The organism is Oculatella sp. LEGE 06141, assembly GCF_015207605.1.
Lineage (GTDB): Bacteria > Cyanobacteriota > Cyanobacteriia > Elainellales > Elainellaceae > Oculatella.
In genome coordinates this window covers 1-57,671 of sequence record NZ_JADEWO010000025.1, presented here as the reverse complement: position 1 = coordinate 57,671, position 57,671 = coordinate 1, and the positions used below count along the sequence as shown (strand labels likewise).

50 protein-coding genes and 1 riboswitch (1 of these 51 running past the window's edge) are annotated in these 57,671 nt (G+C 51.3%); of the genes, 23 read left to right on the top strand and 27 right to left on the bottom strand.

The window, feature by feature from the left end:
- Together IQ268_RS17295 and IQ268_RS17290 are read left to right on the top strand one after the other, a co-directional pair.
- Positions 1 to 37, top strand: the 3' end of a protein-coding gene (locus IQ268_RS17295; RefSeq protein WP_193881605.1) for a YdcF family protein. It extends 794 nt beyond the left edge of the window; the window shows 37 of its 831 coding nt (coding positions 795-831); its start codon lies off the left edge, out of view; the stop codon is at positions 35 to 37.
- 531 nt (positions 38 to 568) lie between these two features.
- Complete coding sequence (locus IQ268_RS17290) at positions 569 to 3,691, top strand: GAF domain-containing protein (protein WP_228035463.1); 3,123 nt, start codon at positions 569 to 571, stop codon at positions 3,689 to 3,691.
- Here IQ268_RS17290 and IQ268_RS17285 read toward each other — a convergent pair.
- Positions 3,668 to 4,729 carry an aspartate carbamoyltransferase catalytic subunit gene (locus IQ268_RS17285; RefSeq protein WP_193881603.1) on the bottom strand — a complete coding sequence of 354 codons (1,062 nt, stop codon included), beginning with the start codon at positions 4,727 to 4,729 and terminating at the stop codon, positions 3,668 to 3,670. The genes IQ268_RS17290 and IQ268_RS17285 overlap by 24 nt on opposite strands.
- Before the next feature lie 53 nt (positions 4,730 to 4,782).
- Between IQ268_RS17285 and IQ268_RS17280 the strand changes: the two genes are divergently transcribed.
- The 4 genes from IQ268_RS17280 to IQ268_RS17265 all read left to right on the top strand — a co-directional run bounded on the left by IQ268_RS17280 (position 4,783) and on the right by IQ268_RS17265 (position 11,583).
- Entirely contained in the window at positions 4,783 to 8,130 is a 3,348-nt protein-coding gene (locus tag IQ268_RS17280) for a PAS domain S-box protein (RefSeq protein WP_193881601.1), read from the top strand.
- Positions 8,127 to 8,573 carry a response regulator gene (locus IQ268_RS17275; protein ID WP_193881599.1) on the top strand — a complete coding sequence of 149 codons (447 nt, stop codon included), beginning with the start codon at positions 8,127 to 8,129 and terminating at the stop codon, positions 8,571 to 8,573. Before IQ268_RS17280 ends, IQ268_RS17275 begins: the two co-directional genes overlap by 4 nt.
- Positions 8,574 to 8,577: 4 nt before the next feature.
- On the top strand, positions 8,578 to 10,875 hold the full coding sequence (locus IQ268_RS17270; RefSeq protein ID WP_193881595.1) for a response regulator: 2,298 nt from the start codon (positions 8,578 to 8,580) through the stop codon (positions 10,873 to 10,875).
- 75 nt (positions 10,876 to 10,950) lie between these two features.
- On the top strand, positions 10,951 to 11,583 hold the full coding sequence (locus tag IQ268_RS17265; RefSeq protein WP_193881592.1) for a sporulation/spore germination protein: 633 nt from the start codon (positions 10,951 to 10,953) through the stop codon (positions 11,581 to 11,583).
- Between the two features lie 140 nt (positions 11,584 to 11,723).
- Here IQ268_RS17265 and IQ268_RS17260 read toward each other — a convergent pair whose 3' ends face one another.
- The 5 genes from IQ268_RS17260 to IQ268_RS17240 all read right to left on the bottom strand — a co-directional run bounded on the left by IQ268_RS17260 (position 11,724) and on the right by IQ268_RS17240 (position 15,334).
- Complete coding sequence (locus IQ268_RS17260; RefSeq protein WP_193881589.1) at positions 11,724 to 12,263, bottom strand: NUDIX hydrolase; 540 nt, start codon at positions 12,261 to 12,263, stop codon at positions 11,724 to 11,726.
- Between the two features lie 47 nt (positions 12,264 to 12,310).
- Complete coding sequence (folK, locus tag IQ268_RS17255; protein WP_193881586.1) at positions 12,311 to 12,808, bottom strand: 2-amino-4-hydroxy-6-hydroxymethyldihydropteridine diphosphokinase; 498 nt, start codon at positions 12,806 to 12,808, stop codon at positions 12,311 to 12,313.
- Between the two features lie 6 nt (positions 12,809 to 12,814).
- The gene (locus IQ268_RS17250; RefSeq protein ID WP_193881583.1) at positions 12,815 to 13,054 is read right to left on the bottom strand and encodes a 2Fe-2S iron-sulfur cluster binding domain-containing protein; all 240 of its coding nucleotides are present in this window, start codon (positions 13,052 to 13,054) and stop codon (positions 12,815 to 12,817) included.
- Between the two features lie 105 nt (positions 13,055 to 13,159).
- Complete coding sequence (gene cobQ / locus IQ268_RS17245; protein WP_193881580.1) at positions 13,160 to 14,656, bottom strand: cobyric acid synthase CobQ; 1,497 nt, start codon at positions 14,654 to 14,656, stop codon at positions 13,160 to 13,162.
- A 258-nt stretch (positions 14,657 to 14,914) separates the two neighbouring features.
- Positions 14,915 to 15,334 carry an Npun_F0494 family protein gene (locus IQ268_RS17240; RefSeq protein WP_193881578.1) on the bottom strand — a complete coding sequence of 140 codons (420 nt, stop codon included), beginning with the start codon at positions 15,332 to 15,334 and terminating at the stop codon, positions 14,915 to 14,917.
- Positions 15,335 to 15,854: 520 nt separating this feature from the next.
- A riboswitch (guanidine-I (ykkC/yxkD leader) is annotated at positions 15,855 to 15,994 on the top strand.
- Between the two features lie 193 nt (positions 15,995 to 16,187).
- Here IQ268_RS17240 and IQ268_RS17235 point away from each other — a divergent pair.
- The 7 genes from IQ268_RS17235 to IQ268_RS17205 all read left to right on the top strand — a co-directional run bounded on the left by IQ268_RS17235 (position 16,188) and on the right by IQ268_RS17205 (position 22,374).
- A complete protein-coding gene (locus tag IQ268_RS17235; protein WP_193881575.1) occupies positions 16,188 to 17,375 on the top strand; it encodes an agmatinase family protein in 1,188 nt (395 codons plus the stop codon).
- A gap of 12 nt (positions 17,376 to 17,387) precedes the next feature.
- Positions 17,388 to 17,777, top strand: coding sequence for a hydrogenase maturation nickel metallochaperone HypA (gene hypA, locus IQ268_RS17230; RefSeq protein ID WP_193881572.1), 390 nt, complete (start codon positions 17,388 to 17,390; stop codon positions 17,775 to 17,777).
- Between the two features lie 5 nt (positions 17,778 to 17,782).
- The gene (gene hypB, locus IQ268_RS17225; protein ID WP_193881569.1) at positions 17,783 to 18,502 is read left to right on the top strand and encodes a hydrogenase nickel incorporation protein HypB; all 720 of its coding nucleotides are present in this window, start codon (positions 17,783 to 17,785) and stop codon (positions 18,500 to 18,502) included.
- Between the two features lie 51 nt (positions 18,503 to 18,553).
- Complete coding sequence (locus IQ268_RS17220; RefSeq protein ID WP_193881566.1) at positions 18,554 to 19,600, top strand: ABC transporter substrate-binding protein; 1,047 nt, start codon at positions 18,554 to 18,556, stop codon at positions 19,598 to 19,600.
- A gap of 6 nt (positions 19,601 to 19,606) precedes the next feature.
- Positions 19,607 to 20,464 (top strand): ABC transporter permease, encoded by an 858-nt coding sequence (locus tag IQ268_RS17215; protein WP_193881564.1) that lies wholly within the window; start codon positions 19,607 to 19,609, stop codon positions 20,462 to 20,464.
- 71 nt (positions 20,465 to 20,535) lie between these two features.
- A complete protein-coding gene (locus IQ268_RS17210; protein ID WP_193881561.1) occupies positions 20,536 to 21,312 on the top strand; it encodes an ABC transporter ATP-binding protein in 777 nt (258 codons plus the stop codon).
- Positions 21,313 to 21,990: 678 nt separating this feature from the next.
- Complete coding sequence (locus IQ268_RS17205; protein ID WP_193881557.1) at positions 21,991 to 22,374, top strand: response regulator; 384 nt, start codon at positions 21,991 to 21,993, stop codon at positions 22,372 to 22,374.
- A 31-nt stretch (positions 22,375 to 22,405) separates the two neighbouring features.
- Here IQ268_RS17205 and IQ268_RS17200 read toward each other — a convergent pair whose 3' ends face one another.
- Genes IQ268_RS17200 through IQ268_RS17180 form a run of 5 tightly spaced genes read right to left on the bottom strand, consistent with a single transcriptional unit; the run spans position 22,406 to position 29,162 of the window.
- Complete coding sequence (locus IQ268_RS17200; RefSeq protein WP_339383366.1) at positions 22,406 to 23,425, bottom strand: phosphotransferase; 1,020 nt, start codon at positions 23,423 to 23,425, stop codon at positions 22,406 to 22,408.
- Positions 23,426 to 23,481: 56 nt separating this feature from the next.
- Positions 23,482 to 25,332 carry an ABC transporter ATP-binding protein gene (locus IQ268_RS17195; RefSeq protein ID WP_193881551.1) on the bottom strand — a complete coding sequence of 617 codons (1,851 nt, stop codon included), beginning with the start codon at positions 25,330 to 25,332 and terminating at the stop codon, positions 23,482 to 23,484.
- Entirely contained in the window at positions 25,329 to 26,507 is a 1,179-nt protein-coding gene (locus tag IQ268_RS17190; protein WP_193881548.1) for a glycosyltransferase family 4 protein, read from the bottom strand. Before IQ268_RS17190 ends, IQ268_RS17195 begins: the two co-directional genes overlap by 4 nt.
- A complete protein-coding gene (locus tag IQ268_RS17185) occupies positions 26,507 to 27,766 on the bottom strand; it encodes a glycosyltransferase family 4 protein (RefSeq protein WP_193881696.1) in 1,260 nt (419 codons plus the stop codon). The genes IQ268_RS17190 and IQ268_RS17185 overlap by 1 nt, the downstream gene beginning before the upstream one ends.
- A gap of 37 nt (positions 27,767 to 27,803) precedes the next feature.
- The gene (locus IQ268_RS17180) at positions 27,804 to 29,162 is read right to left on the bottom strand and encodes a glycosyltransferase family protein (protein WP_228035460.1); all 1,359 of its coding nucleotides are present in this window, start codon (positions 29,160 to 29,162) and stop codon (positions 27,804 to 27,806) included.
- 919 nt (positions 29,163 to 30,081) lie between these two features.
- On the opposite strand from IQ268_RS17180, the gene IQ268_RS17175 reads away from it, so the two are divergent.
- Both IQ268_RS17175 and rarD read left to right on the top strand, forming a co-directional pair.
- Positions 30,082 to 30,966: a sulfotransferase family 2 domain-containing protein gene (locus IQ268_RS17175; protein ID WP_193881545.1), complete on the top strand. Its 885-nt coding sequence runs from the start codon at positions 30,082 to 30,084 to the stop codon at positions 30,964 to 30,966.
- A 79-nt stretch (positions 30,967 to 31,045) separates the two neighbouring features.
- On the top strand, positions 31,046 to 31,945 hold the full coding sequence (rarD, locus tag IQ268_RS17170) for an EamA family transporter RarD (protein WP_193881542.1): 900 nt from the start codon (positions 31,046 to 31,048) through the stop codon (positions 31,943 to 31,945).
- A 156-nt stretch (positions 31,946 to 32,101) separates the two neighbouring features.
- On the opposite strand, the gene IQ268_RS17165 is transcribed toward rarD, so the two are convergent.
- A complete protein-coding gene (locus tag IQ268_RS17165) occupies positions 32,102 to 33,340 on the bottom strand; it encodes an AGE family epimerase/isomerase (protein WP_193881540.1) in 1,239 nt (412 codons plus the stop codon).
- Positions 33,341 to 33,619: 279 nt separating this feature from the next.
- On the opposite strand from IQ268_RS17165, the gene IQ268_RS17160 reads away from it, so the two are divergent.
- Positions 33,620 to 34,096, top strand: coding sequence for a YidH family protein (locus tag IQ268_RS17160; RefSeq protein ID WP_193881538.1), 477 nt, complete (start codon positions 33,620 to 33,622; stop codon positions 34,094 to 34,096).
- 82 nt (positions 34,097 to 34,178) lie between these two features.
- On the opposite strand, the gene IQ268_RS17155 is transcribed toward IQ268_RS17160, so the two are convergent.
- The gene (locus IQ268_RS17155) at positions 34,179 to 35,063 is read right to left on the bottom strand and encodes a macrolide 2'-phosphotransferase (RefSeq protein ID WP_193881536.1); all 885 of its coding nucleotides are present in this window, start codon (positions 35,061 to 35,063) and stop codon (positions 34,179 to 34,181) included.
- 263 nt (positions 35,064 to 35,326) lie between these two features.
- On the opposite strand from IQ268_RS17155, the gene IQ268_RS17150 reads away from it, so the two are divergent.
- The 3 genes from IQ268_RS17150 to IQ268_RS17145 all read left to right on the top strand — a co-directional run bounded on the left by IQ268_RS17150 (position 35,327) and on the right by IQ268_RS17145 (position 37,326).
- Entirely contained in the window at positions 35,327 to 35,593 is a 267-nt protein-coding gene (locus IQ268_RS17150) for a hypothetical protein (RefSeq protein WP_193881534.1), read from the top strand.
- A 427-nt stretch (positions 35,594 to 36,020) separates the two neighbouring features.
- Positions 36,021 to 36,146: a hypothetical protein gene (locus IQ268_RS32965; RefSeq protein WP_255527215.1), complete on the top strand. Its 126-nt coding sequence runs from the start codon at positions 36,021 to 36,023 to the stop codon at positions 36,144 to 36,146.
- Between the two features lie 628 nt (positions 36,147 to 36,774).
- Complete coding sequence (locus IQ268_RS17145; protein WP_193881532.1) at positions 36,775 to 37,326, top strand: hypothetical protein; 552 nt, start codon at positions 36,775 to 36,777, stop codon at positions 37,324 to 37,326.
- Between the two features lie 40 nt (positions 37,327 to 37,366).
- On the opposite strand, the gene IQ268_RS17140 is transcribed toward IQ268_RS17145, so the two are convergent.
- From IQ268_RS17140 to IQ268_RS17130, 3 genes are all read right to left on the bottom strand, one after another.
- Positions 37,367 to 38,323, bottom strand: a complete 957-nt coding sequence (locus IQ268_RS17140; RefSeq protein ID WP_193881530.1) for a magnesium transporter — start codon at positions 38,321 to 38,323, stop codon at positions 37,367 to 37,369.
- Between the two features lie 138 nt (positions 38,324 to 38,461).
- A complete protein-coding gene (locus tag IQ268_RS17135; protein WP_339383364.1) occupies positions 38,462 to 39,214 on the bottom strand; it encodes a SprT family zinc-dependent metalloprotease in 753 nt (250 codons plus the stop codon).
- 160 nt (positions 39,215 to 39,374) lie between these two features.
- Positions 39,375 to 40,367 carry an EI24 domain-containing protein gene (locus tag IQ268_RS17130; RefSeq protein ID WP_193881528.1) on the bottom strand — a complete coding sequence of 331 codons (993 nt, stop codon included), beginning with the start codon at positions 40,365 to 40,367 and terminating at the stop codon, positions 39,375 to 39,377.
- A 617-nt stretch (positions 40,368 to 40,984) separates the two neighbouring features.
- On the opposite strand from IQ268_RS17130, the gene IQ268_RS17125 reads away from it, so the two are divergent.
- Positions 40,985 to 41,194 (top strand): hypothetical protein, encoded by a 210-nt coding sequence (locus tag IQ268_RS17125; RefSeq protein ID WP_193881526.1) that lies wholly within the window; start codon positions 40,985 to 40,987, stop codon positions 41,192 to 41,194.
- Between the two features lie 944 nt (positions 41,195 to 42,138).
- Here IQ268_RS17125 and trmFO read toward each other — a convergent pair.
- The 3 genes from trmFO to IQ268_RS17110 form a co-directional block, all read right to left on the bottom strand.
- A complete protein-coding gene (gene trmFO, locus IQ268_RS17120; protein ID WP_193881689.1) occupies positions 42,139 to 43,491 on the bottom strand; it encodes an FADH(2)-oxidizing methylenetetrahydrofolate--tRNA-(uracil(54)-C(5))-methyltransferase TrmFO in 1,353 nt (450 codons plus the stop codon).
- Between the two features lie 382 nt (positions 43,492 to 43,873).
- Positions 43,874 to 44,194, bottom strand: coding sequence for a hypothetical protein (locus IQ268_RS17115; RefSeq protein ID WP_193881523.1), 321 nt, complete (start codon positions 44,192 to 44,194; stop codon positions 43,874 to 43,876).
- Between the two features lie 97 nt (positions 44,195 to 44,291).
- Positions 44,292 to 45,599 (bottom strand): NAD(P)/FAD-dependent oxidoreductase, encoded by a 1,308-nt coding sequence (locus IQ268_RS17110; RefSeq protein WP_193881520.1) that lies wholly within the window; start codon positions 45,597 to 45,599, stop codon positions 44,292 to 44,294.
- Positions 45,600 to 46,177: 578 nt separating this feature from the next.
- Here IQ268_RS17110 and IQ268_RS17105 point away from each other — a divergent pair.
- On the top strand, positions 46,178 to 46,321 hold the full coding sequence (locus IQ268_RS17105; RefSeq protein ID WP_193881517.1) for a hypothetical protein: 144 nt from the start codon (positions 46,178 to 46,180) through the stop codon (positions 46,319 to 46,321).
- A gap of 20 nt (positions 46,322 to 46,341) precedes the next feature.
- Positions 46,342 to 46,827, top strand: a complete 486-nt coding sequence (locus IQ268_RS17100) for an SRPBCC family protein (protein ID WP_193881513.1) — start codon at positions 46,342 to 46,344, stop codon at positions 46,825 to 46,827.
- 89 nt (positions 46,828 to 46,916) lie between these two features.
- Here the strand turns inward: IQ268_RS17100 and rbsK are convergent, their stop codons facing one another.
- The 8 genes from rbsK to IQ268_RS17060 all read right to left on the bottom strand — a co-directional run bounded on the left by rbsK (position 46,917) and on the right by IQ268_RS17060 (position 57,196).
- Positions 46,917 to 47,849 (bottom strand): ribokinase, encoded by a 933-nt coding sequence (gene rbsK, locus IQ268_RS17095; RefSeq protein WP_193881509.1) that lies wholly within the window; start codon positions 47,847 to 47,849, stop codon positions 46,917 to 46,919.
- Positions 47,850 to 47,858: 9 nt separating this feature from the next.
- Positions 47,859 to 48,926 (bottom strand): class I mannose-6-phosphate isomerase, encoded by a 1,068-nt coding sequence (locus IQ268_RS17090; RefSeq protein WP_193881506.1) that lies wholly within the window; start codon positions 48,924 to 48,926, stop codon positions 47,859 to 47,861.
- Positions 48,927 to 49,011: 85 nt separating this feature from the next.
- Positions 49,012 to 50,475, bottom strand: coding sequence for a xylulokinase (gene xylB, locus IQ268_RS17085; RefSeq protein ID WP_193881503.1), 1,464 nt, complete (start codon positions 50,473 to 50,475; stop codon positions 49,012 to 49,014).
- Between the two features lie 72 nt (positions 50,476 to 50,547).
- The gene (locus tag IQ268_RS17080; protein ID WP_193881500.1) at positions 50,548 to 51,555 is read right to left on the bottom strand and encodes a ribose ABC transporter permease; all 1,008 of its coding nucleotides are present in this window, start codon (positions 51,553 to 51,555) and stop codon (positions 50,548 to 50,550) included.
- A complete protein-coding gene (locus tag IQ268_RS17075) occupies positions 51,552 to 53,102 on the bottom strand; it encodes a sugar ABC transporter ATP-binding protein (RefSeq protein ID WP_193881498.1) in 1,551 nt (516 codons plus the stop codon). Before IQ268_RS17075 ends, IQ268_RS17080 begins: the two co-directional genes overlap by 4 nt.
- A gap of 27 nt (positions 53,103 to 53,129) precedes the next feature.
- Entirely contained in the window at positions 53,130 to 54,119 is a 990-nt protein-coding gene (locus IQ268_RS17070) for an ABC transporter substrate-binding protein (RefSeq protein ID WP_193881496.1), read from the bottom strand.
- 601 nt (positions 54,120 to 54,720) lie between these two features.
- Positions 54,721 to 56,187, bottom strand: a complete 1,467-nt coding sequence (gene xylB, locus IQ268_RS17065; protein ID WP_193881494.1) for a xylulokinase — start codon at positions 56,185 to 56,187, stop codon at positions 54,721 to 54,723.
- 187 nt (positions 56,188 to 56,374) lie between these two features.
- Positions 56,375 to 57,196: a hypothetical protein gene (locus IQ268_RS17060; protein ID WP_193881492.1), complete on the bottom strand. Its 822-nt coding sequence runs from the start codon at positions 57,194 to 57,196 to the stop codon at positions 56,375 to 56,377.
- Between the two features lie 271 nt (positions 57,197 to 57,467).
- Between IQ268_RS17060 and IQ268_RS17055 the strand changes: the two genes are divergently transcribed.
- A partial coding sequence (locus IQ268_RS17055) for a hypothetical protein (protein WP_193881490.1) occupies positions 57,468 to 57,671 on the top strand: 204 nt, incomplete at its 3' end.

Below are 57,671 nucleotides of genomic sequence, written 5' to 3'. Positions count from 1 at the left end.
CACTCCAGTCCCTTTAGCCGAACCCATTGTCCATTAAATAGAATCATTCACCTGGGTTTAAGCCACTCCAGATTGACGTTAACGCTTGCCAATTCGACGACAGTAAGAGCGATCGCCTGTTGTTGCGAAAGCGATCGCTCTTGCTTGGGATGCGTCGGAATATTAAAACATATTTCAGTTTATGCCATAGCAAGTACATACATGAAATATTCGTAATAGATGAAATGTTAAAAAAATCTAAACCAGTCGGTTCATCAGGTTGAATCGACTAGCACTGCCGCTTGTTCTTATCGGCAATTTCGCCTGAATTGCACGCATTTTCTCAATCTGCAATGTTGCTTCCTCTCCATTGATGGATCGAAATGGCTGTTTACCGTTTATATAAGCGGTTTATTTTTTGCTCAACCGTGAGCAATGAACAATTTAGCATTGCAATCCATTCAGGGTAGGGTGAAGCGCTCCGGTATCCATTAGCGTTTCTCTGATAGCACGTGTTTACTCAACGGTGCCGCCAACCGATCTACCAAGCAGTACCCGCAGATAGCTGACTCAGCCAGAATGAAAAGCAATGATGCCATCCTTTAGCCGTAGAGCGATCGATCCCAAAGCTCTTCAGCCGCTTCTTGAGAGCAACATAGAGGAGGATTGCCGTGACATTGCCACGTTAGCGGCCTCTCTCTTCCAGGTTCCGATCGCGCTAGTAACCCTGATTGATTTCAATAAAACAGGGCAACGGTTTGGTACGGGGGCAAATAGGCTACAGGTTGAGGGGTTGAATGCGCTGGATATCCAGACCTTATCTCAACCGGAATGGCTGGTTGTGCCCGATGTTTTGCTGGATGACCGCGTCCCGGCTACCATCGGCGATATTGCCGCTCCGGCTATTCGCTTTTATGCTGGGGTGCCGCTGGTATTAGAGGCCGACCAACCTCTCGGCACCTTATGCATCATGGACGTTGTTCCCAGAGAGCTGACCCCTCAGCAACTGGCTGACCTGCAAATTCTGGGTCGTCAACTTCTGAACCAGCTAGGACTACGGCACTATTTGAGTCAACACGCGCCCGCCAAACACACCTTGCAGCAGCGCCTGGAGCAGGAGAAACTGATTGTTGAGATTACTCAACACATTCACCAATCGCTGGATCTAGACGAGATTTTGCAGACGGTTGTATCTGGGGTGCGACGGTTTCTGCAAACCGATCGCGTCTTTATCTACCGCTTTGAACCCGACTGGAGCGGAATCATTGTGGTTGAATCCGTTGCACCTGATTGGTCTTCTGTGTTGGGACGAAAAATTAAGGACTCGTTTTTTGGAGAAGCTGTGGGGCGATCGCTCTACGAGCAGGGGCGCATCCAGGAGACAGCCGATATCTACACATCGGGTTTATCGGCTTGCCATGTCGATTTGCTATCTCGGCTGCAAGTGCGCGCTAATCTTGTGGTGCCCATTGTCCAGGAAACGAAGCTGTGGGGATTGTTGGTCGCCAACCATTGCGCGGCACCGCGACAGTGGCAACCGTTTGAAATTGATTTACTCAATCAGCTAGCGGCTCAAGTGGCGATCGCCATTCAGCAAAGCCAACTTTATAAACAAACGCGCCATCAAGCCCAGCGGGAGCAAGCCCTGAACCGGGTGATTCAAACCATCCGTAACTCGCTGGATTTATCGACAATTTTTTCAACCGCCGTCTACGAAATTACTGAACTGCTCCAGGCCGATCGGGCTTCTATTTCCCAATACCTGCCAGAAGAGGGAATTTGGCGCAAGATGGCGATCTACTGCAACAAACCAGAGTCACTGGACGACCTAGGGTTAGTGATTCCAGATGCCAACAATCCGGTGGCAGAACAGCTAAAACAACTGAACGTGGTGCGAGTGGATGACGCTCAGGAGTTAAAAGACCCGGTTAACCAGAAACTAGCTGCACAGTATCCGGGTGCCTGGTTAATGCTGCCGCTGCATTCGGGTTCCAGTAGTCTAAATCCGCCTAAGGTTTGGGGGACGGTCTGCTTAATCAAGAATCAACCCTCGTTTACCTGGCAAGACTCAGATGTGGAGCTGTTACGGGCGATCGCCGATCAGTTAGCGATCGCCATCCAGCAATCTGAACTGTATCAGCAGGTGCAAACGGAACTCAACGAACGCAAACGCGCCGAGCAAACCATTCGCGAGCAGGCGGCCTTACTGGATGTGTCTACCGATGCCATCTTAGTTAGCAACCTCGATCACCGCATTCTGTTTTGGAACAAAGGAGCAGAGCGGCTATATGGCTGGACGGCAGAGGAAGCGATCGGGAAAAATGTCAACCTGTTGCTGTATCGAGAGCCGCTGAACCAACTGCCAGACATTCAAAAAGCGCTGACCCATCGGGGCGAATGGCAGGGCGAGTTAAACAAAATCACCAAATTGGGCAAGCCAGTGGTGGTTGAAAGCCGCTGGACGCTGGTACGAGACGAAACCAACCAACCTAAATCTATTCTGTCGGTTGATACGGACATTACCGAAAAAAAACAGCTAGAGTTGCAGTTTTTTCGCACTCAGCGGATTGAAAGCCTGGGAACACTGGCGGGTGGCATTGCCCACGACCTGAACAATGTTCTCACGCCCATTTTGGCGATCGCCCAATTGTTGCAGTTCAAATTTTCAGATTTAGACGAACGCAGTAAACAACTGCTGCAAACGCTAGAAACCAACGCGAAACGGGCGGCAGCACTGGTAAAGCAGGTGTTGTCGTTTGCCAGAGGCGTGGAAGGCAAACACACCGTCTTGCAAATCAAGCACCTGATTGCGGAAGTCAGGCAGATTGCTAAAGAAACCTTTCCCAAGTCTATTGATGTTCAAACCAATGCTGCCCGTAACCTGGCGACGGTTCGAGGCGATGTGACGCAGCTTCATCAGGTGTTGATGAACCTCTGCGTCAACGCCCGCGACGCTATGCCCGATGGTGGTGTGTTGGAAATTACGGCTGAAAATCTAACCGTAGATGACCATTACGCCCGGATGCATCTGGATGCTCATGTGGGGGATTACGTGGTGATTGCCGTATCCGATAGCGGCATGGGCATTGCCCCGGCGATTGTCGATCGCATCTTTGATCCGTTTTTCACCACGAAAGAAGTGGGTCAAGGTACCGGATTGGGGCTTTCGACGGTTAGCGGTATTGTCAAAAGCCACGGCGGGTTTATTGTGGTCAACAGTCAGATGGGTCAGGGAACTCAGTTTAAGGTCTACCTGCCTGCCGTACAAACTACCGAACCAGTGCTGCCTGAAGAATTGGAGCTGCCCAAAGGACGGGGAGAATGGGTGCTGGTGGTGGATGATGAAGCGTCGATTCGAGAAGTTTCCAAAGCCTCGCTTGAAGCGTTTTCGTACCAGGTATTGACCGCTAGCGATGGTATCGAGGCGATCGCCCTCTACGCGCAGTACCGAGAGAAAATCGATCTGGTGCTGGTAGATATGATGATGCCAACGATGGATGGGCCTATCACCATTCGCACCCTACAGAAAATGTGCCCCGATATTAAAATTATTGCCGTGAGTGGTTTGGTCGCATTTGAGCAAACCGCCCTCACCAACGATACGGGTGTGCAAGCATTTCTATCTAAACCCTACACCTCGCGAGATCTGCTGCGGACGGTGCATCGCGTACTCAATCCTGATGGTGTTTCACACGCGTCCACTTCCCATTAAATACAGCAACGCCATCCGCACAGCAACACCGCTGGTAACCTGTTGAGCAATCAGGCTGAAAGCCGGATCATCCATTAAATCGGAGCTGATTTCAACGCCGCGATTCACGGGGCCTGGGTGCAGCACTTTAACGTGGGGTTGGCACAGTTTGAGCCGATCGCGCGTCATCCCAAACTGTTGGTGGTACTCTCGCAGGCTGGGCAACAAATGCTGCGTCATCCGCTCTTTCTGAAGCCGTAACGTCATTACAAAGTCGGCATTTTCCAGCGCGGCAGGCAGCGACCAGTGCAAAAATAACTGACCCAACGGTGGCGATGGCTCTGACTCGGTATGGCCGGAGTGGGGAATGCGATCGCCCGTGGCCGAAGTTCTGGCTGAGTTCTGCGATACAAATTCGGCAAACCACCTGGGTAACAGCGTTGGTGGCCCCGCCAAATGCACCTCGGCTCCGCTGGCAGTGAGGCTCCAGATGTTCGATCGCGCCACTCGTGAATGCAGGATATCCCCGACGATCGCAATCTTTTTGCCGCGCAGCAGCGCCAAATGCGGTTCATTCGGGTCGAGTAGGGTGCAGATGGTAAACAGGTCGAGTAAAGCCTGGGATGGGTGTTCATGCTGTCCGTCTCCGGCGTTCAGCACGCCAACATGGGTGTTGAGCCGATCCATTTCTTGCGCGATCGCCAGCGGCACACCTGCCTCGCGGTGACGAATCACCATCATATCCGTCCCCATTGCCAAATACGTCTTTGCCGTGTCTAAAATAGTTTCGCCTTTTGTGATCGAAGACGTGCCGGGGGCAAAGTTTAAAATGTCGGCAGACAGCCGTTTGGCCGCCAGCTCGAAACTGCTGCGGGTGCGGGTGGATGACTCAAAAAATAAATTGGTTACTACCTGTCCTTGCAGGGTGGGTACTTTTTTGGTACGGCGGGACAACACTTCCCGAAAGCTAGCAGCCGTTTGCAATACTGTGTCATACTCTGCTGGCGTAAAGTCGGCGAGGGAAATAATGTGCCGACGAAACCATGTCGTATCAGCCATATTAGCCACAATTGTGATTCAAACTACAATTAAGCAGCAGCAGTTATGTCGCTATGTCTGAAGCCCCTCTTCCAACGAGTGAAGCCGATCGTCTGGCCGCTTTAGAACGGTACAACATTCTGGATACTTCACCAGAGCAAGCGTTTGATGATTTGACCCGTTTGGCCGCTTCTATTTGCGATACGCCGATCGCTCTGGTTAGCCTGATTGATTCCACCCGACAATGGTTTAAGTCTAAAGTTGGCATAGAGGCTGTGCAAACACCACGCAATCTTGCCTTTTGCGCGCATGTCATTCTACAGCCTGACCTTCTCATTATTCCAGATGCGACTCAAGATGAGCGGTTTGCCGATAATCCGTTAGTGACCTCCGATCCGGCTATTCGCTTTTATGCGGGTGCGCCGCTGGTTACCCCCGACGGCTATCCGCTGGGAACGCTCTGCGTTATTGATCGGGTGCCGCGCACCCTGAACTCCGAGCAGAAAGACGCGCTGCAAGCCCTGGCTCGACAGGTGATCGCCCAACTCGAAATGCGGCGAGCCTTGAACGATTTGACTGAATCGCTCGATCGCCAGCAGCGCACCGAAGCGGCTTTGCGCCAGAGTGAAGAACGCCTTCATCTCATTGCTCGAACCACTAACGATGTCATCTGGGATTGGAATTTGCAGACCAACCAGGTGTGGTGGAACGAAGGCATTCAAACGCTGTTGGGCTATAAAACCGATATCGTTGGGCGCAACGCATCCTGGTGGTACAGCAACATTCATCCTGAGGATCGCGATCGCGTTCTGGCTGGGATTCGGACGGCAATTCAAACTGGAACGAACTGGGAAGCAGAGTATCGCTACCGACATGCTGATGGTTCCTATCTCTACGTTTCTAACCGCAGCCAGATTGTTCATAACGAGGCTGGAACCGCCATTCGTGCCGTGGGTGGCATGGTCGATGTTACAGAGCGCCAACAGAGGGAAGCAGAGCGATCGCACCTGTTGAAACGGGAGCAAGATGCCCGGTCTGAGGCCGAAGCCGCTCGCCAGCGCACGATTAGCATTCTGGAAAGCATTACGGATGCCTTCTTTGCGGTCGATCGCGAGTGGTGTTTTACCTATCTCAACCAGCAGGCTGAGCGGTTGCTACAACGGCAACGCGCCAACCTGGTCGGCAAGTTGTTGTGGGATGAGTTTCCAGAGGCCGTTAACTCGCCCTTTCAGCAGCACTATCACCGTGCGATGTCGGAACAGGTCAGCGTTGAGTTTGAAGCGTTGTATTCGCCGCTCAACACCTGGTTTTTAGTTCATGCCTATCCGCTAGAGGGTGGTTTGTCGGTTTACTTTGAAGACATCAACGAACGCAAGCAGGCCGAAGCTAAACTGCGCCAATCAGAAGAGCGATATCGCCTGCTGTTTGAAAACAACCCGCATCCTATGTGGGCCTATGATATTGAAACGCTCGCCTTTCTCGCGGTTAACCAGGCGGCTATTCAGCACTATGGCTATTCGCGAGACGAATTTTTAGCAATGACCCTCTGCGACATTCGCCCTGCCGCCGAGATTCCGGCTTTGCTCACGAACATTGCCAACGTTTCGAGCGGGTTAGATGCGGCGGGGATCTGGCGACATTGCAAAAAGGATGGCTCGATCATTGAAGTTGAAATTATATCCCACACGCTAACGTTTGCCGGACGGCGAGCCGAAATTGTGCTGGCAAGCGATGTGACCGAGCGCAGACGGGCAGAGGCGGCGCTACTGGAAACGACGACGCTGCAACAGGCGATTTTGGACGGGGCTGACTATACCATTATTTCAACTCAGGTAGATGGCACCGTTCGCACCTTTAATGCCGCCGCAGAACGGCTGTTGGGATACAGCGCCGATGAGGTGGTTGGCAAAGTAACGCCATCTATTTTTCACGATATCAATGAAGTCGCGTATCGAGCCAAAGAATTGACCGCAGAACTGGGAATTCCGGTGGCACCAGGGTTTGAGGCATTTGTGGCTAAAGCGCGATTGGGCAAACCCGATGAGCAAGAATGGACGTACATTCGCAAGGACGGTTCCCGCTTTCCTGTGCTGCTATCAATTACGGCACTACGCGATTCGACTGGAGCTATTACCAGTTTTCTGGGGATTGGCAGTGACATTACGGAGCGCAAGCGTGCCGAAGAACAGTTACGCTTCCAAAGTCTGCGATCGCAGCTTTTTGCTGAAATCACGCTCAAAATCCGGCAATCTCTGCAACTGGACGAAATTTTGCAAACCAGCGTCACGGAAGTGCAGCGTATCTTCCAGGCAGATCGGGTGCTGGTATTCCAGGTGTATCCGGATGGATCGGGACAGGTTGTGAAAGAAGCCGTTGCCAAAGGGTGGATGTCTGTACTCGATTTAGGAGTGACAGACGATTGTTTTGGTCAAGATTACCTGCAAACCTACCAGCACGGACGAATCTACACCATTGAAGATCTCGATCGGGCGGAGGTTGCCCCCTGCCTCGTCCATTTTCTAGACACGCTTCAGGTGAAATCAAAGCTGGTGATACCGATCTTGATCAAAGAGGAGTTTTGGGGACTGTTAATTGCCCATCAGTGCAAAGTGCCGCGCCACTGGTCGGATTTTGAAGTTGATCTGATGCAGCAACTCGCAAACCAGATTGGAATTGCCCTGGCACAGGCACAGCTCCTGGAGCAGGAAACGCAGCAGCGCCAGGAATTGACCCGCTCTAATGCTGATCTGGAGCAGTTTGCCTATGTAGCGTCCCACGATTTACAGGAACCGCTGCGGATGGTTGCCAGTTATCTTCAGTTGCTCGAGCGACGTTACAAAACTCGGCTGGATGCGGATGCAGATACCTTTATTAACTATGCTGTAGACGGAGCCACCCGGATGCAGACGCTCATTAACGATTTGCTGGCGTATTCACGGGTGGGAAATCGGGGTAAGGTGTTCAACCGCACGTCGGGAACGGTGATTGTCGAACGGGCGATCGCCAATATTAGAGCCACCATTGAAAGCAGCCATGCCCTTGTTACTTACGATCCCCTGCCCGATCTGATGGTTGATGCTTCGCAATTGACGCAAGTTTTGCAAAACTTAATCAGCAATGGCATCAAGTTCTGCCAGGATACTGCTCCCCATGTTCATATCCAGGCCAGGCAGGGGGATGGGGAATGGGTTCTCTCGGTGCAAGACAATGGGATTGGGATCGACCCGGAGTATTGCGATCGCATCTTCTTGATCTTCCAGCGATTGCACCAACGTTCGGAATATCCGGGTACGGGGATTGGGTTAGCGATCTGCAAAAAAATTGTTGAACGGCATGGCGGGCGCATCTGGGTTGAGTCAACGCCTGATCAAGGTTCAACCTTCTACTTCACCATCCCCGATCGCAGAGATGTCCCCGCATGAACCAGACCCCAATTGGTAGACCGATCGAAATTTTGTTAGTAGAAGACAATCCTGGTGATGTTCGTTTAACGCAAGAGGTATTACGAGACGGACGGGTTCACAACCACCTGAGTGTGGTGTCCGATGGGGTAGAAGCCCTTGCTTTTTTGCTAAAGCAGGGTAAATATGCCAGTGTCCCCCGGCCTGACTTAATCTTGCTCGATCTCAATTTGCCCAGGCGAGACGGTCGAGAAGTGTTGCAGCAGATCAAAAACCACCATGCCTTGAAGCGAATTCCGGTGGTGGTGCTAACCACCTCCCAGGCCGAGGAGGACATTGCTAAAGCCTATGAGCTGCACGGGAATTGTTACATTAGTAAACCCGTTGACTTAAACCAGTTCATTCGAGTGATTCGCTCGATCGAAGAGTTCTGGTTGACCATTGTAAAGCTACCGTTGGAGTGAGGGAATGTCCGATTCAGTCATCAAGATTTTGCTAATTGAAGACAACCTTGGTGATGCTCGCCTGCTGCAAGAAACGCTGGCAGAAGCTGACATTGCTCACTTTAACCTGACCCATGTGGAGTGGCTGAGCCAGGGCATTAAACGGCTAGACCAGGAGGCATTTGATGTGGTCTTGCTGGATTTGTCGTTGCCCGACAGTCAAGGGTTAGAAACGTTTCGCAAGGCTCAGCATCAGGTTACGGCTCTGCCGATTATTGTTTTAACCGGGTTAAATGACGAAGAGCTGGCGGCAATGGCGCTGCAAGCCGGGGCACAGGATTATCTGGTCAAGGGGCAATTTAGCGGCGATTTGTTGGCACGATCGATTCGATATGCGATCGAGCGGAAACGAGCAGAAGAGGCACTGCGAACGGCTGCTACTGAAAATTTGCTGCTGGCTCAGGCGATTAACTCGGCTTCGGATGGCATTATCATTACCGACCCTAACCAGCCGGATAACCCCATTATTTATCTCAACTCGGCGGTTACACGCATTACGGGCTATGGTTCGGAGGAGGCGATCGGGCGTAACTGCCGTTTTCTACAGGGCAAGGGCACTGACCTGCATACGGTGGCCAGCATCAGTCAGGCGATCGCCGACCGCAGGGAACTGAAAACCACTCTGTTGAACTACCGCAAAGACGGTCAACCGTTTTGGAACGAGCTAAAAATATCGCCGGTCTTCTCGGATGACGGGGAACTGCTTTACTTTATCGGTACGCAAACCGATGTAACTGAGGTGCGACGCGCCGAGCAGAAAATTCGAGAACAGGCGGCTTTGCTGGATATCGCCACGGATGCCATTCTGGTGCAGGATCTCGACAACCGCATTCTGTATTGGAACAAGGGGGCAGAACGGCTGTATGGCTGGAAATCGGAAGAAGCGATCGATCGTCAAACCGGACGGCTGATCTACAAGCAACCTTCACCCCATGATGCCGAAATTTGGGAGGCACTGTTGGCAAAGGGCGTGTGGCAGGGCGACTTGAATCAAGTTACCCAGAGTGGGGCTGAAATCACGGTTGAAAGCCGCTGGACGCTCGTTCGAGATGAAACAGGGATTCCGCACTCGGTGCTGATTGTGAGCACTGATATTACCGAAAAGAAGCAGTTAGAAGCGCAATTTTTGCGGGCGCAACGGCTAGAAAGTTTGGGCACCCTGGCGGGTGGCATTGCCCACGACCTGAATAATATGTTGTCTCCCATTTTGATGGCTGTGCAGTTACTTGAACTAAAGACAACCGACCCCCAGAGCCAGCAATGGTTAAACACGCTAGAAACCAGTGCGAAGCGAGCGGCTGAACTGGTTAAACAAGTTCTCTCGTTTGCACGGGGGCTGGGGAGTGAACGGGTGTTGCTGCACCTTGACCGGGTCGTGCCGGAGGTAGAACAGATTGTGCGGGAAACCTTTCCAAAATCGATTGAAATCAAAACCAGTGAGATGGCGGCAGGAATATGGTCGGTGTTGGGGGATGCAACTCAACTGCATCAGGTATTGATGAATCTCTGCGTCAATGCCCGTGATGCCATGCCCAGAGGTGGGGTATTACAAATTACGACTGAAAATCTGTTGGTGGATGAAAACTACGCCCGGATGAATATCAGCGCTAATGTTGGCCCCTATGTCGTGATCACGGTTTCTGACACAGGTACAGGAATTGATCCAGAAACGCTAGATCGGGTCTTTGAACCTTTTTTTACGACAAAAGAGGTGGGAAAGGGCACTGGACTGGGGCTATCGACCGTCATTGGTATTGTGAAAGATCACGGTGGCTTTGTGACGGTGTACAGCGAGGTTGGGAAGGGGACTCAGTTCAAGGTTTGTTTACCGGCGATCGCCACAGATGAGGTTGGTCAGGAGTACGAACCAGATTTGGGCTTGCCCCAGGGGCAGGGTGAATTAATTTTGGTGGTGGATGATGAAGTGGCGATTCGCGAAATTACTAAGACTTCGCTTGAAGCTTGTAACTACAGGGTGATGACAGCCAATGATGGGATTGAGGCGATCGCGCTGTATGCCGAACACCGACAGTCGATCAACGCCACCCTGATGGATATGATGATGCCAACAATGGATGGAGCAACGGCGATTCGCACCTTGCAAAAAATCAACCCCCAGATCAAGGTGATTGCGGTCAGCGGTTTGTCATTGAATCAGCAGTCTGCGATTAGTTCTGGCAACGGCGTGAAAGCCTTTTTGCCCAAACCCTATACTGCCGAAACCCTATTACGAACGTTACGGAATGTGCTGGATGAACCCTGAGCCGTTTGCGGTTGATAGGGTGCCTGTTCTAGATGTTGATGGATTTGAGGATAAATGGATTTGAGGACAGTCAAGATGAACCGAAACGCTTCGTTGATAGCGGTTGCCTTTAGTGCGATCGTTATGGGATTAGGAGCGTGTGTTGCTCCAGAACCGTACGCCAATGATGGTCGAGTGCTGGCAGATGCCGTTCCCGAAGTGCTGCCGTCTAGCCTGGATGATAGCACGTCTGCTCCTGCCGAACCGGGGAGTCAACCGTTTGGGGCGGAACCCACAGATGATTCTGCGGCAACGGCTCCATTGCAGTCTGCTGAACCCAACGTTGATGATCTGGATGGGTTGATAGCTGATGCCCCCACCGAGATGACCTCCGTTATGGTCTACAAGGTAGACAACGAGTGTGCCGGGATGGTGCCAGAACCCGTGGAGGTGCCAATGAACCAGCCGATGGATGGCGCTGTGGGTGAGGTGATTGCAACCCAGAGTAACGGAGACTTTAAGCTCTCTGGTTATCGGGTGAATGTCTCTGGAGGCGTGGCTACTGTGGATTTGCGTTTGGCGGCAAACTCTCGCCGCAAACTTGTTTCGCTATCAAGCTGCGAACAATATGCCCTGTTTGGCAGTTTACGAGAAACGTTGACCAAAAACTCGCAGTGGGGAGTGCGCTCGGTGCGCTTTACCGAACGGGGAGAGGCGATCGCACTCTAGCACTTAGAAGATGGTTAAGGGTCATGGTTAAGGGCTATGTAGCCTTACCTGGCGGGAAGCACGCTCAAGCGACTGCAAGGGGATGATCTGCCGAATGCTATGAACCTGGCGAGGGCTGGTTAAACCGCCTTCAGGCGTGATTACAGCAGTGGACGCGCCAGCATCAGGCTGGAAATAGATTTTGAATCAACGGGTTCTCCACGGCGAATGGCGGCTTCTAGCTCGTCTAACGTCATTAGCACCGTTTCCAGGTCTTCGTCGGCATCCATTGCGGGCGGAACGTCTAGCTTTTCCAGGTCTTGTGCCAGGAAAGCGTAAATCATTTCATCTGAATAACCGGGAGCCAGGTAAAACTTACCCAGGTCAGTCCAGCGGTTAGCACGATAGCCTGTTTCTTCTTCAATTTCGCGCTGGATGGTCGTCAGGGGGCTTTCGTGCGCTTCTATGGTTCCGGCTGGAAACTCTAATAACCGTTGCTTTGCCGCAAAGCGATATTGACGAACCAGTACTAGTTTGCCGTCTGCGGTCACCGGAATAGCAAGCGCTCCGCCCGGATGACGAATACATTCCCAATCTCCCTCGGCCTGATTGGGAAGCCGCAGACGGCTCACTTCAAAGCTAAATTTACGTCCCTGGTACAGCAACTTCTGTTTGAGCAGTTGGGGAGGTTCTAAAGCCATGAACGGGGTAAGGGTGAACGGTTGAACTCAGCAGACATGCACCCTGTTTAAGGTTGAATGCCTTTGACTCCAGAACAGTCTACCGCCTTCAGTAACGCCGCGATCGCTTTTCCAGAAATTGGTTCGACCCAGTCGGGGGCAATTTCGGCCAGTGGCACCAGCACAAAGGCGCGTTCGTGCAGGTGCGGATGCGGAATTTGCAGTCCAGGTTCGGCCATGACAATGTCATCAAACAGCAGCAAATCCAGGTCGAGCGTGCGTGGCCCCCAGCGTTCTCGGCGCTCGCGGCCAAACTGAGCTTCGATCGCCAGCATGGTATTTAGTAGGGCACGCGGCTCTAGCTGGGTGAGCAGCAGGGCACAGGCGTTTAGCACATCGGGTTGAGGCGGGCCAACCGCCACGGTTCGATAGACCTGAGAACGAGTCTGCACTGAAATGCCAGGCGTTTGGTGCAGTTTAGCCAACGCCAATTCCAGGGTGGTGCGCGAGTCACCCAGATTGCTGCCCAGGGCGATCGCCACCTGATGCCCTTCATCCACCATCATTGAGCTTCACCAGGTCGGGTCGGAGTAGAGGTTGATAGTTAATTCTGTTTGCCCTGGCGGTATGGCTGAAATGCAGGCACAGATGGCATCTCCGCCATCTACTTCTACCTCACAGGCATGACAAGACCCCATCAAACACCCCGTCGGAATGCACAGTCCGGCGCGATCGGCCACCTGGAGCAGAGGTTCTCCAACTTCCGCTTCAATGGTGACGTTATTGGGAAGAAAACGGACGCTAACGCTCATAACAGCACCCTATCAACTGCGTCAAAGCTTTGCTGAGTCGCTCGTTTGAGCAATACACGAATTGCCTTCAAGCCTTTTAACCCTATTTGTCTGGCTATTTATTGGCTATTTATCCAGGTAAGACTGGAGCGGCGTTAAGTCCAGATAAGACTCAACTAAATTGGCCAGGGCATCTAGCATGGTTTCTCGCTGTTCTCGATAGTTCGAAATCCCCGTTGGCAAAGACTTCAACCCGCGCTGCTGCCGCAAACGGTTGAGCCATGCTCGTCGCCAGGGGCCGTTGTCAAAAATGCCGTGGAGATACGTGCCCCAAATTGATTGAGAGATATCCACTACACCCAGGTTGGAATCGTCAAACAGCGGTTTGAACATCGGTTTGCCGTCTTCCCCTTCCACATCAATCAAGTGGCTGCGTCCCTGGTGAATTTCGTATCCGGCTACGGGTAAGCCGGGCTGCGGATAGTTGGAGGTGACGAGCCGCTGGCGAGCCACTTTCTGCCCGGTAATCACTGTTTTGAGCGGAACCAGACCCAAGCCTTTATAGCGCCCTTCCTGTCCTTCTAGCCCTTCGGGATCTGCCAGCAGTTTACCCATCATTTGCAGCCCGCCACAAATGCCGAGGATGGTGCCACCAGCCGCCACATAGTTTTGAATCGCTTCTGCCATGCCAGTGCGCTGCATGGCAACCAGATCGGCAATGGTGGTTTTGGAACCGGGAATGATGACTGCGTCGGGGTAACCCAGGGAATCTTTGAGGCCAATGTATTTGACTGAAATAGTGGACTCTGACTCTAGCGGGTCAAAGTCGGTAAAGTTCGAGATTCTGGGAAGGCGAATCACGGCGATCGTTAATTCGCGGCTGGCCGTATTGTTGCTGCGATCGAGCAACGATAGCGAGTCTTCTGCCGGAAATGCCTGATCGAACCAGGGAATTACGCCCATCACCGGAATGCCTGTCCGTTCTTCCAGCCATTCAATGCCGGGTTGCAGGATCGATCGCTGTCCCCGAAACTTGTTGATGATGATGCCTTTGATTAAACTGCGCTCGTCTGGGTCGAGCAGTTCCAGGGTGCCAACCACCTGAGCAAATGCACCGCCGCGATCGATATCGACAATTAACAAAGTGGGTGCATTCAGGTGCTTTGCTACCCGCATATTCGTTAAATCTCGATGCTTGAGGTTGACCTCAACCGGGCTGCCAGCTCCTTCACAAATCAGTAAATCAAATTCTTCGCTCAAGCGGCTGAGGGATTCTTCAATCACCTGCCAACCGATCTCGAAATACTGTTCATAGTAATCGGCTGCGCTGACTCTGCCCGCCACTCTGCCTTTGAGGATGACTTGAGAGGTCATGTCGCCTTGTGGCTTGAGCAAAATTGGGTTCATTTCAACCCGTGGCATCACTCCAGCCGCCCATGCCTGCACTGCCTGGGCATGGCCAATTTCACCGCCCGTAGGAGCGACATAGGAGTTGAGCGCCATGTTTTGCCCCTTAAAAGGGGACACTCGCCAACCCCGCCGACTCAAAATCCGACACAGCGCCGCAGTTAAGAGCGATTTGCCAGCGTGGGACGTTGTCCCGACTACCATAATGGCCTTCATTCAAAACCTCCAAGACCCCTTAGCTGCCCAGCATCGTGCCGTGCTTCGCAAAAACTTCCTGACCCTTGACCACTTAATACGGGTTCAACTGGTTGACATCCGCTTAAGTCAATCGCTTAAAAGATGTTTTAAAAGTAGCAAATGTGCTGCCTTTGTCTCGTTTCTGGTGTGACTACCAGACGTTGAGCCTGCGGTCAGCAGGCAAAGGGAGCGGTTCGAGTGATACTCAACACTGTTCAAACAGCCTCTTAAGTTCAATCATTGTATCCAACCTGGCAGGCGCACCCATCGACTTAAACTGTTGTAGACGCGATCGAGCAACCTCGGTGCTGGAATGGTGCCACTGTGCTGCTGCCAGTGGTTGATCAGTTGATGCCCCAACGGAGTTAGCCTGAAACTGTCTGTAATGCCCTGACCATCCACTTCTCGTCGCAGAACCCCCACTTGAATCAGCCACAGCAGGCTGTTTTCTGCTGCCAACTCTGAAACGGCTCGATGGGTGTAGCCATGTTGCACACCCGCTTTGCTGGCGATCGCCTTCAAATCAACGCTGTGTTCGCGCATGGTGGCAAATAGCAACATTTTGAACGGAGCGCATCGCACAGCCCGTTCTGCTCGCTCTACTGTTTTGCGAGAGTAGTGAATCCATCGCGTCGGCTGAGGCTCAGTAAAGTTCATGAATACGTTCAATAAAATAGCGGGTTTGGGTGAAGCAACATTTAAAGCCTTAATGTACCGTCTCTATCTTATGATGATTCCCCTGATTCGAACGATGAATCTCGCGCGTCTGCTTCTACAGAAAAATACGGTTGCTGTCAAGCAAAATAAAAAATAAGGCCGTTTAGACGCTTTTGTAATCCAAAATACATTTTTAGTTCAAGTAGATTGGTAACTGTTTATCTAGGTTGAGGTGATTAAACGCGATCGCCTGACTTTAAGAGGCTGCGTTAAACGTGCTAGTGTCACTCGAATCTCCTTTTCTGGCTGTCCGCAGGCGCTAAGCCCGTTAGATATACCTGGAAAAGGAGCCAGTACAGTACATTGGCTACTTTTCAAACCTCTTAGATTTGTGCCTCTTGAATTCGTGATGATACACAGAGTTTTGATGGGGTTGCCAACGAGAAAGCGTAGGGTGTTTGACTCAGGTTCTACATTTAACTGCGGCTAGCACTAAGTTTTGCTTTAGCGGCCAGTACAATTCAATCGCTTCTAGGGTTCCGGTTCAGCGTCACTGGTTTGAATGCCTGGTCCAAGAGAAGCAGCTAGCCTCTGGGGCGATCGTTTGCTCTTTTGCAGATTGCCACGCTAGCCACACGGCGGGATAAAAGCCCGGGAGAAACAGCAGTCGGTGGACTGAGGTTACATCCTGGGCTTTTTAGGTTGAGTGCGTCATCCAGACAAGGCTTGCTCCCGCCATTGTGAATGCTCATTCCATTCACACGCTTGGGTTGGCGGTCTATTATCTGGATTTCAGCAACGTCATCAGCTCTAATAGATAGCGACTTGTGAACTCCCACCTAGGTGCTTTGAAATGACTGAACGTTCTGAAAATCCTGTTTTTCGCACTCCTGATGGTTCGGAAGCTCAATATGGGCTGGAGCGCGAGGCGCAATTGCCGATGACAGGCTGGCAGCAAGAAGTAGATCGAGGGCTGGAACTTGGCCTGGAAGCGGCGGCTAGCATTCGCGATCGCTCTATCCCTACTTTCTCACGCGGTGAGCTGCCCCATTATGCGGGGATTAATACTTTCCTCAAAGCGCCTTATCTGGAAGATGTCCGCAGGGTGGGCGAGTATGACGTGGCGATCGTGGGTATTCCGCACGACTCGGGCACTACCTATCGACCGGGAACCCGATTTGGCCCCCAGGGGATTCGCCGGATTTCTGCTCTCTACACGCCTTACAACTTTGAACTGGGAATTGACCTGCGGGAGCAGATTTCGCTGTGTGATGTGGGGGATGTGTTTACTATCCCGGCAAACAACGAAAAATCCTTTGATCAGATTTCCAAAGGCGTGGCGCATGTTTTTAGTTCGGGAGCGTTCCCTATTCTGTTGGGGGGGGATCATTCAATTGGCTTTCCTACGGTGCGAGGCATCTGTCGGCATTTGGGTGATAAAAAAGTGGGCATTATTCACTTCGATCGCCACGTTGACACCCAGGAAACCGATTTAGACGAACGGATGCACACCTGTCCCTGGTTTCATGCGACCAATATGGCAAATGCTCCTGCCAAGAACCTGGTGCAGCTAGGGATTGGCGGTTGGCAAGTGCCGCGCCAGGGGGTAAAGGTGTGCCGAGAGCGATCGACTAATATCCTTACCGTCACCGACATTGTGGAGCGGGGAATTGATGCAGCGGTTGACTTTGCCCTGGAACGGGCGCTCGACGGCACCGACTGCGTCTGGATCAGCTTTGACATTGACTGCATTGATGCCGGGTTTGTCCCCGGTACCGGATGGCCTGAGCCGGGTGGCTTACTGCCCCGTGAGGCGCTGTCGCTGCTAGGCAAAATTGTGCAAAAGGCTCCGGTTTGTGGAATTGAAGTGGTGGAGGTTTCCCCGCCTTACGATGTCAGCGATATGACGGCGTTGATGGCAACTCGCGTCATTTGCGACACGATGGCTCATCTGGTGCTTTCGGGTCAGCTTCCCCGACGAGAAAAGCCAGCCTACATTCATGCCGAAGCGAATATGCAAGTCGATCAAGCCTGGACGTAAGGCGTTACTGTCATGCATGAAACCGATATGACCAAGGCGTTAATTGTCACGGTGCAGGACTGGTGGGAAAGCCAACCCGATCGCCCCCACATTTCCCAGGTGCATCTCACGGTGGGACAGTTCACCTGTGTGGAACCGATGAGTTTGCAGTTTGCCTTTGAGGTGCAAACGCGCGGCACGTTTCTGGATGGGGCGGAACTGGTCATTCGAGAAACGCCTCTAATTGCCTTTTGCCACCGCTGCCAAAAGGAGTATCGTCCAGAGGTGGGAATTCAATATGCCTGCCCGGTGTGCCAATCGCCGATGGAAGACATTCTTTCTGGACGCGAACTGAAGATCGATCGCCTCGAATATTCAACCGATTCCCATTCATCTACTGCTCAGTCTGTCCACCCTACATAAGAGCTATGCATCAAACCTTTGACGCTGCGTTAGGTATTAACCTGCTACATGCCAACCAGGAAGGAGCCGATCACAACCGCGCCCACTTTGATCAGTGGGGCATCACCTGCTTTAACGTCATGAGCAGCCCTGGTGCTGGCAAAACAGCGCTGCTAGAGAAGACGCTCGCGGCGTTAAGCCCTGAGATTAAAATGGCGGTGATTGAAGGAGATATGACGACCGAGCTGGATGCCGATCGCCTGCGCCAGTATGGTGTGCCTGTGATTGCCATTAACACGGGGCGATCGTGCCATCTGGACGCCAAAATGGTGGCTGGCGGCATTCATCGGCTGGCGCACGACTACACGCCATCGGAATTTGACCTGGTGCTGGTCGAAAATGTCGGAAATTTGGTTTGTCCTGCGGAATTTGAAGTGGGTGAGCATGTCAAAGTGGCGCTGTTGAGCGTTACGGAAGGAGAAGATAAGCCGCTCAAGTATCCCATCATGTTCCAGGAAGCAGATTGTCTGCTGATCACTAAAACCGATCTGGCACCCTACGTGGAGGCCGATATGGAGCAGATTGCCGCCAATGTTCGCCAGATGAACCCTGATGTCACCATTATCCCAGTTTCGGCCAAAACGGGCGAGGGACTGGAACTCTGGTTTGAGTGGGTGCGATCGCACATTCGGGTACAGCTATTCACCAATTCAACTCAGCCGCGTCAACCGCAACCCGCTGCGTAATGCGGCTAACTCGTTAGCACCTGCTTTCTCAATCCTCACGAAGGAGAATCGATGAAACTTCGCAGATTACTATCATGGAGCGCAGTATTTTTAGTGAGTTTGATGGTGACGATCAGTTGTACACCATCGCAGCCGTCTTCCTCTACGTCAAACCCTTCTAGTCCGGCTCCGGCTGTAACCAGTGAACCTGTCAGGTTGGGGTTTAGCGCCTGGCCGGGCTGGTTTCCCTGGCAAGTGGCAGAAGAAGAGGGACTGTTTGAAGCCAACAATGTCAACGTTGAGTTGACCTGGTTTGATGGCTATCTTGATTCGATCAATGCCCTGGCGGCAGGTCAACTGGATGCCAATAGCCAAACGCTGAATGACACGATTAGCTCGGTATCGGGCGGAGCCGATCTGGTTATTGTTCTCACCAATGACAACTCGACGGGCAATGACAAGATCATTGCCGCAGAAGGGATTAACAGCATTGAAGATTTACGCGGCAGACGCGTTGCGGCAGAAGAAGGCACTGTGGATCATTTTTTGCTGCTGTTGGGGTTAGAACAGGCTGGCATGACCCAGGATGATATCGAGTTTCAACCGCTGGAAACGGGTGCTGCCGCTGCCGCTTTTGTTGCGGGTCAGGTGGATGCGGTGGGCGTGTTTGCCCCCTTCACCACCAGAGCGCTAGAGCGTCCTGGCAGCCAGGAGTTGTTTAGTTCTGCCGACTTTCCAGGTTCTATTTCCGACCACCTGGTAGTCAGCCGTCAAATGGTTGAGCAGCGACCAAATGATGTGCAAGCGCTGGTTAATACCTGGTTTGCGACGCTCTCGACCATTACGCAAGAAGGCGACAAAGCGCTGGATACGATGTCGAAACGGGCAGGTGTGACGCTGGACGAATACAAGGAGTATGACGCTGGCACCACTATTTTTGACATTGATGACAACTTACAGGCCATGCAACCTGGTAATGACATGACTTCTTTGCCCTATGCGGCAGAGCAGATCAGCAATTTCCTGGTGCAGAGCGGTTTGGCTCCAGAAGCGCCTGATTTAAGCAACCTGTTTGACGATCGCTTCATTCAGACGTACGCCGAGTCCACTCCTAGCTAGAGAACAATGCACCCTCCCCTTGAACCCAGCCAGAGTACTGACCTTGCTCGTGAGCCAAAGATGCTTCAGCCGACTGTGTTTTGGCGAATTGCCGATGCCATTCCCCGGCGGCTGAGCTGGCTGCTCATGAGTATTTCGATCCTGTTGCCGCTGCTTTTATGGTGGCTTGGCTCAACCTGGATTGCCAGCAGTCCGGATGCCAATTCTCTGTTTTTGCCCACGCCGATCCGGGTGTGGGAGGCATTTCTGCGGTTATGGTCAGACGGTACGCTGCAAAACGACATTGCCTACAGTTTGTTTCGTGTCCTCAGCGGCTTCTTGCTGGCTGCGATTATTGCCATTCCGCTGGGGTTGTTGATGGGGTCGTTTGCCAGTGTGCGATCGCTGCTAGAACCGATCATTGGCATTGTCCGTTATATGCCTGCGCCTGCGTTCATTCCGCTGCTGATCTTGTACTTTGGCCTGGGGGAGGTGCCCAAGATTTTGCTGATCTTCATTGGCACTCTTTTTTTCAATACGCTAATGGTGATGGATGCGGTTAAGTTTGTTCCTAAGGATTTAATTGAAACCACGTACACCTTAGGTGGGCGACGGCTGCAAGTGCTGCTGCAAGTGATTTCACCCTATACTTTACCCAGCATTATTGATGCCTGTCGGGTGAACATGGCGGCGTCGTGGAACCTGGTGATTGTAGCGGAACTGGTTGCTGCCAGTGAAGGGCTTGGCAAACGTATCAGCATTGCCCAACGCTTTTTGCGTACCGATGAAATCTTTGCCGGACTGATTGTGATTGGTTTAATTGGTCTGGCGATCGACCTGCTGTTTCGGCTGCTACTGCGCCTGAGCTGTCGTTGGGCAAACTGAACTGGCTCAACTGTGTGAATTGATACCTGACCTGTTGTAAGTTTCCTCTCACCCTATCCTGATTTCCTGCCATGCACCTTGACGTTTCTCAGCTCTACAAGCAGTTTCCCACTCGCAACGGCGCAATGGTCGCGCTCAAAGATATTAATCTCCATGTGGAAGAAGGAGAGTTTGTCTGTGTGGTGGGTGCGTCTGGTTCTGGCAAATCAACGCTGTTGCGGCTGGTTGCAGGGTTGGATATGCCCACGGCGGGCGAGATTAAGGTGGATGGAGTTTGTGTGACCGGGCCGGGAGCCGATCGCGGTCTGGTTTTTCAGACATACACTCTGTATCCCTGGATGACGGTGTTACAAAATGTGGCGTTTGGGCTGAAATTACAGGGGGTTTCGGCTCCGGAGCGGCGACGGCAAGCCTCTTATTATCTGGATGTGGTGGGGTTAACTAAGTTTGCCAATTCACTGCCGCGAGAACTATCTGGCGGTATGAAGCAACGAGTGGCGATCGCACGGGCACTGGCATCTCGGCCTAAAATTCTGCTGATGGATGAGCCGTTTGGGGCGCTCGATGTGCAAACGCGAGAGGTGATGCAGCTCTTTTTGCTGGAGGTGTGGCGACGAACACGGACTAGCATTCTGATGATTACGCATGATGTTGAGGAAGCCGTGTTTTTGGCGCAACGGGTTTATGTACTCACGTCTCATCCGGGGACAGTTCGCTGCGAAATTCTGATTGATCTGCCGGATGACCGCACTTACCAAACGAAGCGACAGCCGAAGTTTCAGACGTATAAGGATGAAGTCACCGATTTGTTGCGGGGTGAAGTGGAAGCGGCGATTTTGACCAGCTAGGCGATCGCCACTTCTAAAACGAAAGATAAGACGTGCCGTTTGAGCATGTCGCTACTTATAGCCATTTTCATTTGCATTCACCACATCTCAAACCCTACACCCCACACCATCCTGGCGAGACTGTGGCGTACTCGATTGAGAACTGCTGTATGATCGGGCGTTGCGGCATGGAGCGAGAATGGATGGATCGTTGAGCGGTCATGACTCCGATCGCCCCTAAACCGCCTTTGGGGAACGTTTGACGATGCGGAAGTCTCCACCGTTGGGGTGTGGGGACAAATTCGTATGCTGATTCAGCAATGCCAGGAATTATCCTCTACAAGCAGGATTTCTTTTTTGGTTTAGACCAAAAGGGTGACTGCAAAAATACGTAAATTGCGGTATATTTTATTACATGGTTTACGGAGTTATTCTGTAGAGCTGAACACTATTATCTCAGTTACCTTCACCCATTAATGATAGGTTGGTGAAGACCTATTGTTGTGAACAGATGGTTAGGAGCGATCGCCAATGTTGTACAGCATTGGTGCTCTGTTCGTAACGTAATGTTACTAATCCTGTTCAGTCTGCCCAATGGCTCCTTTGAGTTCAGTGGCCTATCCATGCAACGGCCTATTAATTCAATGACCTATCCATGAGAGCGCAAAGAACGACACGACAGGGAACGATCGGTATTCTATGACTATTAAGCGTATTCTGGTAATTGATGATGAGGCGGACATTCGTGAAATCGTCAAGGTAAGCTTGCAAATCACCAAGCAATGGGAGGTCTTCACAGCCGATTCTAGCGCTGAAGGAATTGCGATCGCTACGGCTCAACAGCCCGATGCCATTCTTTTAGATGTAATGATGCCCGACATGAATGGTCTGGATACTCTTCAACATCTCAGTCAAAATCCGGCGACGCAAGCTATTCCAGTGATTTTATTGACAGCAACAGTGAAGGTAGTTACTCAACGGCAGTACCTCCAGTTAGGAGCCAAAGCAGTGCTAATTAAACCCTTTGATCCCGGACTGATTGCCAGACAGATTGAACAAGTGCTGGGTTGGGATGTGATGTGATATGCGGTTGGCGATTATGATGGTGCTGTTGCTAATGCACTCTTGACCACAATTGGGCAAGGCGATGTTCACACAGCTCCAGTAGAGACTGGGTGAACGGGCGACGGTTCGGAAACTGAGTACTCAGATAGATATGTCGTACCAGGGTTAACGTTGTGTAAGCCTGGATTGATAGCTGAGTGGTTGCAGGGTTAAGGCGCAAAAAGTGGTTTTCTAACGCGGCTTCTCGATCGGCCAATGTATGGATGCTCCCCAGGGTACGAAGGCTTTGCTCGGTGATGTGTCCAATGAAATTGCCAATGTCCAAGCTGGGGTCACCTTCACAGTACAAGTCGAGATCTAATAAATAAAGGCGATCGCCATCTACAATGATTTGGTCAGGATAAAAGTCTCGATGAATGCCCTGTAAATTAGGTTGTGGCATTGCAGATCCTAAGCGATCGCACGCGTCCAAAATATCTTCTAACCGCTGTTGCCATGTCGGATGCTGTTGCAATATCAGGGGAAGGCGATCGTGTAATATTTGCAGTTCATCGACGATGGTATGACGGCGATGAGACGGAATGCCAGCCCGATGCAGTTTATCAGCCGCTTCAGCAATTCGCTGTGCCAGGGTAACACCGTTGGGCTGAGGCAGGAGTTGAGTGGCGATCGTCCCTGGTACCTTGTGCTGAAGCCACATGTGAAAGGCTGGAATGGCTGCTACTGGCTCTGGTACGGAAATGCCGTCTTCACTATCGGCAGTGAACCCGGCATTCCACAAAGCGTGCTGGAGCCGATAGCTAAACACATCTGTTCCTTTTGCTCGAACTTTGCCAATCAGGGTGATTAATTGAGATGACCCGGAAGGGTTCATCTCCAGATCATACTCAATCAGGCAACGCCGACCCGGTTTATGACGAATCACCCGAATAGCGCGAAGTTGGGCGGTGTTGAGGTGGGGCGGGAGATGGTGGGCAAATTGCGGCTGCACCTGCACCGGATCGAGTGCCCCTGATAGAAAGGGCATGGTTGGGTCGGCAATGATATTAAACGGATCGGTTATTAACACGGTCAATGATCGATGGTTTGGTTGATTTAATTCATGAGCCGACCTTTGCTGGTCGTTTAGGACATGAGCGCATCAGACATACCTTCGTTGTGATGAACTGCCGACTGCATTTGATACAACGTGGCGTATCGACCGTTTAGCCGCATTAGTTCTGCATGAGTTCCCTGTTCAATGACTCGTCCCTCTTCCATGTAGAGAACGCGATCGGCACGGGTTGCAATATACAAATCGTGAGTAATCAGAAAGGTCGTGCGGTTATGGGTGAGGCGTTCCAGGGCTTCTACGACCACCTGTTCGTTCTCCTGGTCGAGTCCGGTGGTGGGTTCATCCAAAATCAGGATGGGAGCTTTGCGAATGGCGGCACGGGCGATCGCCAACCGCTGCCGTTGTCCACCCGAAAGAGTGGCTCCCCGTTCACCCAGAATGGTGTCATATCCTTTGGGCAGTGCTGCAATGAACGGGTGGGCATTGGCCAGATGAGCGGCGGCTTCAACCTCCTGACGGGTGGCATGGGGCACCCCATAGGCAATGTTTTCCCAAACTGTGGCAGCAAACAGCAAACTATCTTGCAACACCACGCTGATCTGCGATCGCAGGGTTTCCAGGGTATATTCCCGAATGTCGCGCCCATCGATTACGATTCGCCCGTGAACTGGGTCATAGAGCCGCAGCAGCAGGCTCATTAGTGTGGATTTGCCGCTACCGGAGGAACCGACGATCGCTATTCGCTGTCCAGGCTGCACCTCCAGATCAATTTGCTTCAGCCGATCGTGGCCGGGTTCATAGGCAAAGCTAACTCGCTCGAAGCGCACCGCGCCTTGAAATGGAGGAGCCGGAATCGCCCCCGGCAGATTGCGAATATCGGGCGTTTCTTCTAACACATCCAGAATGCGATCGCCCGATGCCGCCGCTTTTGCTAACCGTCCCGTATACTTAGCAAAGTTTTGGACAGGCTTGAAGGCGTTTTTGAGGTAAGTAAGGAATACCAGCACATCCCCAGGGGAAAGGGCATCGCGCAGCACCAGACGGGAGCCGTACCAGAGGACGATCGCCGTACCGATGGCAATGACGACATCAACGGTGCGTTCTAAACTGGCGGCCAGTCGCTGGGTTTCTACACTCTCCTTCAGGCTTTTCTGGTTGTGCTGGGAAAAGACATTGGCAAAGGCCGTTTGGAGCGAGAGAGCCTGCACCAGTTTGATGGCTCCAATCGATTCTGCTGCCGTTGCTGCGACTGCACCTTCTTGCTGCCGTTGCACTATAGACGAGTGACGAATTCGCTGGCTGAGGCGAGTGGTGGCTAAGCCGAATAAAGGAAAGGTAAGCAGCGAGAGCAGCGTCAGGTCGCGATCGAGCCAAAACATGACTCCCACCATGCCAAACAGGGTCAGAATGCTGACCATGAGCGGCAAAAAAGCGGTGAGCAGAATTTCTTGCAAACGGCTGGCATCGCTGCTAACCCGCACAATTAAATCGCCGCTTCTGGCTCTGGTGTGATAGGAGAGGGAGAGATGCTGAAGATGGCGATACAGATGGTTGCGAACCTGAGTCATCACTCGACTACCCACCAGCGCCAGCCCAAAGGTGCTCCAGTAGGAGGCTAGCGATCGCAGTATGGTGATGGCAACCACCGCAATGGCTGAGAAGGTAAGCAGCAGTGCCGGATCAAGCTGATTCAGTACCGGAACCGCTGCGAGTCTTTCTCCTGCTGAGGGGATCAAAACATAGTCAAACACAAACTTTAACGGCCAGGGTTCCAGCAATCGTAGAACCACGTCGGCAACCAGGGCGATCGCCGAACCCACCAATAAGGTCTGCTGTTGCCGGATGTAAGGTGCGAAGTGGCGCAACAGTCGCCACAGGCTGGGCAAGGCTTGCTTGAGCGGTGGACGCGACTGCTTTTTCATGTCGCTACGCCTCCAGCCAGGGGTGGGGGACTCATGCCTGCGACTTGCAGCAATCGCTGGGCGATCGCATCCCAGGTATGATGCTCTGTTACCGTTTTGCGGGCGGCTTGCCCCAGTTGGGATGCAAGTTTGGGCGATCGCCACAGTTGATCCAGGGCGGCGGTTAACGCTATGGCATCCCCCGGAGGGCACAGCAACCCCGTTACACCATCGTTGATGACGTCGCTCAGTTGACCGATCTGGCTGGCTACAACGGGCAGCCCTGCCGCCATGTATTCATAAACCTTTAATGGCGAAAAATAGAAGTTGGCCTGGTTGGGATAGGGGGCAACGGCAACATCCATTGTTGCCAGGTATGCTGGTACGTCATTGGGCGCGATCGCTCCAGTAAATTGGACAGCGGCCTGTAATTCCCTCGTTGTTACGTCTGCCATTAAGGACTCTTTTTCTGGCCCATCTCCCACAATCAGCAGACGCGAATCGGGATGGTGGTGATGAAAGCGATCGAATGCGTCGATCAGGATGGGCAGCCCATGCCAGGGTTTGAGTGTGCCTACAAATCCGATGGTGAATGGGTGAGGCCGATCAAGCGGTTGAAGGTGAGCGGAAAAGCGATCGGGATTCACTCCATTGGGAATGATCTGAATAGAAGACGTATCCGCTACATACCGCTCTAAATATGTCTTGACTTCTGCCGATACGGCGATCAAAGCGGTTGCGGCATTAAACACTCGTCTGGCTACATCTTCAGCACTGGCGCGATCGACCAGACCTCGATGGGTGGCCTGTTCTTCAATGAGCGGTGCGTTTACCTCCAATAGTCCTGGAATGCCGAGCCATTTGGCATACTCTATGGCACTAAAGCTCCAGAGGGAGTAGCGCTCGTACACCAGGTCAAATGACCCGGCTAGCTCCAGTTGCAGCCGCAGCCCTGGATTAGTAGCCAGAGCAACCTGCTCTCGAACGGCGCGATCGCCTTTGGGAATGGCAGGCAATGGGTGAACCTGCACGTTGGTAAAGTCCGCAGGTGGATTTCCGCCCAGGCGGGTGGCAAATAGCTCTACCTGGGCACCCTGACGCTGCAATGCCCGAATGACTTCCTGCACGTGAATTGAACACCCCTTTTGCCCAAATACGGGAACGCCCGGATCGGCACAAACATAAGCCACTCGCATTAGCTCACCTCCTGTAAGGATGGGGTTTTGAGCGAATCGGCAGCATGGAAGAGGGTACGCAGCGCTGCGGCATTGCGATGAATGTCAAATTCTGTTTCAATTAGCTGTCGTGCCTGGGTTGCCACTTTTAAGCGCAGGCTGTTGTTGGTGAGCAATCGGCTGAGGGCGATCGCCAGTTTCTCTGGGTGATGTTGGGGAATCAGTAAGCCAGTGTCTTCATGCTGCACCAGTTCTGGAATTCCCGTTACATCAGTGGCAACACAGGGAGTGCCAAGCGCCATTGCCTCTAGCAGCACCGTTGGCAGTCCATCCCGATTGCCATCGGCACCAATCACATAGGGCGCGGCAAAGACAGCGGCTTGCTGCATCAGTTGAAATACCTCATTCTGCGGACGAGGGCCAACCATGTGAACCACTGTCTCCAGGTTTAATTGCTGTACCTGCTGCCGCAGTTCTGTTTCTAAGGAACCCGTGCCCACAATTTGGCAGGTAAAGTCAATCTCCTGACGCTGGAGAATGGCGCAGGCATCAATTAAATCAGGTACTCCTTTCTTTTCCACCAATCGACCAACGAAAAGAATGTGCGGCGGACGGTTTTGGGGAGGCTGATACTGTAACTGTCTTAAATCCAGCCCGTTGTAGATTCGCTGTACCCCATGAGCCGCCGCACCGTAGGTTTGCTGCAAGTAACGACAGTTGTAGTCACTCACTGTAACGACGGTTGCCGCATCCCGCAACTTGCGCTGCATATCCTCTGGTTCCACGCTGTGATGAAAAATATCTTTAGCATGAGCCGTGAAGGTATAGGGCACGCCTGCAAAATGAGAGGCCAGACGAGCAACGCTGGTGGCGACACTGCCAAAATGGGCGTGAAGATGGGTGATGCCTTTGAGCCGTACTTCACGCGCTAACCAGGCGGCCTGATACACGCTGCTGGCTCGTTCTCCCTCGGCAATGGCGATCGCTGCCCAAAAGTTGGGAATGACCTTGCTGGCCTCTTGTAACTCTGCCCAAAAGAAGCTGGCAGCCGTGGGAGTTAGGGTATTTAATGAAGCGCTGACCCGCCCCTGAGACGGTTTGCGGATATAGTTTACCGGAGCACGCACCTGAGAAATAATGTTTTGAAAGTGCGTGTCGCAAGGAGGCCGCAGGGCAAAAATTTCGACGTCTACCCCTGCCGCTTCGTGTGCCAAAATTTCATTGACTACAAATGTTTCAGAATATCGAGGATAGCGTTTCAGCACATAGCCGACGCGCATTGGCTTCTTCATCTCGGTTCTTAACTCCTGGGTTACTCTATGAAGCATGTTGGGTTGAGTAATGGTCAGTGGTTAGCGTCGCTTCTAAAAGCTGGGGCAAGCGGTTTAACCCGTTCAGGTCAAGGCGATCGCGTATCAGAGGAGAAGCCCATGATTGAGCAAACCAATCGCTGATGGCGATCGGGCTGAGGCGATCGGGGTGAAGCACATCGACTATTCCCAGTTGTTGCAGCCGTTCAGCCCGAATGAGTTGTTCTCGTCTGGGTTTAATGCGCGGTACAATCAACGCCCGCTTTTCAAACGACAGGATTTCACAAATGGTGTTGTAACCGCCCATTGAGACGACCCAATCTGCCTGTTCCAGTAGAAGGGTGGGTTCCGCCAGATAGTCCAATACCGTGAGCCGGGAAGACTGCGCGGCATAGCCTTGCAGCCGTTGACGCAGTTTGGCTGGCATCAGCGGGCCAGTTAGAATGACACCGTTGGTATCTGGCGGACGTTCAGACCGGGCAAAGGCTTCTGCCAATCGCGCTCCATCCTGGCCGCCCCCCACCATACACACCGCCAGCCGCCCCGGAGGAAGAGCTATATTGGCGATCGTGGCACTCTCGTCGGCAAACTTGAGGCGAAATCGCTGGTCAAGATAGCCGATGTGATGAAACTTAGCCGCAACATCGGGGGCAAAGCGGCATTCCCGTGTAATGTCATAAACAGATGGGTCGCCATATATCCAGACCGCATCGTAGTATTTGCGAATGGCCTCGTCATTGGCGGCACGCTCCCAATCGCGACGGACGATCGCAGGGTCGTCTAATATGTCTCGTAAACCCAAAATGCAGCGGGTTGTTCCGTGTTCACGCAGATACTCCAACGTTGGATCTAACTCTCTAACGGCACCTCGCGGTACGTTATCGACAATCAGCACATCTGGTTTGAAGGTGGCAATGGTGGCGCGAATGACTTGCGATCGCAGTGCAATGATTTCCTTTAATGAGATATCCCACCGTCGAGGTTGATATTGCCCATCTATCCCTTTGTAGAGTGCAGGGAGGGTTAAATAATCGACTCCAGGCGGCATTGAACCATTACTGGCATCATTCATGCCGCTAATCATCAAGATATCGGCTGGCAGTGTAGAATAGCCCAAGGCTTGCGCGATGAGCAAGTTACGGCGCTTGTGTCCCAGCCCCATCGTATCGTGGGAGTAAAGGGCAATGCGCCACTTACGTGGGGTACTTGTAGTAGGACTCACCACTTCTGGAGGGGCGGCATAGGTAGAACCGTCTTTCTGAGGTAAATCCATAACAATAGGGTTGGTTGGCGTGCCGAAGGCTACAGAAACCACCTTTGGACTGTGGGGTAGCGTCTGGGGCGATCGCGGCAGTAATTTTTTCATCAGCACTTTTCCCACTATTTCTTTACTCTTGACAGGTTGATCACCATCGAGATGACACACTGATCGGTTCCAGGCTCTTTTTCGAGCCTCTCATTTTCTAAATCCTGGTCTGGCTACCCGTCACTCCAAAACAGGTTGTTTCATTTAATTCATTCCATTAGATGTAGTATTCATCATTGGAACGTTGTATTGTTTCAATCCATAATGGAAAGATTTGCACTGGATAAGATTCATCTGCCGTGCGGATATTTAACGTTTCATTATTTTCTGTTTAAAGGCGGTTTAAGGCTATCTTGTAGTTTCTTTGCTGTTAATGAAGCAGCGATGAATGAAGGGTGAGAATTCTCTAATGTTTAGAGGTTGCTTTAAACGTCAAATGGGCTGCATTCGTCCTCTAACTCCCTCAACCGTGGGGGATTAAGGTCTGCCACTGACCAGAAAAGAGGACGGCTTGAGTGATAAACGGCGCGTCTCAACCGTTCTCTCAAGTACACTCGATCGCCTCTGTTCAACTACTACGATTAACTCTCTTTTTTGTTCCTGGTTTTGTTGCCGTTGTTTGTATTTTGATTCGCCATAAAGTCATCCAACAGCACTCATCTGCACAATATTGCCGTTTCATGGAATAACCTGGCACTGAGAAGATGTTTGAAAAGTAGCAAATGTCCTGCATTCGCCCCCTAAATCCCCCAGAATTGGGGGACTTTGAACGAGAATCGGCTCGGAAGTCCCCCATCTTGGGGGATTTAGGGGGCGGTTCGAGTGACGTTCAGCACTTTTCAAACATCCTCTGAGGCATCGATCGGCTACTGCGCTTGATGTCGGCACTTCGTGCTAAATCTAATTGAACCCCTACTCCATTGGTTGAGTAGACTAAATTAGCCGAGTAGACTAAGACAGTCAGACGGTTTGCAAGCCTATGCCATCAAATTTGACGCTTATCTTTTTACACATTCCCAAAACCGGAGGACAATCGCTTAAACAACTCTTTCGTCGTCATTATTCGGCAGATACCCTATTTCTAATTAATCAGAAACGACCGGGACAAACCCTGCATGATTTGCGATCGCTGCCGCTGGAAAAACGGCAACAGTTACGATGCGTTGCGGGTCATTGTTCCTTTGGTATTCATTTGGATCTGGCACAGCCCAAGGCTCAATATCTGACGTTGGTGAGAAAACCCGTCGAACGAGTCATTTCTCACTATTATTTTGTGCGCGGTCTGCGGCATCACCCGTTGCATGAACAGGCCAAGCAAATGAGTTTGGCCGAGTATGCCCGTTCCGGTATTGCAGAAATTGATAACGGGCAAACGCGAATGTTAACGGTTACTGGAGATAGCATTCCGTTTGGCGCTTGCACGCCTGAGTTACTGGAGGAAGCCAAGCAAAATCTTAGAACTCACTTCACTGTTGTAGGAACAACCGATCGGTTTAATGAAGTGGTGGTGTTGCTACACTACCACCTGGGAATAGTGCCGTTTTATCATCGGGAAAATGAGACTCGTAATCGCCCCAAACAAAGTGCTGTCTCGGCAGAAACAACAGCAGCCATTATGCAACACAATCGGCTAGACCAGTCACTATATGACTATGCTAATCAACTACTGGACGAACAAATTGAACGGTTAGGGTTACCGTTTTTGCTCCAGTTCCAACGGTTCAAAGTACTCAATTCTGTGTATGGCGTTCCAAATTCTCTGAAGGTAACAGTGAAGCGATCGCGCCAACGCTGGTCTAACCAATTCAACCGCCACTTAAAGAAGGTAAGAAAAACGTTGAGACGAGTGAGACACAAACTTTGAAGGCGGCATGTTGCCTCATGCTGGCGATGTTTCTGCACACGCTACGATGGATTACTGCACTGTTATCTGTTAATCTCCCTTGAACCGTTCTTCCGAGTTATCTACCTCATCGGCTCGCACAGGTGCCATCTATGCGATCGTCGCTTACACCACCTGGGGGTTGCTACCCCTGTACTGGAAATGCTTTGGGCAGGTTCCTGCGATCGAGGTGTTGAATCATCGCATCATCTGGTCAATGGTATTTTTGAGCGCAATCCTGGCTCTACAGCGACGGCAAGCAGAGGTTGCTGCCCTCTGGCAGTCTCCGCGTCGGGTCGCTATGCTGCTGGCTACGGCTCTCCTGCTTTCTTTTAACTGGGGGCTTTATATCTATGCAGTAAATGCCGATCGCGTGGTGGAAACTAGCCTGGGTTATTTCATTAACCCATTGGTCAGTGTTCTGCTGGGATTTGTGTTTCTTAAAGAGCGATTGAATCGGGGGCAATCCTGTGCGGTGGTGCTGGCAACCATTGGGGTGGCGTACTTTGTTTGGCAGTTGCAAACTGTACCGTGGATTGCGCTGGGGTTGGCTTTCTCTTTTGCTATCTATGGTTTGCTGCGAAAGGTGGTGGTGGTTGCGCCGATGGTTGGTCTGGCGGTAGAAACGTTGCTGGTAACTCCGGTCGCTCTGGCGCTGGTGGGATATTGGGCGATCGCCAACACCGGGCATTTTGGTACTAACTGGCTCACGACTCTACTGTTCATTGGGGCTGGCATCACAACATCATTGCCGTTGCTGTGGTTTAACAATGCGGCTAAACGATTGCGGCTATCGACCCTTGGCTTTTTCCAATATCTGGCTCCCAGTTTGCAGCTTAGTTTGGGAGTCCTGCTTTACCATGAACCGTTTACGTCTACTCATGCTGTTACCTTTAGTTTCATCTGGACTGCCCTGCTGCTTTATTCCATTACGTCTTTGATGGCTCAGCCGCAGAAGTAGGTGCCAGGGGTGGCCGTTATTGAAACTGACATTATCGTTCTACCCATTATTGTTTTACCATCACACACCAGGCAATGAAGGCTGCAAAGCCGATGTAGCTAAAAACAGCGACCCAGTCCAGCCAAATGTTGGCATGGGTCAATCCAAGCTCATCCATTAAGTATCCTCCTCCTGTACCCGATCGGGCTGGACTGGTGCATTCAAACTGAGCGCTTCAAATTGCTGCCAACCCAGGTAAAGCGATCGCGGCACATGAAAGCACCCTTTCCATTTGCCACCTTTGAGATTGAGTAAGACTTCACCACGACGGTTGAGGTAGCCGAACCACTCTCCATAGTCTGGGTCGGCAAAATGCGACCAGGTATAATCGTGCAGGGTTTGGTACCACGTCCAACAGGCTTCGCGCCCCGTCAGGCGATACCCCATCGCCAGGGCAACCAACGCCTCCAGATGAACCCACCATAGCTTTTGATCCCATTCCAATTGCTGTGGCGGATACCCTTTTGCATCCATAAAGTAATACAGGCCGCCATAGTCGCTGTCCCAGGCAACGTTCAGGATATTGAGGACAACGTCAACAGCCTGGTTGATGGTTTTGGTGTCACTGTGGCGATGGGCAATATCCATAATGAACCACATTGCCTCAATGCCATGACCGGGGTTTAGCAGCCGTCCGTCAAAACAGTCTACATATGAGCCATCAAGGGCAACGTTTTCATACATCAGGCCGGGAACTGGTAAGCCAGAATGGGGGCGATCACCCGCTAAAAAATCGGTCATGACTTCCTGCACCGTTGCCTCCAGAATGGCTTCCAGGGTATCGCTTGGCAACAGCCAGTCCATCTCTAGAGACAGGTTTGCCAAAATCATGGGTACTGCCAGCGCTTTCAGGGGACGGGTGCCCGGATAGGTTTTGGTGTAGCGACCTTTAGGATCATCTTTACGGCGCAAAACGTTGTGATAAGCCTGTAACGCCACCTGCTTTGCCCACTCTTCACCCGATGCCAGGGCATATTGGCTAAAGGCCATAGCCGCAAAACAATCAGAAAAGATGTTGTAGGGTTGCACCAGGGGAGTGCCCTCACGGGTGAGCGCAAAATACCAGTTGCCGTCGGCATCGCGTCCATGTTGAGCTAAAAAATTAGCGCCATTAGCCGCAATGTTGAGCCAATCTTGGCGCTGTTCTAGCTGGTTATACAGCATGGAAAAGAGCCAGACCTGACGATTTTGCAGCCAGACAAACTTATCTGTGTCATAAACACTGCCCTCTCGATCGAGACAGGTAAAGTACCCGCCTTGCTGCCAATCGATAGAGTGCCTTTCCCAAAAGGGAATGACATCATCCAGAAGCGCGTTCTTGTAGTGTGCAGCCAGAGCTTTAAAGTCGTGCACCATGATCCTCTGATATCAGCAGTCCCACCCGCAATTATCGCCCTATGATTGAGGGTCAACAAGTCATTCTATTAAAGGGCGAGGCGTATTGCGCGATCGCTCATGGGTATGAGATGATGCGTCTTATGAAAATACGGTAAATCGATCGACTTGCCGTAAAATACATAGCGCAACACATGCGAATTATTGTTCTATGGTTTTCTGCCCTTCGAAACGGCCTGACTTGGAGGCACCTTTGCTGGTAGAGATAGCGGTTTCCCGCGCGATTGGACAGAGTGGAGCATGACCCAACCGCAGCAGACGAATGCTGAAGTTGAATTGAAGCGGAACGATCAGCAGTACGGCGATCGCCTCACTCCACCTGAAGCGACAAACAGTGCCGATCGAGCCAATTTTCCGTCACGGGTTCGAGATCATCTGGCTAACGAGCGCACTTATTTAGCCTGGATGCGAACGGCGATCGCGCTAATGGGGTTTGGTGTAGTAATTGCTCGGCTGCGGTATATCCTCTCTCCTGATACACCCGGTACAGGCTATGGTTTAGCATTAGGTCTTCTATTTGCTTCCATTGGGTTACTCACCGTGCTGCTTTCGACCTATCACTATTTCTCAATTCGCGATGCCATTGATACGCATCAATATCAACCGGCTGGTCGGTGGGTCGTTTTATTTAGCTTAGTGATTGCGCTGCTGGGAACTGGCGTGATTTATGTTTTGTTTGCGATCCCAAGCCGTTCCAGATTCCCGTTTTTGGATTAACCCAAACTCGGACTGGCGCACTCAGTGTAGTTTAGAGGATGCGTTAAAGGTTTGATTTGTAGCCCGACACCTGTAGGGACGTTTAAAGTAGTCCAAGTTGACCCTTAGCGGCAGTGATGTGCTCGTCCATATTTGTTTTAATGGCGAAGATAGCATAATTCAAGGGTGTCGCTGAATAGCGCTCTACAGAGTGGGCAAAAATGTTCTCCCATACTCTTCCTCCAAACTTTTTATACCAATCTATTAAGTCCCTCAAACTTTGCTCTCCAAAAACAGCGATGTGCCCTGAAAGATCAATAGATGGGTCACCGACTTGACCTTCAGACCAATCGATAATACCGCTGACTTCCCCATTCTTATCAGCAAGAATGTGGCCTGCATATAAATCGCCGTGAATGAAAGTAGAAAAAGTAGGCCAAAGACTATCGGTATCTACCCATCTTCGCCATCGGGTTTCCAGTTCAGCACTTATTCCGATTTCTCGTTTTACACTCTCAATATTATGCAAAATTTCTTGTCGAGCCATTTGAGGTGTTAGTGATTTTACACCTATTGAGGCGGCTTCCTGGGTCGGGATGTGATGGAGTTCGACAAGAACTTTAGCCAGTGATGAAACAATGCGGGTATTTTTTTGATCGATATTCCATGTAATCCCGTATGTTTCAGGGTCAAAAGTGATAACAGGCTTATTCTCCAATAAGGGATATGCCACCAGCTTTGGACTTGCAATTTTCCAATCGGGAACGGAAATAGATAAATACTTTCTGGCTAGAGCTAATATCTTTTTCTCTTGTTCAATTTGGCTGGCTAAATTGTCACGACGAGGTATTCGCAGTACCCACTTTTTACCGTTGATATCAGTGACAAACGCCACTTTGAAATCAATCCCCATTTCATTAAAGACTAGATCATCGTTAAGTTGGAGACCATAACTAGCGGCCAAATTTAAAATGTCATCTCTTTTCATATTTTCTGCCAAACGGGGAGGTTCTGCGGCGGTTAGCAACTGTTGCAGCCAAATAGAACACTCTTACATGGACAACGATTTGTTAGCCTATCGCACTGCTCACGGCAGTAACTTCACTATGAACTCAGCAACGAGTAGTTATAGTTTATCCGTTGGAAATAAACCAGGCCAACCCTGCTCTGGTGTTTGCTGAGTGAGGGCTTACAGCAGATCTCAATTGAGTCAGCCACCGTCTCGCCAAGATGGGAGGTAGGGTTTGGAGTGTGGTGAATGCAAATGAAAATGGCTGTAAGTCCTGTGTCAATCCAGGCGTTTCGCGGGGTGTAGCAGCGTTTGAGTATGAACCCAAAACACAAACCCGACTCCACGATTTAACCAACAGCGATCGATCGCAATTTTTTCAGTTGGTGATCTTGGAGGTCGAAGCCAGCAGGGGTTCAGAGCATCGGGCTAACCATCCATACAGCCGATTGACCGAGCCTGTTTTGAAGCTTGAGATGCAGAGCCACATCTTTCGGCAATGTAGCTAGAGGTCTAAACCCTAATTCGGCTGCTGCTTGTCTCATCTTTCTTCGTCTCATTGCTAGACCAAGCTGTATTACATGAGTCTCATCTGCAAGCAGTTGAGTCTTGTTTGAGACTAATTTATTCAAGGCATGGATTGAATGGAGGGCGTTACCGAAATTCAGCAACACTGAATTGAGAGCAAAAGGCTGTAGCAAGCAACCCAACCCCCGCATGGGTAAACCTGCCGCTGTTAAGTATAGATACTTAGTCTTGCAAGCAAAGCCTTTGTTGGCATGGCTCAACCCTTGCTTATAGAACCATTGATGTACTGCGGGACTCGCAGTACATCAAATCCTTGAATTCTTTCCTCGAGAGGGTTTCGACTGACAGCTCAATTTTGTGGACTAGATTTGGACTGTTTTTTAACGCTCTCAAATAGCAGCTTGAACAATGCAGGTACAGTTTATTCAGTGTCGTTTTGCCAAACGACGCTATGAAACAGATCAACTCAGCAGCACCTTTTTTGCACGGCTTGAAACGTCTGTATCAGAAGGAGACACACCGTATCCCAAATAGACTACTTATAAGACAGTGAGTCTCAAGGCGATAAACAGAGTATCTCACTTGAGACTCAGCGTTCATCTTGAGACTCGATCTGCTTTCAACCCAACACTTTTTTCACATTGCTGCACATCCTGAAATATCTGTATCAAATCGAGACGAGATGTATTTTATCTGGACTACTGTCGAGACAGTGAGTCTCAACTCGATAAGTAACTTGTCTTAAATGAGTCCCAATCGCTATATATGAGACTCAACTCAATAAGCTTGAGTCTCACGGCGATATTGGCTCACCTGATTCGCAACACGTTGAACCTCGCAACCCCATTTACTCTTCTTAGATAACTTTTCTGTGAACCTGTATTAGCCCTAACGCCATTATGGAGTCAATTCTACTAAGTTTAATAAGGTAGAAGTAATAGCAGACAACTAGCTAACAATCATTGTTTTAAGATGAGTCCAGTCTTCTTGCGACGAGTCTATAGCTAATACGACGAGTCTTAGGCAAGACTAAGCATGAGTCTTATCTTCTAAGAACTGGACTCATAGAAGTAATGATGGGTCTCGCATTGAGACAAAAAGGCAGTGGAACTTCGTATTGCAAATTCAATCTCTGTTTCTAGCAGAGAGTAGGGGGCTAATCATGGGATACATCCGGTGGGGAACGATTGGAACGTTAATTTTGCTCGGCATTGCGGCAATAGCAGTAGCCGTAGCAAACGCAATGCACTTTTCTACGCCAATAGAACAGATGGATTTGAGCCATCTAGATCAGCGTCTTTTCCTACTGGAATTAGCGCTGGTTCCCCAAACACCCGAAGAAGCTGCTCAACGATGGGCAGAGGGGATCAAGATGCGTAACGGTGCCTTGCAGTTTGCTATTTTGGCTCCAGCGCTGCGGCAATCCTTAGAAGCTCAATATGCCAATCGCTATTGGGTTACGGGAGGTTCTAGCCCCTGGGTAGAGTCCTATACCATCAACCAAACGGCTGCATCCGAAGACAGCGTACAGTTTGCGATTAGATATCAGTTGATGTCGTCCACGGGCAGCGCCGGAATTGCTACTGATACGATCACCGTGGGGCAGATGCAGACCGACGATCGCCCCCAACCTGGCTGGTATATTACCGCCTTGCAATCTTCAATGGACTGGCAACTCTCCCTAGCGCCGTTATCGTCAAAATCCAGACACTGACGCGATCGCCTTCAGTCTGCTCTCCATCTATCCCACCCCCTCATGAAACGAGTACGAGTCGCGCAACATAGAGATAAATCAAAATTCCAATCACATCAACCACCACCGAACTCAGAGGAGCCGACATCAAAGCAGGGTCAAATCCCAACAGTTTGAACATCCACGGCAACAAAGAACCAGAGAGAGTGGCTAAAGTAGCGGTGGCAAACAAGCTAAACCCAACCACCAGCGCCACATCCAGGTTGCCCTTCATTACCAGGGCAATACCTGCAATAACCGCACCCAATACCAGGCCAATTATGGCTCCAGCGATCGCTTGCTCGCCTAACCTTTGCCAGAATTGTCGATGGTTGCCATCATTGCGGCTGAGTTCTCGAATCATCACCGTGGCAGACTGAGTACTCACATTGCCAGCGCTACCAATTAACAGCGGAATAAAAGCAGCAAGTACAACAGCCTGCTGCAACACATCCTCCTGCAAACGAATGGCGGCTGTTGTTCCGGTGTTGGCTAGTAGCAGCACAATCAGCCAAACGATGCGTCTACCAACCCGAACCAACAACCCGGTTTCAAAATAGTTGTCTGTTTCAGACTCACCCCCTTTTGCAGCAGCATCCAGCTCGAACAGGGCTAACCGTTCATCCAGGGGCCGTTGCGCTAAGATCGCAACCACAGGCTGCTGCTTAAAATCGTTGAGCAGAGTTTGCTGCTGCTCCGGAGCAAGACTGTTAAAGGCTTCTACCGCGATCGCAGCAGGAAGGTTTTGTAAAGCCACCCGCTGTTCAGCCACCGAAAGAGCTTGAATCGAGATTGCAACCGAAGACGAATCATCCGTTTGCGGCTCCCGATCAACCTGAAGCGGTACTGGTTCGCCAGAGACCCGCAGCTGGTTCGAATCATCTGCCTTCTCCGCAAAAGCATCACCATGATCAACCGTGCCATGATCAACCGTGAAGCTATCGTCTGTCGCTACGGTCGTTGACGGGTTTGAATCCATATTGTTTGTGCCACCAATCTGCTCCAGGTGTGACCCATGATAGTGAAGCCCTGACCGTCGTTCTTATACCGGGAGTCATAACCAGTGCAGGTAAATGCCTTCCCGTTGGCGGATCTCAACCCCCCAGGGGCAGCCAGATTAAGAATGATCCAGCCACGGAGGAACATAACGCCATGCCTGACGCAATGCCTGGTCGAGCGCTTCATAATTCGGTTCTTTGCGGCCTACCAACGTCCAAAACTGAGACGAATGGTTGAGGTGAATCGTGTGACATAGCTCATGCACAAAGACGTAATGCACTAGCGGCGGCGGCAAGAACAAAAGCTTGCAGTTGAGGCTAATACTTTTGCGGTGAGAACAGCTTGCCCATAGCGTCTTTTGACTTCTAACCGAGGCTTTACCAAATTCCAGGTCAATTTGCTGGCTAACCTGGCGTAACCAGGGAACTAGAGCAATAGTCGCTCGATGAATGACCCATCGCCGTAGAACCTGTTTGCAAGCAGAAATATCCTCAGTGTTGCCCTGAATCAAGAGGCGATTGTTAGAGTGTTCCACCGCATCAATCCCGGGCGATCGTGTCAACTGATACTCAACCAGCCAGGTCTGATCAACAGCTTGCAGAGCGATCGCCTCTGGTAGCGGAGTCAGCGTTGCAGCCGTAACCAGTTGACGTTGTTCTTCAATCTGAGCGCTAGTGGTTTGAATCCAGGCTTGCTTACGGTGCAAAATATCAGGAATTTGGCTGCGATCGAACCCCTGCGGAATAATGACCTCCAACCCATGATCCACCGAAAACTTGAGGCGAACATGCTTTGCCCTGGGACTAACACGAACCGTATACCCCACAGGAAAGGGAGGTGCCTTCAACGAATTGGGGACTGGCTTTGCCACAGAACTAACACCGTTTCATTAATTGGTTACATCGATTGATAAGACATGGGGAGTCCATCTATCCCGACGCTGACCTTGCAGGTACAGCACGGAACTGTTCGCCTCCCCAACCCACCATTGGTTAAATCATAAAACAGCCGACTGCTTCAAACCAGGTAGATCAAGACGGCTTAGAGGACGGCAGTTCTGGCAGGACGCGATCGCAGACAAACAGCGTACCTGCCGTCACACATAACGGAATAGCCAACAAATTAATCAACGGAATACTAACCAGCCCAAAGCACACCAGCCCAAAGCTAGCGCTAGCCGGTAAACTGCGCCAAAGTACCCCCAGCTTTTGGCGAAACCGCAAACGGCGACGCTCAAGCGGGGAATCTAAAAAGTCAAGACAGACCAATGTTGCCGCCAGCAAAATACCGCCAATGCTAGCCGTCAGTGTACCAACACCAGGAAAAAAGCCCAGCAGCAGCAGTGGCATTCCACAGCCCAGCCCAACCGCTAATTTCTTTAGCTCGTATAAAACAGCTCGCCCAACATCTTGAGCAAGGCCAACTTCAATTAATGCAACTTGTCCGGTGCGCGTTTTCTCTATCTCTTCAGAGAGCTTGCCATACCAGGGCGACCCCAACAGCACGCCAAACTGAAGCAAGATAAATCCCGTAACCAGCAGCAATACAAAGGTCAGCACAACCCGCAGTAGGCCAATCAAAATCAGCAGTCCCCAGCGAGGCAAATTAGCAAACCAACCTGGCAACGTAGGACTCCAATTCGGCAAGTTGCCGAACCAATCCGGCAGGCTAATCGTCCAGCGGTTTGGCCAGGGAATTGACCAGCGTGGGATATTGATCTGCCAATGAGGCCAGTTGAGAGGCCAATCCGGTAGATGAACTGACCAGTGAGACGCATCAGCCGCCCAGGTTGGCAGATTTGCCATGATAGTGTCGATCGCCCGAAAGCCTAAAAATAACAGTCCAGCATACAGCGTGATCCCTAAAACAACGTTAATTAGAATCGGCATCAGCACATAGATTCGAACGTTAGGCTGCCGCACAAAAAACCAAAACGCTCGAAACGGATAGGTTGCGCCCACAACAATACTTCCGGGGCCTCGACGGACAAGCTGAATGGGTTTGGCAGGTGGCTCTTGGCTCATGTACTCACCGGATTCACAATGAGACTCTACACAACAGCAATCTACCACCCCTCTTAACCAAACGGCTTTCAAGCAGAGGATCTCACCTGAGACGATCGCTGCTGGAGCCGATTCTGTTTCCAAGTCCTTTGATACGGTGCTTGATACGTCTAAAGCAACCGCTTAGAGGATGTTTAAAAGTGCTGAATGTCACCCGAGCCGCCGCCTAAATTCTCCAATTCTGGCTTCGACGTGAGCGCTCAGCCGAACGGGGACTTTGAAATAGAACTGGCTCGGAAGTCCCCCAAGGTTGGGGGATTTAGGGGGCAAACGCAGTACATTTGCTACTTTTAAAGCAACCTCTTAGAGGAAGCTAACTGTACTGGTGCAGCTAAAAATAAGCAAATTGTGTCTGTCAATTCAGAAACAAACCTGATAATTTTTGGTTACTCAACAAACACAGAGAGCGCTGAAGCAGGTTGTTCAGCGCTTTTCTTTTGACTCAGGCAGCAACAGATTTCTCCTGGCAACGCTAAAGTTTTGGCAACTTACCCTCAATTCTGTTGTCTAGCGAACTACTCACGCTATCAATTTGTTGTAAAGTTTAATTAATACTCGGAATTTTAGAGTCCTTAGAAATGCCGAATTTCAATCAAGCGATGGGTATGAATAAGGCAGAAGCACTGGTAGAGCAAGGCGGTATTGATCTCTCTAAACTTTCATCTACCAAGCGAAACCGTATTCTGGCAAAACTACGCGAAATGTTGCAAAAACAGTCCCGCTTTAGTCGGCTCCAAGAGAACAACGTCAGCGATCGCCTCACCTGTTGCCCAGCCAGCCCCAAGTAACTCCATACCGTTGGCTCATTTGCACAAAGGATGCATGACCAGTGACCAATGGCAGAGTAAAAACAGAGCAGGAACACAGCCGGAATAGTATGGTCACTCTCGCCTTAGCCTATTAGAACGGCAAACCAGGCTTGAACCCAACCGATTTCGATCGCAACCGATTTGAAGCCACAAAAAAGCAGCCTCTGATAAAGCGGCTGCCCATGAAACGTCTAATTCTTTACCCAATCTACCATCGAGATTCTGCTCTGTCAGTCTTGTAAGTAACAAAATGCGGTTTTGGGTCAAAAGAAAGCAGTCTGACCCCAAGAAACTGCTCAGACCGCTAAGGATTGTCCCTTTGGTTACAAAGTAGCGGATCAAGCTAAAACCCGTCGGTGATTTAGAAGACACAGCCCTACTAATTCGGTCTCAGTTAAAAGACAGATTTGAAACGGATTGTGAACTACTCCCAAGGGGATACCGTTGTTCCGACTCCCGATAGGGATCTAAATCAAACCACATTGATATATTAAATACATAACAAAACCGTACTGGATGGGGGTTATATCGCTGTGCCCCATTATCACATCTCGAAGGAGAGCGACGTCAGAGATGTGGACAGTCACTATGAAACAGGTACTAGAGCAGTGTAGAGTTTTTGTCGCTTCCTCTACTTTGTGTCTACCAAGGGAAGGTTAAATTCTTCACCAGAGCGATCTGAGGTAGTCGATGCTTTGAGTTATAACAGCCAAGGCTTGGCTAGAGCTGAGTTCATTGATTATCCCTGTTGTGTAAAGTCAGTTCTCTGAAAAGCTAGCCATATCTGCTCCTCAGGTGGTATCGCCACCTGGGGAGTTTTTGTCGCGATGAACAGGACACCAATAAATATCGGTTCAACCGCAGTCGAACCTCGGCACGTCACTGCCTCATATCGCCAGAGCCGATCTCACGTAGAAACACCCCTAAGCAAGGCTGGCAACGGGTTCAGTTGCAGATGCGAGTTGGTGCGTCTTGATCCAGTTAGCCAGATCGGTTAACGAGCGATCGCGATAGACTCCATATCGTTCTCGCTTATTGCGAATGCGCTGCGGCAATTCTGGAATAATGCCAAAGTTAGGCGGCATCGGCTGAAAGTGCTTTGCAGAAGCAGAACTAATAAAATCAAACAACGCTCCCATCATGGTGGTAGTGGGTAGGGTCAGCGGGTCATGTCCCAGGGCAATACGAGCAGCATTCGTTCCAGCCAACCAACCGCCAGCAGTAGCGGCAGTGTAGCTCTCGGTGCCCACCAACTGCCCAGCCGCCAAAACCGTTGGACGCTTCTTGAATTGCAGCGACGGCAGCAGCAGTTCGGGCGAATTGATAAAGGTGTTGCGATGCATCACGCCCATCCGCACAAACTCAGCCGATTCTAAACCGGGAATTAGCCGAAAGACGCGCGTTTGTTCGCCCCAGCGCAGGTTCGTTTGAAACCCCACCATGTTCCAGAGCTGTCCGGCTTTGTCTTCCTGGCGCAACTGCACCACAGCATAGGGGCGATCGCCCTCTTGACGGGCATCCGATAGCCCCACTGGTTTAAGCGGCCCATAGCGCATCGTGTCTTCTCCCCGCCGCGCCATCTCCTCAATGGGCAAACAGGCTTCAAAAAACTTGGCGGTTTCGCGTTCAAACTCCTTTAGCTCGGCTTGTTCTGCCCTACACAGTTCTTGCCAAAAGTGGAGATACTGTTCCCGATTCATTGGGCAGTTGAGGTAAGCGGCTTCACCCCGGTCATAGCGAGATGCTAAAAAGGCCACGTCGCGGTTAATGGACTCACCCACAATAATGGGGCTGGCTGCATCAAAAAAGCTCATGTACTCTAACCCGGTGAACTGCTGAAGGTCGGCAGCTAAGTCGTGGGTAGTTAAGGGGCCACTGGTGAGCACCACAATACCTTCAGTCGGAAGGTGGCGCACTTCGCCGCGCCGCAGCTCGACCAGGGGATGGCGATCGAGTACTTCCGTTAAATCGCGGCTAAAAACAGCCCGATCGACCGCTAATGCACCACCCGCTGGAACGGCATGTTCGTCTGCTTTAGCAATGACAACAGAACCAAGCCGTCGCAACTCTTCGTGTACCAATCCAGACGCGCGATCGCTGGCCTGCGCTCCAAACGAGTTGCTGCATACCAATTCAGCTAAATGCTCGGTATGGTGAGCCGGACTGAGCTGCTGCGGTCGCATTTCATGCAAAATTACCGGAATGCCAGCCTGAGCAATCTGCCAGGCGGCTTCGGTTCCTGCCAATCCGCCTCCAATCACCTGAATCGGTTCCATAACTGCCATCGTTACCCAACTATCGTTACCTGAACTGTCTGCCGCACAAAAAACGGTATCTCCAGGCTACCGGATTGTAGAGCGTCTTGCCGAACGGATAGCGCCGCACAGAACGGTGATGAGTGGTCGAACAATGTATTGCCCACTATCCTTTCCAGATCTTCGAGCCTATCATCCTTGCCTGATACTGTTCTAGGGAATAAATATCATAGACAACCACATAAAGCAGCATGGCACCCGTTATAAGCTTCTCCCAGTCAACACGTTCCATCGGGGCTGCTCACCATCATCTTAATCATTGACTCGGAACGTCTGCTCCATTCGTTGCTCAATCGCTTTGAGATATCGCTTTGAGATATTTCCTGCGCCCCAACTCAACCCGCTAGGCTCGCTTTGCGGTGAACAGAGAAGTATCTCCCTTGTGAAATTTGATTTTTCCCTCTAACGTATTTTTATCGTTCAGTTTCAACCAGCCACTACCAAATACTTCATCATTCTCATCGCTTCCTTCCCAGGTAAATTCGAGCTTCTCACTCGATTGCTCCTTGACCACCTCACCATCAATTCGTCCGGTGACTAAACCGAATTGAAAGTCACCCGATCCCCGTTGATCAATTTCAATATAAGCCTGTACCTCCATATTGAAGTAATCCTCGTCCCAATTTTCCATATCAGTGATATGCCAGGTTCCCGCAAATTTCATAATTGCTTATTCATGGGTTGTAAAGGCTTTTAAGGTTGGTCAGTCAAGCAATCAGGAGCATCCTCTCCTGACTTCAATTAACTTGTCAGGAATATGATTACCTTGACCCTGAAGAATAGCGCACAGCCTTATTACGGCTGCCTTTACGAGTTTCAACACTGGTCGCTAGCGGCATAATCGAGCGAATGGCACGATCGCCAACCCCATAGGTATACAACCAGTTCAGCAACACCATCAACCGACTGCGGTATCCCGGCAAATAGACCAAATGAACGCCCAACCACATGATCCAGGCCAGGAAGCCAGTAAAGGCGATCGCGCCAATCTTTCCAACTCCAGAATAGCAGCCAATAATGGCTAACCGACCTTTGTTGAAGTAGCGAAACGGCTTTGGCGCTTTACCCTGAAGCTGCCGCTTGATATTACGAGCCACTGCAACCCCCTGCTGTAAGGCTTCTGGTGCCACCCCCACCAGCGGCTTACCGTCTTGTTCAACATAGGCAACATCGCCAATGGCATATACCTGCGATCGCTCGGCCACTTGCAGCGTCGGTTGCACAACTAGCTTGCCTTTGGTTGCATGTGATAGCTCATCAGAGGCATCAGGAGGAGCCGCTTCTAATCCGGCAGTCCAGATCACCGTAGCCGTTGGAATCAACTGATGGTTATGCAAATGAACCGCACCCGCCGTCACTCGACTCACTTTTGCATCTAGATAAACATTGACTCCAATTTGACGCAAACGCTTGTAGGTATAGGCTCCTAGCTTTTTAGGTAAACCCACCAAAAGGCGACCGCTCGACTGCACCAGAATGACCTTAATATGCTGATGCTCCAGGCGCGGGTAGTCGCGAAAGAGCGCATCCTGAAACAGTTCCACTAAAGCGCCCGCCATTTCAACCCCTGTTGGCCCACCTCCCACAATGGCAAAGGTGAGTAATTGCTGGCGGCGCAAAGAATCTGGTTCCTGTACCGCTTGCTCGAAACACGACATGATGTGGTTTCGCAACACAACCGACTCCTCCAGAGTTCGCAGGGCAAAGGCGTGATCTGGCACTCCCGGAATAGTTTGGAACTGGGTTTGACTACCCGTTGCCAATACCAAAAAGTCGTATGAAATCGCAGCACGGTTGGTTTGAACTACTTGATTGGCCAAATCAATGTGGTTGACTTCAGCCATCAAAAAACGCACGTTGGGCAATCGCCGCAGCAAGGTTCGCACAGGATAAGCAATTTGTTCTGGCTCAATTTGAGCAGTGGCAACCTGATAAAGCAGCGGCACAAAGGTGTGATAATTATTGCGATCGATCAGCACCACTTCGGCACCCGATCCGGCTAACGACTGAGCCGCCTGTAGGCCGCCAAAGCCAGCCCCAACCACCACAACGCGAGAACTAGTTTGCACAATCTCATTCCTCTAAATGCCTCAATCCCGTTCTCTAAACACTGAACCATTGAATGAATACCCAACGCAGGCTGGAAGTCTCACTCGGTATCAGGTACGGTTCCTTCAGAATCAACGGGTCTGAGCCAGTTGAACGTTACGAATACCGTTTTGTCGAATTTGTCGAACGAGTCGAACGATGGGGGGCTTTGTTGGCCGCTATAGCCAACACCACTCTATTTTTAACGAATTGTTAATTATTGACAAGTAATTGTTAATAATTTATGGTCGTGGTAAGTGCCCAGACACGGCCAACGTTCACAGGTTTTGCAAGGCTACTGTGATCAATGGCTGGTTCGGTCGGCTACAGTGCATGAGATGGAAAGCGCATGGGATGGGAAATGCATGAGATGAAACTGGTACGACTGTCGTTCCCGTTTCTCGTCAGAACAGCACCGTCTCACGTCCGCTACAGTTCTGATGGCTAACCCAAACGGGTTGCATAAGTCCCTTAAGTTTCCGGCATTGCTGGATAGACGGATGAATTATTGATAGGCTATGGCTCTGATCGCCCCCTCCATTCCTCCGCATTTCCCAGATTGGGAACTTCCCGGCTATTTTGGGTTCAAAGTCTCTCGGAATTGGAAGAGCCAGAGAGCCGCTCAGGTTACTTCGAGTTACAGTTAGTGCTGTTTAAAGCATCCTCTCAAGTTCCAGTGCTGCGATCGCGTATTGTTAATTGAAACCTTAACCCGTCAAGCAAATGGCAAACTGGCTAGAGCATCGTGTACAGGTTCACATCGAAGCCCCCATGCCGCTGGTGTGGGAACTGTGGTCAGATTTAGAGCAAATTCCGAACTGGATGAAGTGGATTCAAGCCGTTGAGATTGTTCAACCCGAGCCAGAACTCTCTCGCTGGACGCTAGACGCACGGGGTCTTAAATTAAGCTGGCTGTCTCGAACGGTAACCAAGCTGCCACAAGAACGGCTGGAATGGGAATCGGTAAACGGGCTGTCAAATCGAGGAACCGCACGATTTCAGCGTCAGGCCACAGGATGTTTGGTTGAACTGTCGATCGCCTATACGGTGCCTCGCGTGGTCGGCGCTTTTGTAGACAAACTGTTTTTAGGACGGTTGGTTGAATCCACCATTCAAGCCGATTTAGACCGCTTTCGTCAGTATGTGCTGGATACCCAGGCTGACCTGGCTACAGCAGAGTCATCGGGTTCAACCTCAACCCGCACCTGATCAAAGATTGGAATAGGACGAAAAATTCAACCCTGGGACATATCCGAGCCGGACTGGTTCTGGGTTATCGCTGGTTTGGCCTACCTGCTTCACATGCCGTGTCGGCTTAAAAACGTGTCAAACGTAGCGCGATCGGGTAGTGAAGGCTGTGCCCCTGGTTTGGTCACCGAGAGCGCCCCAGCCGCCGCCCCCCAACGAATAGCTTCTCGTAGCGATCGCCCTTCCGCGAGTGCAGCGGCTAAACCGCCATTGAAAGCATCTCCAGCCGCAACGGTATCAACCGCCTGCACAGCAAAGGTTGGGGTAAAAAAGGTTTCAGTGGCGGTTGAACAAAAAGCACCCTTTGCACCCAATTTGATTACGACCGTATTGACGCCTCGCTGGTGCAACACATCCGCTGCCTGTGCCGCTGTTTCGGCATCATCGACCGGAAACCCAACCAACTGTTTGGCTTCCACCGTATTAGGCGTAATGATATCCACCAGCGAATACAGCTCAGACGGTAAATTAGACTGAGCCGGAGCTGGGTCCAGAATGACTCTAACTCCTGCTTTATTGGCGGCTACCGCCGCTGCCTGAATGGCGGGTAAAGGAATCTCAAACTGAAGCAGCAAGGCTGCCGCTCCAGGAAGTTGATGGATGAGCCGTTCCACATCCGCTTCGTTGATTTGCCCGTTCACCCCCGGAACAACAATGATGTGATTCTCGCTCTGATCATCCACTGCAATCATGGCCACTCCAGAATGATTGGAGTCATCCACCCAAATCCCTGCTGTTTGCACGCCAGCTCCTTGCAAACTGGCTAACAGAGATTGGGCAAAATCATCGTTGCCGACCCTGCCAATCATGTGCGTGGGGATACCCAAACGCGCGATCGCCACGGCTTGATTTGCACCCTTACCACCGGGAACCGTCGCAAAACTATAACCCAACAAAGTTTCACCGGGAGTGGGTAGCTTAGGAGTTCTGGCAACCAGATCCATATTAATGCTGCCAAATACAACAACGTGCGGACGGTTCATATGTTCTCCCTACAGTGGCGCAACCTCACCGAGTTGACGAATCTGGTCACGATCGAACCCTGCTTCCATCAGCGGCTCAACCACATCCCTGGGCAGATCGGGAACATAACAGGCAACCAGACTCGCCTGCCGATCCGGAAGGATGCGAACCTCACCGATCGCAGCTGGTAAAATACAGGATTCTCCTTGCTCCAATGTTTCCGTCCCTCCCTCAAATTCTAATTGCACCCGATTGCCCACATTGGTCAGTGTATTACAACGGTGAGGATGCGATCGCTCAACGTACGGCTGTGTCAATATCCATTGTTCCAGAGCAAAGTAAGGGCCAGCACAGCCATAAATCCGCTGATTGCCATTTTGCTCAACCTTTAAACCAGGATTAGGACGAGGATGATAATGGTTTTTCAGCTCATCCAGAGTGGCATTAATGTTAATGTGCCATTGTTCTTGCGAATGCGGGTTGCCATACAAATCGGTAGGCATCACCATTTGGCCTAAGTCAGAGGTTTGTTGCACCTCAAACACCAGCGCATCGGGGCCAAAGGAGTGAATAATGCCCCCAGGAACATAGACCGTATCCCCCGATTGAATGGGATGACGTACCATCACGGCATCATAATCCTGCTGGACGAACGCATCAAAAAGCTGCTCACGGCTAAAGTTCTCCTTAAGTCCGGCGAGGACGGTTGCGCCCGGTGCCGCCCAAACAATGTGCCATGCCTCAGTTTTGCCGTTGGGTTCACCGTACTGACGAGCCGCCGTTTCATCGTCTGCATGGAGGTGAACAGGCAGCATGTGCGAGGCATCCAAAAATTTCTCCAGCAGCGGAAAGTGGGGCCCCTGCCACCCCTGCCCAACCAGTTGATCAGGATATTGCAGAGTCAGATCATGCAGCGTTTTCCCAGCAAAGGTGCCATTGGTAACGGTGCCAGTTGTATCTCGATAGTCGCTGATTTCCCAGGTTTCAGCCACGATACCCTCTGGAAGATGCTGCTTCTGGAGACGATCGCCAATGACCCGTTCGCCAAAGGCATATTGACGCACATGAAACGTGAGCTTGATAGGATACCAGTTCATAGATCCCTCCTCTAAAGCGGTGTGTACAAGCGGTTGCTGATCCTTACGGATAGAGCTAATACTGGCTGGTAGTGATGGCTGATAGTTATGGCGGCAATACTGGTAACTGGCGCGTGTCATCCGCCCACTGCCGCAATTGAGGATACAGGGTACAAAACCGTTGCCATGCCTCCTTCAATTCCACAGGAAGCGGTTCTGGCTGGGTCATTGACAGGGGTGCGGCCTCCTGTGGTAGGGTCATTTTTCCAATGCCCATGCCTGCCAAAATCGCGGCTCCCCGTGCAGAAGCAGAAGCGATCGCTACGCTGTGCAACGGAACCTGTAACACATCGGCCAACAACTGCCGCCACACTGGTTCTAGCGTGCCGCCCCCAGCCAGCCGAAGCTGCGTAGGCGTAATACCTGTGGCAACGATCGCCTCCAGTCCTTGCCGCAAGCTAAAGGCAACCCCCTCCAGTGCGGCGCGCATTAGATGGGCGCGAGTGTGATGTAACCCCAGGCCAACCCAGGCTCCACGGGCATATGGATCGAGATGGGGAGTACGTTCCCCAGTCAGGTAGGGTAAGAACGTCAACCCTTCACATCCCGGCGCAACGGCAAACGCCTCGGCATAAACTTGCGCCCAACTTAAACCCAATATCGTCCGAACCCATTCCAGAGCCAGACCAGCGTTTTGGATGGCGGCCAGCGTATACCACTGCCGGGGTAAAGCAGCTCGATACAAATGAGTTTTGCCGTGAAGGTCAGGTACAGGGTGCGATCGCGGTGTCACAATCTGAGCCCCTGACCCAACCGTGAGTTGAACCACACCAGGAGCAACCAGACCACTGCCCAATAGCGCAGCAGCGGTATCGGCGGCTCCGGTGACGACGGGCAATCCTGCTGGTAAGCCAAGCTGTTCTGCGGCTTCAGCCGTTAACTGTCCAGCGATCTGGCTCGATGGACGCAGCTCAGGGAGCCAATCGGAACGCAGCGTCAGCCGCTGCAAAAGTTCAACCGCCCAGCGATCGCCTATCACGTCATACAGCAACGTTCCCGAAGCATCGGAGGGGTCTGCGGCCACGGCTCCAGTCATCTGCAAGCGCAGCCAGTCTTTGGGTTGCAGCACCCATCGCGCCTGTTGATAGAATTCTGGTTCATGTTGCCGCAACCATAGCAACGTAGAGCCAGCCATCCCTGCCGTGATCGGATTCGCCAACTGCTGCTGGTAACGGGACTCCAGCCCGTGGTATGCCGTCAACCTATCGCTAGAACGAGTATCTGCCCAAAGAATGGCCGGACGCAGGGGGATGCCCGCCGCATTGGTTAGCACCACCCCATGCATTTGACCCGACAGCCCAATGGCCTCAACCGCATCAGTGTGATGTTGAACGGCCGTTTGCACCGCGATCGCCACGGCAGACCACCAGTCTTGTGGCTCAGTTTCAGCCCATCCAGGTTGGGGCGATCGCACTGGATAGGGGCTAGAGGCTTCACCAACGATATCGCCCTCAAGAGACAGCAATAGTGCTTTAGCGGAGCCAGTTCCCAGGTCGATTCCCAGTAGCATTTAGGGTATAGAGGATGGATCAAGGAGTTAGATAGATTGGAGCCAGGTGAATGGAGTTGAATTAACGACCTCCTAGCGGCGTGACGATCGCGTTCTCAGGCGGTCAATGGTCACAGCGACAATAATCACCAAGCCTTTAACCACCAATTGCCAGAAGAAAGAGACATTCAATAGCGTTAATCCATTGTTGAGTAGGGCAATAATGAGCGCGCCGAGGAGCGTTCCCCAAATGGTACCAATACCGCCAGAAAAGCTGGTGCCACCAAGAATAACAGCGGCGATCGCGTCTAACTCGTACCCCTGCCCCAGCATTCCAGTCGCGCTGTAAAGCCGACTGGCGCTCATGATACCCGCCAGACCAGAAAGCAACCCGCTGATGCCGTAAACAAACAGCAGCACAAAGCTAACTTTAATTCCCGTCAGGCGAGCCGCTCGCAGGTTACCACCCACTGCATAAATGTGGGTTCCCAAAACAGTGCGTCTGAGGATAAACCAGCCAGCAACGATGATAGCCAGGGCAATAATCACCAACCAGGGAACAGGGCCAATGCGGGCATTTCCGACCCAGGCAAAATTAATATCAGGATTGATCAGAGTGGTACCACCTGCCAGCAGGTAGGCTATCCCCCGCAAGCCCGTATAGGAACCTAGCGTCACAATGAACGGCGGCAAATCCAGATAGGCAATCAGGGCACCGTTGACCAAGCCCAACCCCAAGCCTGCTAAAAGTGCTGCCGGAACCGCGAACGCCCCCAACCCCGGAGCAAGGGACACCAACAGAGCCACCACTGCCGACACACCCAGAATGGAACCAACCGATAGATCAATGCCACCCGTCAGGATGACAAAGGTCATGCCAGCAGCCAGCACGATGTTAATAGATGCCTGCCGCACCACGTTGATTAAGTTGCCTGCGGTGAGAAAGTTGGGAGTGAGAACGGCAAATAGAATACAAATGATCAGCAGAATCGGTAAGATGCCTGCCACCTGCATCATTGCTTGCCACGACTGCCGCTTACCTAACTTGCGCCGCTTCGCGAGTCGGCTCTGTTCGGGTTTATCTAACCGTGTTTGGCTCATGCTGCGTTAACCTCCCTTGCTCCAGTGGCAAATGCCATGATGTTTTCTTGTGTGATGGCTATTCCCGTGCTGCCACCGACTTCGCCTGTAATTTCTCCCTCTCGCATCACCAAAACGCGATCGCTCATGCCCACCACTTCTGGCAGTTCACTTGAAATCATCAAGATGGCAACGCCTTGAGAGGCTAAGGTGCTGATGATGCGATAAATTTCACCCTTAGCGCCAATGTCTACGCCTCGTGTCGGTTCATCCAACAACAACACCTTAGGATTAATGGCTAACCAGCGTGCCAACAGCAGCTTTTGCTGATTGCCGCCAGACAAATCCATAGCGCGGGTAGCAGGAGTAGCAACGCGAATCCCCAGGTTTTGAATGGCATGATTTGCCACCTGCTTCAAGGTTTTGAAATTCATCACCCCTGCACTCGCATCCTGCCCCAGCACATTCATTGTGATGTTTTGGCTAGAGGACATTTCCAGGAACAACCCCAGATCTTTACGGTCTTCGGGCACGTAGCCAATTCCAGCGGCGATCGCGTCTTTGGGGTTAGAGATGGTGAGCTTGCGGCCTTCCATGTAAACATCGCCACCCGTCTTAGCATCTGCACCAAAGATCAGGCGAGCTAACTCGGTGCGTCCTGCCCCAACCAGGCCGGCCAAACCCAACACCTCTCCGGCATAGAGCCGGAAGCTGGTCGGTTCAATTTTATCCCCATCGGTAATGCCGACAACTTCAAGCAGGGGTGAGGTGCGATCGTCCACAGGAGCATGAACTTTGTGTTCGTAGAAATCCTGTAAGGGACGACCTACCATCATTTGTACCAGCCGTTCTGATGAAATCTCATCATGTTCCAGGCTGCCCACATATTGCCCATCGCGTAAGACACTAACCCGGTCGGCCAACGCATAGACCTCTGCCATCCGGTGGCTGATGTAAATCAGGGCAATGCCATCATCTCGCAAGCGGCGAATGATATCGAACAACCGCTCTGTTTCGCGATCGGAAAGCGCGGCAGTTGGCTCATCCATAACCAGGATGCGGCTTTTATCTTTTAAGGCTCTGGCAATTTCAACCTGCTGTTGTTCGGCAATCGAGAGCCGAGACACCGTTTCATCGGCATCAAAACTGGCTCCCAAATTTTGCAAAATGGCAGTGGCTTCCTGCCTCATGCGATCGCGATCGAGTAGTCCTCCTGGCTTAGTGGATTCATTTCCCATGAAAATGTTTTCAGCGACCGTGAGATTGGGCGCAACATTAAGCTCTTGATAAATTAAGCTGATACCAGCTTGTCTGGCATCACTGGGAGCATTGATCTGCACCGATTCACCATTGATCCGAATCTCACCAGAATCAGTGCTGTAGGCTCCAGCCAGAATTTTCATTAGCGTACTCTTGCCTGCGCCATTCTCACCCATCAGCGCATGAACTTCACCAGGGAAGATGGTGAGTTCAACATCTTGCAGAGCCGCAACTCCATGAAAACTCTTGCTAATCCCCCGCATTTCTAAAATAGGGGTGCTAACCGCTAATGATGGCGAGTGTGTCATTGTTCACAATCCAAACGCTAAAGTGGCTTACTCTCTCGTCCAACCCTGGTACTGATCGATATTGTCTTTAGTGATCAGTTCAACTGGAACCAGAACGGTATCTTGCGGTGGAGTACCACCCTGCAAAATTTGGGTACCGACTTCAACAGCAGTTTCTGCCATTCGGAACGGATCTTGAGCCGCCGTTGCCACAAACAAACCGTCTCGATTTAAAGCCGCAACGGCCTCTGGTGCGCCATCCACCCCCACAATAAACAAGTCGCTGCGGTTAGCTTGCTGCGCCGCCAGTTCGGCACCAATGCCAGTAGGGTCATTAATGGCAAATACAGCATCAATTTCGGGGAAGGAGGTGAGCAAGTCGCTCATGACCTGCAAGCCACCTTCTCGGCTGCCGCCAGCGTTTTGGTCTCGCGAAAGTACCTGGATGCCGGGATTTTGGGACAGAACGCTTTCGCACCCATCAACCCGGTCAATAACGGCCGATACCGGAGGCCCATTGATGATGACAACATTGCCCTCACCATTGAGGCGATCGACAATATACTGACAGGCCACTTCTCCGGCCTGCACGTTGTTCGAGGTCACAGTAGCATCTACGCCGCCCTCAGCCGCAACGTCAACGGCAACCACCGTTGCGCCGGATTCTTTGGCTCGAATCACCGCTGGCGCGATGCCCTGACTGTCGGCAGCATTGAGCAAAATTAAATCAGCACCCGATGCCACAAAATTTTCAACCTGATTGATTTGCTGGTTCAGGTCATATCCGCTGGAGACAACAGTGGTTTGGACATTCTCTCCGGCGAGTCGCTTAGCAGCAGACTCAGCTCCTTTACCCACCTGGACAAAAAACGGATTTCCCAAATCTCCAACCGTCACGCCAACAAGCTGTAAATCACCAGCCTGACCACTGCCATCCTGGTTAGTAGCCTGGGTATTGGTTGTGTCTGGAGAACATGCCATTACACTGCCCAATAACCCAACTAGACCAGCGGCGATCGCTACTTTTTTCACACTCATCTCCTCTAAACGTTTTCTCTAAACCGTCAGGACTAGAAGTAAACAAAAGAGCATCGATGATACTGAAGCATCAACCTGTGTTATCCGACAAAAATTTGAATTGCAAGTTGAAGCCAGAATGTGAATTCTGACCACAACAAAGCAACTGAAAATTAACGGCTCAACTCGTCCGTTCGTTCAGCTTTTGTAGCGCTGCATTCATTCCACAACAAAGTGACTGTTCAAAGAGATGGACTGACAAAATTGCCCTCTCTTTTACAAAACGTTAGTGCTTGATTCTAAAAGAAAATTGAAAAGTGTGGTAACTGAAGGCAACCTTCTAAAGCTGCTTTGGGATATCTAAATTTGCAGATTGTTTTGCAGATTGATAATTCAGTTCAATACGCTACCTTGTACTTCAATATCCTTATCTGAGCATCTTCTATTCTAGAATTCTATCTGTCTTTTAGAGTAAATTAGGCAGTAATTTACAGTGAGGTCAATCGAGCTGAAATGCTGATGTGCAAGGGGTTTTAAGCCGCTTATTTCACAGTTTAATTACGTCTTTTTTTAACAAAATTAAACATTTTGGAAGGCTGATCGGGGCTGTTCTTAGTAAAGCTTAACGCAGCGCTCGAAGCGCCGTATAAAGCTGTTGAAACTGCTCGTATCCTTTCTCATACACTGGATTAGAAACCGATTCAATGGCCTCAGCATCCCGCTGCATTTGGCTAAAAACGGCTTCAAGGTTAGGGTAAGCATTTACTCCTACCATGCCTAGCAGTGCAGCACCATAAGCGGCACCCTCTTCTACACTGGGAATCGTCAATTTTGTCTTTAAAACATCAGACAGAATCTGTAGCCAAATGTGCGATCGCCCGCCTCCACCCGTGGCCATTAATGTGTGCAGTGGTGTAATAGTTTCAACAATTTCCAATGCCACTCGTAAGCTGTAAGCGACTCCTTCCAGGAGCGCACGGGTCAGGTCAGCCTGGCTGTGTGCCAGGGAAAGATTAACCCAGGCACCTCGCGCATCTGGATCGAGGTAGGGAGTGCGTTCTCCAGCCAGATGCGGCAAAAACAGAATGCCGCGCGACCCTGGCACAACCTGGCTGGCCATCTCCGCCAGTTCGCTGTAGCTTAAATGGGGCGCAAACACATCTCGATACCAGCGCAGTGATCCTCCCGCCGCCAGCGTCACCCCCAACAGGTGATAACCACCATCGGCATGGCAAAACAGGTGTACCCGACCCTCAGGGTCAGGAGTGGGACGATCGAGCGGTGCAAAAATCACCCCCGATGTGCCAATACTAAGGCTACCGCGATGCATTCGAGCTGATGAGACTCCCAGGCCAATGGCAGCGGCGGCATTATCTCCCCCTCCGGCCACCACGGGTAGCCCCGCAGGCAAACCAACGGTAGCCGCAATATCTGGTTTCAGGTATCCAGCGATCGCTCTGGAATCAATCACGGGTGGAAACAAATCTAAACGGATATCCAGTGCATTAAGAACGTCTGTATCCCACTGGCGATCGCTCAAGTTTAAGCAGCCTGTGCCTGAAGCATCCGAGGGTTCTGTAACCTGCTCTCCAGTCAAAACATAGCCTAAATAATCTTTGGGTAACAGCACATGTCGGGTTCGCGCAAACGCATCTGGTTCTGCTGTTCTAAGCCAAATTAGCTTGGGAAACTGAAACCCGGTAATAGCAGGATTGCCCGTGCGCTGAATCAAGTCATGGCGCGGCACAGCCGCTTCAATTTCGCCGACCGCTTTTCCCGTGCGCTGATCGTTCCAGAGAATAGCGGGTCGAACCACTGCCCCCTCTGCATCAAGCGGCACCATGCCGTGCATCTGCCCAGACAAGCCCAATACCAAAACGGGAGAGCCGTTGAGTCGTTGCACCACTTCCTTTAAAGCCGCCAGACTGGCATCGACCCAAGCAGAGGGTTGCTGTTCTGTCCAGCCGGGGTGCGGAGTCAACAGGGGATAGCTGCGGGTCGCTTGAGTAATGACATTCCCTTGCAGGTCAACGGCAATGACGCGAACTCCCCCGGTGCCTAAGTCTAAACCGATCGCAACTTCGTTCAATCGTCAACCTCCAATATCATGATTCTGGAATTGATTGTGGATGAGTTTATCCAGTGGCGCTATCATTAACCATTATCATTAACCATTATCATTAACCATTATCATTAACCATTACGTTTCACGCTCGCACCACTCTGTTCTTGTATCATCATCCAACCTGATTCTGGCAATCCCTTCAATAAGTTGATTAAGCCTCAGCGAATGCTAAACCCGTTCCCCACTCATGAATATGCCATTGGCGCGTTCGATTGCCTTCCAGATTTTGGATACGTTGATGGATATATCCCTGGTCTAGCTCTATCACCAGGTCAGACCTAGACCAGAGCGACTGACCTTCTCGCCAGGGCATCGTTGATAACTGAATCTCCCAGGGAACAAGTCCCGACTGGCACACCCCAAGCGAAATTTCGCAGTCCAGGTAGGCCAGGAACTCAGAGGATGGTGTTGAGCTGTCAATGAGTGCGGTTAGCGAATCTGCTGCCGGGAGCGGTTGCGATCGATTCCACATGTAAATGAAGCGATCGCCTGCTGTAACCAGACATCCCTGCCAGGACGGGCGCGAACCCGACTCAGTGGATGCCGTTGCCGGAACCACCAGCGCTGTAAACTCACCTCCGCCATCGTCAATGCGTTGCCATTCTTCTCGGTAGTCCGCATCAACGCCCTCCTCAATTAGCAGATCGCCCTCCCAGGCCAGAGTGCCAATGTCTCGTTGCCCCGTAACCGGCTGATAGTCGATGAATCGATGCCATTGACAGGTTGATTCTTGTAGTTCTGTCATCCCTGCAAACCCCTGCTGATCAGAGAGGGCGATCGCGTCGAATGCCGTTAGGTCGGCCAGCGATGATCGGTCATTGGTGGGGCGATCGGCTGGAATCCGAATATCTCCAAAGCACTGATGGGTTTGCAACCAAATAACTTGAGTCGTTGTGTCTTTAGACCCATCTGTTTCAATGGAGAGCCTACGCCAAACCCCCGTCAACCAATCTGGCAAAGTGCGATCGGGCATACCTGATACGAGTAAATTGAGATGTTTCCAAAGCCTACTACTGTTTGCCGCAAATCGATTCATCCCACCGTACCCATAAATCCAATTTACCGGGTCATTTATGCCGGGATAGGGCTATTTCTGCTGAATGTTTAGAATAAGTGGCTTTATATCAAATGCTACAGGGTTGCACTGCCTCCTACGGGGGATGTCTCAAGGCCAAACAGCCATTTGCTCTGATTGAAAAAATAAAACACGCAACCTGCAAACGCATTAGGAGAAATAATCGATTATGGGTCTACCTCACCATGTGGTGCTAGGCGGCACAGTACTAACCGCGATCGCCAGCGTCAGCATATCCGAAGACGCGATCGCCCTTCCGCTTGAACCCGTTAACGAACCATTAGAAGCTGCCGTTATCGACATTGCACAGGCCACGCGGATTGCGCTACCCACCATCGAATCAGACGCACAGCGCATCAGCCAAGCCACCAGC

Coding starts and splice junctions, on each gene's coding strand:
- IQ268_RS17165 (WP_193881540.1), bottom strand. CDS start 33,340: ATGGTGCACGACTTTAAAGCTCTGGCTGCACACTACAAGAACGCGCTT.
- IQ268_RS17100 (WP_193881513.1), top strand. CDS start 46,342: ATGGCAAACTGGCTAGAGCATCGTGTACAGGTTCACATCGAAGCCCCC.
- IQ268_RS17175 (WP_193881545.1), top strand. CDS start 30,082: ATGCCATCAAATTTGACGCTTATCTTTTTACACATTCCCAAAACCGGA.
- hypA (WP_193881572.1), top strand. CDS start 17,388: ATGCATGAAACCGATATGACCAAGGCGTTAATTGTCACGGTGCAGGAC.
- IQ268_RS17180 (WP_228035460.1), bottom strand. CDS start 29,162: ATGAAAAAATTACTGCCGCGATCGCCCCAGACGCTACCCCACAGTCCA.
- IQ268_RS17090 (WP_193881506.1), bottom strand. CDS start 48,926: ATGAACTGGTATCCTATCAAGCTCACGTTTCATGTGCGTCAATATGCC.
- IQ268_RS17115 (WP_193881523.1), bottom strand. CDS start 44,194: ATGAAATTTGCGGGAACCTGGCATATCACTGATATGGAAAATTGGGAC.
- IQ268_RS17190 (WP_193881548.1), bottom strand. CDS start 26,507: ATGCGAGTGGCTTATGTTTGTGCCGATCCGGGCGTTCCCGTATTTGGG.
- IQ268_RS17270 (WP_193881595.1), top strand. CDS start 8,578: ATGTCCGATTCAGTCATCAAGATTTTGCTAATTGAAGACAACCTTGGT.
- IQ268_RS17205 (WP_193881557.1), top strand. CDS start 21,991: ATGACTATTAAGCGTATTCTGGTAATTGATGATGAGGCGGACATTCGT.
- IQ268_RS17285 (WP_193881603.1), bottom strand. CDS start 4,729: ATGGCTGATACGACATGGTTTCGTCGGCACATTATTTCCCTCGCCGAC.
- IQ268_RS17220 (WP_193881566.1), top strand. CDS start 18,554: ATGAAACTTCGCAGATTACTATCATGGAGCGCAGTATTTTTAGTGAGT.
- IQ268_RS17185 (WP_193881696.1), bottom strand. CDS start 27,766: ATGCGCGTCGGCTATGTGCTGAAACGCTATCCTCGATATTCTGAAACA.
- IQ268_RS17125 (WP_193881526.1), top strand. CDS start 40,985: ATGCCGAATTTCAATCAAGCGATGGGTATGAATAAGGCAGAAGCACTG.
- IQ268_RS17130 (WP_193881528.1), bottom strand. CDS start 40,367: ATGAGCCAAGAGCCACCTGCCAAACCCATTCAGCTTGTCCGTCGAGGC.
- IQ268_RS17290 (WP_228035463.1), top strand. CDS start 569: ATGATGCCATCCTTTAGCCGTAGAGCGATCGATCCCAAAGCTCTTCAG.
- IQ268_RS17215 (WP_193881564.1), top strand. CDS start 19,607: ATGCACCCTCCCCTTGAACCCAGCCAGAGTACTGACCTTGCTCGTGAG.
- folK (WP_193881586.1), bottom strand. CDS start 12,808: ATGATGGTGGATGAAGGGCATCAGGTGGCGATCGCCCTGGGCAGCAAT.
- IQ268_RS17070 (WP_193881496.1), bottom strand. CDS start 54,119: ATGAGTGTGAAAAAAGTAGCGATCGCCGCTGGTCTAGTTGGGTTATTG.
- IQ268_RS17075 (WP_193881498.1), bottom strand. CDS start 53,102: ATGACACACTCGCCATCATTAGCGGTTAGCACCCCTATTTTAGAAATG.
- IQ268_RS17160 (WP_193881538.1), top strand. CDS start 33,620: ATGACCCAACCGCAGCAGACGAATGCTGAAGTTGAATTGAAGCGGAAC.
- IQ268_RS17235 (WP_193881575.1), top strand. CDS start 16,188: ATGACTGAACGTTCTGAAAATCCTGTTTTTCGCACTCCTGATGGTTCG.
- IQ268_RS17140 (WP_193881530.1), bottom strand. CDS start 38,323: ATGGATTCAAACCCGTCAACGACCGTAGCGACAGACGATAGCTTCACG.
- IQ268_RS17240 (WP_193881578.1), bottom strand. CDS start 15,334: ATGAACTTTACTGAGCCTCAGCCGACGCGATGGATTCACTACTCTCGC.
- IQ268_RS17250 (WP_193881583.1), bottom strand. CDS start 13,054: ATGAGCGTTAGCGTCCGTTTTCTTCCCAATAACGTCACCATTGAAGCG.
- IQ268_RS17275 (WP_193881599.1), top strand. CDS start 8,127: ATGAACCAGACCCCAATTGGTAGACCGATCGAAATTTTGTTAGTAGAA.
- IQ268_RS17195 (WP_193881551.1), bottom strand. CDS start 25,332: ATGAAAAAGCAGTCGCGTCCACCGCTCAAGCAAGCCTTGCCCAGCCTG.
- xylB (WP_193881503.1), bottom strand. CDS start 50,475: ATGCTACTGGGAATCGACCTGGGAACTGGCTCCGCTAAAGCACTATTG.
- cobQ (WP_193881580.1), bottom strand. CDS start 14,656: ATGAAGGCCATTATGGTAGTCGGGACAACGTCCCACGCTGGCAAATCG.
- hypB (WP_193881569.1), top strand. CDS start 17,783: ATGCATCAAACCTTTGACGCTGCGTTAGGTATTAACCTGCTACATGCC.
- IQ268_RS17260 (WP_193881589.1), bottom strand. CDS start 12,263: ATGGCTTTAGAACCTCCCCAACTGCTCAAACAGAAGTTGCTGTACCAG.
- IQ268_RS32965 (WP_255527215.1), top strand. CDS start 36,021: ATGCAGGTACAGTTTATTCAGTGTCGTTTTGCCAAACGACGCTATGAA.
- IQ268_RS17080 (WP_193881500.1), bottom strand. CDS start 51,555: ATGAGCCAAACACGGTTAGATAAACCCGAACAGAGCCGACTCGCGAAG.
- rbsK (WP_193881509.1), bottom strand. CDS start 47,849: ATGAACCGTCCGCACGTTGTTGTATTTGGCAGCATTAATATGGATCTG.
- IQ268_RS17145 (WP_193881532.1), top strand. CDS start 36,775: ATGGGATACATCCGGTGGGGAACGATTGGAACGTTAATTTTGCTCGGC.
- IQ268_RS17280 (WP_193881601.1), top strand. CDS start 4,783: ATGTCTGAAGCCCCTCTTCCAACGAGTGAAGCCGATCGTCTGGCCGCT.
- IQ268_RS17265 (WP_193881592.1), top strand. CDS start 10,951: ATGAACCGAAACGCTTCGTTGATAGCGGTTGCCTTTAGTGCGATCGTT.
- IQ268_RS17060 (WP_193881492.1), bottom strand. CDS start 57,196: ATGCCCGATCGCACTTTGCCAGATTGGTTGACGGGGGTTTGGCGTAGG.
- IQ268_RS17155 (WP_193881536.1), bottom strand. CDS start 35,063: ATGAAAAGAGATGACATTTTAAATTTGGCCGCTAGTTATGGTCTCCAA.
- trmFO (WP_193881689.1), bottom strand. CDS start 43,491: ATGGAACCGATTCAGGTGATTGGAGGCGGATTGGCAGGAACCGAAGCC.
- IQ268_RS17210 (WP_193881561.1), top strand. CDS start 20,536: ATGCACCTTGACGTTTCTCAGCTCTACAAGCAGTTTCCCACTCGCAAC.